Annotated in this window: 53 protein-coding genes (2 of these 53 only partly in view); 22 read left to right on the forward strand and 31 right to left on the reverse strand. The window is 63.4% G+C overall.

The features are described from left to right. Positions 1-807 carry the 3' portion of a zinc dependent phospholipase C family protein gene (locus F0P96_RS12960; RefSeq protein ID WP_151079318.1) on the forward strand. The gene continues 459 nt to the left of window position 1, outside the view, so the window shows 807 of its 1,266 coding nt (coding positions 460-1,266); its start codon lies off the left edge, out of view; it ends in the stop codon at positions 805-807. Between the two features lie 108 nt (positions 808-915). Here F0P96_RS12960 and F0P96_RS12965 read toward each other — a convergent pair whose 3' ends face one another. Next, the gene (locus tag F0P96_RS12965; protein ID WP_160620091.1) at positions 916-3,504 is read right to left on the reverse strand and encodes an FG-GAP-like repeat-containing protein; all 2,589 of its coding nucleotides are present in this window, start codon (positions 3,502-3,504) and stop codon (positions 916-918) included. Between the two features lie 218 nt (positions 3,505-3,722). On the opposite strand from F0P96_RS12965, the gene F0P96_RS12970 reads away from it, so the two are divergent. Next, positions 3,723-4,208: a hypothetical protein gene (locus tag F0P96_RS12970; protein WP_151079320.1), complete on the forward strand. Its 486-nt coding sequence runs from the start codon at positions 3,723-3,725 to the stop codon at positions 4,206-4,208. A 325-nt stretch (positions 4,209-4,533) separates the two neighbouring features. On the opposite strand, the gene F0P96_RS21440 is transcribed toward F0P96_RS12970, so the two are convergent. Together F0P96_RS21440 and F0P96_RS12980 are read right to left on the reverse strand one after the other, a co-directional pair. Beyond that, entirely contained in the window at positions 4,534-5,103 is a 570-nt protein-coding gene (locus tag F0P96_RS21440; protein WP_420840960.1) for a type IIL restriction-modification enzyme MmeI, read from the reverse strand. Positions 5,104-5,225: 122 nt separating this feature from the next. Beyond that, entirely contained in the window at positions 5,226-6,881 is a 1,656-nt protein-coding gene (locus tag F0P96_RS12980; RefSeq protein ID WP_151079322.1) for a hypothetical protein, read from the reverse strand. Positions 6,882-7,155: 274 nt separating this feature from the next. On the opposite strand from F0P96_RS12980, the gene F0P96_RS12985 reads away from it, so the two are divergent. After that, entirely contained in the window at positions 7,156-8,832 is a 1,677-nt protein-coding gene (locus F0P96_RS12985; protein ID WP_151079323.1) for a T9SS type A sorting domain-containing protein, read from the forward strand. 138 nt (positions 8,833-8,970) lie between these two features. Here the strand turns inward: F0P96_RS12985 and F0P96_RS12990 are convergent, their stop codons facing one another. From F0P96_RS12990 to F0P96_RS13020, 7 genes are all read right to left on the reverse strand, one after another. After that, the gene (locus F0P96_RS12990) at positions 8,971-10,707 is read right to left on the reverse strand and encodes a T9SS type A sorting domain-containing protein (RefSeq protein WP_151079324.1); all 1,737 of its coding nucleotides are present in this window, start codon (positions 10,705-10,707) and stop codon (positions 8,971-8,973) included. Between the two features lie 112 nt (positions 10,708-10,819). Next, positions 10,820-11,227, reverse strand: a complete 408-nt coding sequence (locus F0P96_RS12995; RefSeq protein ID WP_151079325.1) for a hypothetical protein — start codon at positions 11,225-11,227, stop codon at positions 10,820-10,822. 176 nt (positions 11,228-11,403) lie between these two features. Further along, positions 11,404-12,822, reverse strand: coding sequence for a TolC family protein (locus tag F0P96_RS13000; protein WP_151079326.1), 1,419 nt, complete (start codon positions 12,820-12,822; stop codon positions 11,404-11,406). A 32-nt stretch (positions 12,823-12,854) separates the two neighbouring features. Next, positions 12,855-15,944, reverse strand: a complete 3,090-nt coding sequence (locus F0P96_RS13005; RefSeq protein WP_151079327.1) for an efflux RND transporter permease subunit — start codon at positions 15,942-15,944, stop codon at positions 12,855-12,857. Between the two features lie 60 nt (positions 15,945-16,004). Next, entirely contained in the window at positions 16,005-16,460 is a 456-nt protein-coding gene (locus tag F0P96_RS13010; RefSeq protein WP_151079328.1) for a GNAT family N-acetyltransferase, read from the reverse strand. Positions 16,461-16,544: 84 nt separating this feature from the next. Then, the gene (locus F0P96_RS13015; protein ID WP_151079329.1) at positions 16,545-17,738 is read right to left on the reverse strand and encodes an efflux RND transporter periplasmic adaptor subunit; all 1,194 of its coding nucleotides are present in this window, start codon (positions 17,736-17,738) and stop codon (positions 16,545-16,547) included. A gap of 172 nt (positions 17,739-17,910) precedes the next feature. After that, a complete protein-coding gene (locus F0P96_RS13020) occupies positions 17,911-18,414 on the reverse strand; it encodes a YciE/YciF ferroxidase family protein (protein WP_151079330.1) in 504 nt (167 codons plus the stop codon). A 178-nt stretch (positions 18,415-18,592) separates the two neighbouring features. Between F0P96_RS13020 and xseA the strand changes: the two genes are divergently transcribed. The 9 genes from xseA (at position 18,593) to F0P96_RS13065 (ending at position 25,794) form a co-directional block, all read left to right on the forward strand. Further along, positions 18,593-20,098: an exodeoxyribonuclease VII large subunit gene (xseA, locus tag F0P96_RS13025; protein ID WP_151079331.1), complete on the forward strand. Its 1,506-nt coding sequence runs from the start codon at positions 18,593-18,595 to the stop codon at positions 20,096-20,098. Between the two features lie 4 nt (positions 20,099-20,102). Further along, a complete protein-coding gene (xseB, locus tag F0P96_RS13030) occupies positions 20,103-20,333 on the forward strand; it encodes an exodeoxyribonuclease VII small subunit (RefSeq protein WP_151079332.1) in 231 nt (76 codons plus the stop codon). A gap of 64 nt (positions 20,334-20,397) precedes the next feature. After that, on the forward strand, positions 20,398-21,138 hold the full coding sequence (locus F0P96_RS13035; RefSeq protein WP_151079333.1) for a hypothetical protein: 741 nt from the start codon (positions 20,398-20,400) through the stop codon (positions 21,136-21,138). A gap of 103 nt (positions 21,139-21,241) precedes the next feature. After that, complete coding sequence (locus tag F0P96_RS13040; RefSeq protein ID WP_151079334.1) at positions 21,242-21,556, forward strand: hypothetical protein; 315 nt, start codon at positions 21,242-21,244, stop codon at positions 21,554-21,556. 15 nt (positions 21,557-21,571) lie between these two features. Next, positions 21,572-22,276: a hypothetical protein gene (locus F0P96_RS13045; protein ID WP_151079335.1), complete on the forward strand. Its 705-nt coding sequence runs from the start codon at positions 21,572-21,574 to the stop codon at positions 22,274-22,276. An 8-nt stretch (positions 22,277-22,284) separates the two neighbouring features. Next, positions 22,285-22,986 (forward strand): hypothetical protein, encoded by a 702-nt coding sequence (locus tag F0P96_RS13050; protein WP_151079336.1) that lies wholly within the window; start codon positions 22,285-22,287, stop codon positions 22,984-22,986. 168 nt (positions 22,987-23,154) lie between these two features. After that, positions 23,155-23,973 carry a sensor histidine kinase gene (locus F0P96_RS13055; protein ID WP_151079337.1) on the forward strand — a complete coding sequence of 273 codons (819 nt, stop codon included), beginning with the start codon at positions 23,155-23,157 and terminating at the stop codon, positions 23,971-23,973. A gap of 23 nt (positions 23,974-23,996) precedes the next feature. After that, the gene (locus F0P96_RS13060) at positions 23,997-24,377 is read left to right on the forward strand and encodes a response regulator (RefSeq protein WP_160620089.1); all 381 of its coding nucleotides are present in this window, start codon (positions 23,997-23,999) and stop codon (positions 24,375-24,377) included. A 46-nt stretch (positions 24,378-24,423) separates the two neighbouring features. Beyond that, entirely contained in the window at positions 24,424-25,794 is a 1,371-nt protein-coding gene (locus F0P96_RS13065) for a hypothetical protein (protein WP_151079339.1), read from the forward strand. A 27-nt stretch (positions 25,795-25,821) separates the two neighbouring features. Here the strand turns inward: F0P96_RS13065 and F0P96_RS13070 are convergent, their stop codons facing one another. Beyond that, entirely contained in the window at positions 25,822-26,178 is a 357-nt protein-coding gene (locus tag F0P96_RS13070) for an MGMT family protein (protein WP_151079340.1), read from the reverse strand. 149 nt (positions 26,179-26,327) lie between these two features. On the opposite strand from F0P96_RS13070, the gene F0P96_RS13075 reads away from it, so the two are divergent. Both F0P96_RS13075 and F0P96_RS13080 read left to right on the forward strand, forming a co-directional pair. Further along, entirely contained in the window at positions 26,328-28,463 is a 2,136-nt protein-coding gene (locus F0P96_RS13075) for a M13 family metallopeptidase (RefSeq protein WP_151079341.1), read from the forward strand. Positions 28,464-28,600: 137 nt separating this feature from the next. Beyond that, a complete protein-coding gene (locus tag F0P96_RS13080; protein ID WP_151079342.1) occupies positions 28,601-29,020 on the forward strand; it encodes a hypothetical protein in 420 nt (139 codons plus the stop codon). A gap of 51 nt (positions 29,021-29,071) precedes the next feature. Here F0P96_RS13080 and F0P96_RS13085 read toward each other — a convergent pair whose 3' ends face one another. The 3 genes from F0P96_RS13085 to F0P96_RS13095 all read right to left on the reverse strand — a co-directional run bounded on the left by F0P96_RS13085 (position 29,072) and on the right by F0P96_RS13095 (position 32,182). After that, the gene (locus F0P96_RS13085; RefSeq protein WP_151079343.1) at positions 29,072-29,830 is read right to left on the reverse strand and encodes a peptidylprolyl isomerase; all 759 of its coding nucleotides are present in this window, start codon (positions 29,828-29,830) and stop codon (positions 29,072-29,074) included. A gap of 78 nt (positions 29,831-29,908) precedes the next feature. Continuing rightward, positions 29,909-30,811 (reverse strand): manganese catalase family protein, encoded by a 903-nt coding sequence (locus tag F0P96_RS13090; protein ID WP_151079344.1) that lies wholly within the window; start codon positions 30,809-30,811, stop codon positions 29,909-29,911. A gap of 171 nt (positions 30,812-30,982) precedes the next feature. Then, a complete protein-coding gene (locus tag F0P96_RS13095) occupies positions 30,983-32,182 on the reverse strand; it encodes a zinc dependent phospholipase C family protein (protein WP_151079345.1) in 1,200 nt (399 codons plus the stop codon). Positions 32,183-32,345: 163 nt separating this feature from the next. Here F0P96_RS13095 and F0P96_RS13100 point away from each other — a divergent pair, with 163 nt between their 5' ends. After that, positions 32,346-33,377: a hypothetical protein gene (locus tag F0P96_RS13100; protein WP_151079346.1), complete on the forward strand. Its 1,032-nt coding sequence runs from the start codon at positions 32,346-32,348 to the stop codon at positions 33,375-33,377. Between the two features lie 135 nt (positions 33,378-33,512). Here the strand turns inward: F0P96_RS13100 and F0P96_RS13105 are convergent, their stop codons facing one another. From F0P96_RS13105 to F0P96_RS13115, 3 genes are read right to left on the reverse strand one after another with little or no spacing between them, the layout of a single operon-like run. Then, positions 33,513-34,142: a hypothetical protein gene (locus F0P96_RS13105; protein WP_151079347.1), complete on the reverse strand. Its 630-nt coding sequence runs from the start codon at positions 34,140-34,142 to the stop codon at positions 33,513-33,515. 44 nt (positions 34,143-34,186) lie between these two features. Next, positions 34,187-34,702, reverse strand: a complete 516-nt coding sequence (locus F0P96_RS13110) for a CinA family protein (protein WP_151079348.1) — start codon at positions 34,700-34,702, stop codon at positions 34,187-34,189. A gap of 57 nt (positions 34,703-34,759) precedes the next feature. Then, positions 34,760-36,055, reverse strand: coding sequence for a metal-dependent hydrolase family protein (locus F0P96_RS13115; RefSeq protein ID WP_151079442.1), 1,296 nt, complete (start codon positions 36,053-36,055; stop codon positions 34,760-34,762). Between the two features lie 159 nt (positions 36,056-36,214). On the opposite strand from F0P96_RS13115, the gene F0P96_RS13120 reads away from it, so the two are divergent. Then, positions 36,215-36,475, forward strand: coding sequence for an acyl-CoA-binding protein (locus F0P96_RS13120; protein WP_151079349.1), 261 nt, complete (start codon positions 36,215-36,217; stop codon positions 36,473-36,475). Between the two features lie 76 nt (positions 36,476-36,551). On the opposite strand, the gene F0P96_RS13125 is transcribed toward F0P96_RS13120, so the two are convergent. From F0P96_RS13125 to F0P96_RS13135, 3 genes are read right to left on the reverse strand one after another with little or no spacing between them, the layout of a single operon-like run. After that, positions 36,552-36,773, reverse strand: coding sequence for a CDGSH iron-sulfur domain-containing protein (locus tag F0P96_RS13125; RefSeq protein WP_151079350.1), 222 nt, complete (start codon positions 36,771-36,773; stop codon positions 36,552-36,554). A gap of 57 nt (positions 36,774-36,830) precedes the next feature. Next, positions 36,831-37,331, reverse strand: a complete 501-nt coding sequence (locus F0P96_RS13130) for a DUF4440 domain-containing protein (protein ID WP_160620087.1) — start codon at positions 37,329-37,331, stop codon at positions 36,831-36,833. 45 nt (positions 37,332-37,376) lie between these two features. Then, positions 37,377-37,931, reverse strand: a complete 555-nt coding sequence (locus F0P96_RS13135) for a GNAT family N-acetyltransferase (protein ID WP_151079352.1) — start codon at positions 37,929-37,931, stop codon at positions 37,377-37,379. Between the two features lie 144 nt (positions 37,932-38,075). Here F0P96_RS13135 and F0P96_RS13140 point away from each other — a divergent pair, with 144 nt between their 5' ends. Continuing rightward, a complete protein-coding gene (locus tag F0P96_RS13140; RefSeq protein WP_151079353.1) occupies positions 38,076-38,795 on the forward strand; it encodes a DUF6565 domain-containing protein in 720 nt (239 codons plus the stop codon). A gap of 17 nt (positions 38,796-38,812) precedes the next feature. On the opposite strand, the gene F0P96_RS13145 is transcribed toward F0P96_RS13140, so the two are convergent. Beyond that, positions 38,813-39,286, reverse strand: a complete 474-nt coding sequence (locus tag F0P96_RS13145) for a hypothetical protein (RefSeq protein WP_151079354.1) — start codon at positions 39,284-39,286, stop codon at positions 38,813-38,815. A 118-nt stretch (positions 39,287-39,404) separates the two neighbouring features. Between F0P96_RS13145 and F0P96_RS13150 the strand changes: the two genes are divergently transcribed. Further along, positions 39,405-40,040, forward strand: a complete 636-nt coding sequence (locus F0P96_RS13150; protein WP_151079355.1) for a deoxynucleoside kinase — start codon at positions 39,405-39,407, stop codon at positions 40,038-40,040. Between the two features lie 84 nt (positions 40,041-40,124). Here F0P96_RS13150 and F0P96_RS13155 read toward each other — a convergent pair whose 3' ends face one another. The 5 genes from F0P96_RS13155 to F0P96_RS13175 all read right to left on the reverse strand — a co-directional run bounded on the left by F0P96_RS13155 (position 40,125) and on the right by F0P96_RS13175 (position 44,355). After that, entirely contained in the window at positions 40,125-40,799 is a 675-nt protein-coding gene (locus F0P96_RS13155) for a DUF2461 domain-containing protein (protein WP_160620085.1), read from the reverse strand. A 132-nt stretch (positions 40,800-40,931) separates the two neighbouring features. Next, entirely contained in the window at positions 40,932-41,741 is an 810-nt protein-coding gene (locus F0P96_RS13160) for a DUF547 domain-containing protein (protein WP_151079357.1), read from the reverse strand. Between the two features lie 181 nt (positions 41,742-41,922). Further along, positions 41,923-42,405, reverse strand: coding sequence for a P-loop NTPase family protein (locus F0P96_RS13165; RefSeq protein ID WP_151079358.1), 483 nt, complete (start codon positions 42,403-42,405; stop codon positions 41,923-41,925). Positions 42,406-42,427: 22 nt separating this feature from the next. Beyond that, on the reverse strand, positions 42,428-43,498 hold the full coding sequence (locus F0P96_RS13170) for a hypothetical protein (protein ID WP_151079359.1): 1,071 nt from the start codon (positions 43,496-43,498) through the stop codon (positions 42,428-42,430). 38 nt (positions 43,499-43,536) lie between these two features. Further along, positions 43,537-44,355 carry an MOSC domain-containing protein gene (locus tag F0P96_RS13175; RefSeq protein ID WP_151079360.1) on the reverse strand — a complete coding sequence of 273 codons (819 nt, stop codon included), beginning with the start codon at positions 44,353-44,355 and terminating at the stop codon, positions 43,537-43,539. An 86-nt stretch (positions 44,356-44,441) separates the two neighbouring features. On the opposite strand from F0P96_RS13175, the gene F0P96_RS13180 reads away from it, so the two are divergent. After that, positions 44,442-45,245 (forward strand): DUF3667 domain-containing protein, encoded by an 804-nt coding sequence (locus F0P96_RS13180; protein WP_151079361.1) that lies wholly within the window; start codon positions 44,442-44,444, stop codon positions 45,243-45,245. 9 nt (positions 45,246-45,254) lie between these two features. Here F0P96_RS13180 and F0P96_RS13185 read toward each other — a convergent pair whose 3' ends face one another. Then, a complete protein-coding gene (locus F0P96_RS13185) occupies positions 45,255-46,214 on the reverse strand; it encodes a YitT family protein (RefSeq protein WP_151079362.1) in 960 nt (319 codons plus the stop codon). Between the two features lie 178 nt (positions 46,215-46,392). Then, complete coding sequence (locus F0P96_RS13190) at positions 46,393-48,060, reverse strand: S8 family peptidase (RefSeq protein WP_151079363.1); 1,668 nt, start codon at positions 48,058-48,060, stop codon at positions 46,393-46,395. A 326-nt stretch (positions 48,061-48,386) separates the two neighbouring features. On the opposite strand from F0P96_RS13190, the gene F0P96_RS13195 reads away from it, so the two are divergent. The 3 genes from F0P96_RS13195 to F0P96_RS13200 all read left to right on the forward strand — a co-directional run bounded on the left by F0P96_RS13195 (position 48,387) and on the right by F0P96_RS13200 (position 53,217). Next, on the forward strand, positions 48,387-50,978 hold the full coding sequence (locus F0P96_RS13195) for a PIG-L deacetylase family protein (RefSeq protein WP_151079364.1): 2,592 nt from the start codon (positions 48,387-48,389) through the stop codon (positions 50,976-50,978). A gap of 329 nt (positions 50,979-51,307) precedes the next feature. Continuing rightward, positions 51,308-51,451 carry a hypothetical protein gene (locus tag F0P96_RS21015; RefSeq protein ID WP_160620083.1) on the forward strand — a complete coding sequence of 48 codons (144 nt, stop codon included), beginning with the start codon at positions 51,308-51,310 and terminating at the stop codon, positions 51,449-51,451. Next, positions 51,448-53,217: a sodium:solute symporter family transporter gene (locus F0P96_RS13200; RefSeq protein WP_151079365.1), complete on the forward strand. Its 1,770-nt coding sequence runs from the start codon at positions 51,448-51,450 to the stop codon at positions 53,215-53,217. Before F0P96_RS21015 ends, F0P96_RS13200 begins: the two co-directional genes overlap by 4 nt. 88 nt (positions 53,218-53,305) lie before the next feature. On the opposite strand, the gene F0P96_RS13205 is transcribed toward F0P96_RS13200, so the two are convergent. From F0P96_RS13205 to F0P96_RS13215, 3 genes are all read right to left on the reverse strand, one after another. Continuing rightward, positions 53,306-54,184, reverse strand: coding sequence for a DUF2911 domain-containing protein (locus F0P96_RS13205; protein ID WP_151079366.1), 879 nt, complete (start codon positions 54,182-54,184; stop codon positions 53,306-53,308). 111 nt (positions 54,185-54,295) lie between these two features. Then, entirely contained in the window at positions 54,296-54,553 is a 258-nt protein-coding gene (locus F0P96_RS13210) for a hypothetical protein (RefSeq protein ID WP_151079367.1), read from the reverse strand. Between the two features lie 25 nt (positions 54,554-54,578). After that, a protein-coding gene (locus F0P96_RS13215) for a hypothetical protein (protein WP_151079368.1) crosses the window boundary here: on the reverse strand, positions 54,579-55,096 show its 3' portion. 133 nt of this gene lie beyond the right edge of the window; 518 of the gene's 651 nt are visible here — the last part of the coding sequence; its start codon lies beyond the right edge, outside the window; its stop codon occupies positions 54,579-54,581.

Consider the following 55,096-nt stretch of genomic DNA (forward strand, 5'->3'; position numbering starts at 1 on the left):
ACCCAGCTGGAGTTTGCCTTCGACGTGGTGCAGTTGGCGGCCGGTCGCTACCGCTCCGATACCTACCACGACTTCATCGGCTTTCGGGTGCACAAGCAGGTGCTGGAGCGCGCCTTCGTGAAAACCTACGGCCTGGAGCTGAAGCAGGTGGTGGTCAACATCGACCTTAGCGTAAGCACCTTCCGCTTTGCCGTGAGCCAGCTGATTCCCACCGCCGCCCGCGCCGCCTGGCACGCCGAGCGCGACAACATCCGCAAGCTCGATCCGCGCGCCCGCCGCCGCGACTACGTATACCGCCACAACGAGCGGCAGTTTCGCCGCGAGTACGGCACCGAGTACGACAAACCCGGCCTTGGCGCCCGTATCATGTCCAACGCCATCAAGGTGCTGCCCAAAATCGGACCGCTGCGGCCTTTTGCCTTCAAGCTGCCCACGCCCGAGGCGCAGAAGATCTTCAAGCAAAGCTTTGCCGACGTGATGGCCGACTACTGCCGCGTGCTGGGCCAGGTGCAGCAAGCCGACTCCACCCGCCCGCCCCAGCTGGCCAACTACGATTTCGACACCGGCAAGCCCACCAAAGCCGGCGAGTACGCCCTGGCCGACGAAACCTACGGCGAATGGCTGCGCAAGCTGGCCGGCACCAAGTTCGAGGCCGTTACGCCGCCCGTGCGCCAAAACATCCTGGCCTTTTTCGACAGCTCCAGCAAGCCGCCGCTGGGCGAGGAGGAAGAGAAAAAGCGCACCCGCGAGAAAACCCAGGAGGCCCTGCAGGAACTGCGCGCCCTGCCCGCGGCTCCCAAGCAGTAAAGCCGCCCGGCACGCCTCTGGCCGGACAGACCTGTGCACCTGAACACGCAACGGCCGGGCCCTCCCTTGAGAAGGCCCGGCCGTTGCGTGTCCGTCTAAGTCGCTTAATTACTCCACCACGAGGCGGGCCGCCTGCCGGCCGGCGCGCACCAGGTAGAGGCCGGCGGGCAGCCCGTGCAGTTCCAGCCGCGTGGTACCGGGTGCAAAGCGGCGCAGCACCCGGCCCTGCAGGCTCACGAGTTGCACCTCCGCTGCGGCCGGGGCGCCCAGTAGTTGGGCCGTGGCGCGGGCCGGATTGGGGGAGAGTTGCAGGACAGGGCTGGCCGTACTGCGGGGCTGTTTCACGGGCAAGGGTACGCCGGTACCACCACTGTTCAGGCGCACTGAGGCCGAGTTGGAAATAAAATTGGCTGTGATGATATCCAAGTCGCCGTCGCCGTCCACATCGCCCAGGGCCACGCTGCTAGGGTCGTCACCTACGCTAACATCAGTAGCGCCGGCAAAGCCGCCCGCCCCGTCACCCAAGCGCACCGAAGCTGTGTTGCCGGTATTACCCGTGACGATATCGAGGTTACCGTCGCCATTTACGTCGCCCAAGGCCACGCTGTAGGGATTGGAGCCAACGCTCACCTCGGTGGTGCCGCTAAAGCCGCCGAGGCCGTCGCCCAAGCGTACAGAAACCGATCTTGCACCGACATTGGCAGCGAGGATATCTAGGGCACCATCGCCGTTGACGTCGCCCAGCGTTAAATCCCACGGATTAGTACCCACGCTCACCTCGGTAGTGCCGCTGAAGCCGCCCGCCCCATTGCCGAGCCGTACCGAGGCTGCATTGGCGTTGTAGTTAGCCGTGACGAAGTCGAGGTTGCCGTCCCCGTTCAGGTCCCCCAAGGCCACGCTTTGGGGACTGTTACCTACACTCACCTCGGTGGTGCCGCTGAAGCTTCCGAGCCCATTGCCCAGGAGTACCGAAGCCGTATTAGAAAAACGGTTGGCCGTGATGATATCCAAGTTGCCGTCCCCGTTCAAGTCGCCCAGTACCACACTACGGGGATTAGTGCCCACGCTCATGGTGGTGTTGCCGCTGAAACCACCTGTTCCATTCCCAAAGCGTACCGAAACCGAGGCGAGAAAGTAGTTGGCCACGACAATATCGAGTTGGTTGTCGCCGTTGACGTCGCCCAGGGCCACGCTATAAGGAATATTTCCCACACTTACCTCGGTAGTTCTGCTGAAACTCCCTCTCCCATTGCCAAGGCGTACCGATGCACTATTGCTGTAGCTGTTGGCCGTGACGAGGTCGAGCTTGCCGTCGCCATTGACGTCGCCCATAACTACTTTTTGTGGTTGGCCACCCACGCTCACTTCGGGGGAACCACCGCCGAATTCGCCGGTTCCGTTGCCTAGGCGTATGGAGGCTGAGTTGGCAATACTGTTTGCTGTGACGATATCCAGGTTGCCATCCGCGTTGACGTCGCCCAAGGTAACGCTCCGGGCATAAATGCCCACGCTCACCTCGGTGGTGCCGCTAAAAACACCCATCCCATCCCCCAGCCGTACCGAAGCACTGCCTGAATTACTGGCCTCGTTGGCCGTAACGATGTCCAGATTGCCGTCCCTGTTCACGTCGCCCAGGGCTACATGGACGGGATTTATGCCCACACTCACGTTGGCGGTGCCGCTGAAGCTGCCCGCGCCATCGCCCAGCCGCACCGAGACCGAGTTGACGGTATTGTTAGCCGTGACGATATCCAAGTTGCCGTCCCCATTCAAGTCGCCCAAGGTTACGCTCTGGGGAAAATCACCTACGCTCACGCTGGTGGTGCCGCTGAAGCCGCCCGCGCCATCGCCCAGCCGCACCGAAGCTCTGCCGTGACTACCGGGAGGCACGTTGTTGGCCACGACAATATCGAGTTGGTTGTCGCCGTTGACGTCGCCCAAAGCCACGCTGCAGGGGTTGGAGCCTACGCTCACCTCGGTAGTGCCGCTGAAACCGCCAAGGCCGTCGCCCAAACGCACCGAGACTGTGCCTAGAGTACTGTTGTTAGCCGTGACGAGGTCGAGGCTGCCGTCGGCGTTAACATCGCCCAGTACCACGCCGGTTGGCCGAGCGCCCACGCTTACCTCGGTGGTGCCGCCGAAACCGCCAAGGCCGTTGCCCAAGCGTACCGAAACTGTATTGGCAAAGTTATTGGCCGTGACGAGGTCGAGTTTGCCGTCGCCGTTGACGTCGCCCAAGGCCACACTCTGAGGGCCGGTGCCCACGCGCACGTCGTTGGCCCCAGTGCCAAACAAGCCGTTACCGGCGGGGGCTTGGGCGGTGAACTGGAACTGGGTGGGGGCGGCGGGGGTGCCGGTGGCCAGGCTGGTGGCGCGGGCCGTGACGGCGACGGTGAGCGGCTCGCCGGGCCACAGCGGGGCGGCGGGCGTGAAGGCGACGGTGGCCGTGCCCGCGCCCGCGTAGGCGTAGGCGCCCGGCAGCGGGCCGCGCCACTGGCTCACCACGCGCACGGCGTCGGGGGCGGCGGTTTGCGCGCTCATGGGCTGGGAGAAGGTCAGCTGCACCGGGCCCGAGCGCGGGGCGGCCACGGCGTTGGCCGCCGGCAGCCGCGCCACCAGCACCGGGGCTTGCCCTTGCGCCGCAAGCGGGCCGGCCGCGGCTGCGCACACGGCCAAAAAACGATAGAGGTTTACCATAGTAGTGGGAGATAGGCGAGCGGGTGAGTCAGTCAAGTTTAGGTAGAAAAATTGGCATAAGGGCCTTGGCCCGTATTGCGCAAGCCGCATTTTCTCCCAATATTTCCGGCCGTTACCCCCGCTCTATCCGCTTGGCCCGGGCCCCGTTACACACCGCGCTTGCCCTCTGCCCCGGCCGCCCGTTCTCATCCTTCCATCCTTACCCCCTTTCCCGCCTCATGGCAAACCAATTCCACCAGGACATTCCGGCCGCCGTGCTCCAGAAAGTCCAAGCCGCCCTCGACGTCGTCAAGACCGAGCTGGGGCCCTACCTCGTGTCGCTCACGCCGGAGCAGCGCAAAACCATGCTCCGCATGGCCGACAAAACCGTGGCCTTCGTGCAAAAGACCACCGACTACGCCACCACCTCGCCCGCCTTTGTGCCCGCCTTCGTGGATGTGGCCGAGCTCAAGCAGGATGCCGCTGCCCTCACCGTCCTCGCGCCCATTCACCAGCAGCTCGAGCAGCTGGCCCTCGACACCGACTCGACCATGATGACGGCCGGCTCGGAGGCCTACGGCAACGCCCTGACCATCTACAACAGCATCAAGTTCATGGCCCAGAACAAGCAGCCCGGCGCCCAGGCCGCCTACGACGACCTGCGCCAGCGCTTTGCCGGGCAGGGCCAGCGCAAGGCCCCAGCCGCCAAGCCGGCTACCTCCTAAGCCAACTGACTGCCCAACAAGACGAACGAGTTCGGGTCCGACCCGAACTCGTTCGTCTTGTTGGCTAACTGAGTAGCTGCGGTGGCCGCTCGGGTCGGCGCAGTGGCCGCCGCAGTGGCCTCCGAAGCCAACCAGTTGGCCGCGGCGCCGAACTCGTTCGTCTTTTTGGCTACTGCAGTGGCCGCCGCGGCTACTGCGCTGGCTTGGCTGCTGGCCGGGGCCTTGCGGCGTGGCCCCGCTTTGGCGGGCTTTGGCGGGCTTTGGCGGCGGGGCAGCAGCGGGGCGGCCAGCTGCCGGTACTTCCCGAAGAGAAATTCCAGCCGGCTCAGCTCGGTGGGGAAGGCGGCGGGGGCTTCGGCGGCGTACTGGTGCTTCTGGTAGCCGGTGAGGAAGGCGAAGCGGTGCAGGTGCTGGTGCAGCTCCTCCAGCGGGAAGTCGTCCTGCTGGCCGCCCTCCGGGGCGTAGAGGCGGAAGCGGGTGAAGTCGGAGACGAGGAGGTACTGGGCAGCTCGTAGTTCTGCAGGCCGGGGAAGTAGTCGATGGCCTGCTGGTAGGCGCGGTCCAGGTCTTTGCCCCGGCTTTTGTGCGCCACCAGCAGGGTGCCCTTCCAGAACAGGTCGATGAAGCCCTGCTTGCCGGAGAGCTTTTTCACCGGCTCCTCGAAGGAAGCCAGCCAAGCGGCGGTTGATGCCGAACACGTTGAAGAAGTCGGTCCGGAAGGGCTTGGCCTCGGCCTGTTCGCGGGTTTCGCCCTGCCACTCCTGGGCGAAGCGGATAGCACGGTCTTTAAGCTCGGATAGGGAAAGTGCCAGTGGGGCTTTGGGGTAAGAGGGAGGGTAGGAGGATGACAGACTTCCTGAACCGCTTTGAAGGATTGCGAGTAAGCAAAAGGCACGCGGCCCGGAAGATACGCGGGCGGGCCACCCGGCCCAAACAAAGAGCCCGGCCGCCGCTCCCGAAGCAGGAGCGGCGGCCGGGCCAACGCCGACGCGCCGGGGCCACGGCCCCCGTCGGGCCTTACTCGGGTTGGGTGACGGTATACGTCACGCGCACGCCCAGGAAATAGGTGCCGGCGCCGCCCTGGTTTAAGCGGACGCGCACGTGGTAGAAATACAGGTCGTTGCGCACCGTATGGTTGAGCACCGCCGTGGCCGACTGCCAGTCGTTGCTTTCGCTGGTCAAGGCGGCCGCCGCCGAGTACGGGGTGCCCACGCCGGTACCCCCGCCACGCTCAATGGCCGTCAGCTGCACCTGCGGGCTCACGCTGGTACCGTCAACGTCCCGGGCAATCAGCTCCAGGCCGGTAACGACGGCTCCCTGCGGCAGTTGCAGGGGCGCCGTGACGTAGCCGGGCTGCCCGTTGGTGCCGTTGCGCAGCCAGCTGGCCAGTGGGGAACCGCTGCTGACGCTGTACTGGGTGTAGATCTGGTAGCTGACTGGGTCGTTGGAGACGAACGCGCCGTGACCGATCTGCAGGTAGCGGGTTTGGGGGGTGGCATAGCCGTAGCTGCCGGCCACCTGCAGGTCCCCGTCCTGGGTTAGTGTCATCAGGGTGCTGGCCGCGGTGGAGTTGGCGTTGTAGGTCAGCCACTTGAAGCTGCGGCCCGAAGCACCCGCCGGGATGCCAAACGCCAGCGTAGAGGGCTCCATAAACACGCCCCAGCGGCCGGCGCCCTGGTAGGTGCCGGAGGTGAAGGCGTCCCAGCTGCGGGTCACGAGCGGGCGGTCCTGGGCAGCCAGCACCACGCCCAAGGGGCCGTCGGCAGCGATGTTGCCGGCCACGTGCAGCTGCTGCTGCGGGTCGGGGCGCCCGATGCCCACGTTGCCGTTGCCGAGCACGCGCAGGCGCTCCGTCCCGGCCGTGCCCAGGCGGATGGTCTTGTCCACGTCGGCCACGGTGCTGTAGCCGGCCAGGTCGATAAAGCTCTTGGTGGCGCTGCTGCTGCCGCCCCCGGCCGAGAGGCGCAGGTAGCCGTCGTCGGCCGTGGCGCTGGGCGTGATGCCCCCGGCCAGCCCGTAGGCGCCGATTTCGCCGGCTATGCGGGCGGTGCCCACGGCCGGGCGGGCGGCGTTGTTGTTGATAGCCGCGCCCAGCATCAGCGCGCCCTGGCCCAGGTCGAGGCGGGCGTTGGGCGTGCCCGTGCCGATGCCCACGCGGCCCTGTCTGGTCCAGCTCAGCACCGACTGGAGGCTGCCGTCGGCGCTGGTGCCCAGCACGCCCCCGCCGAAGCCGTAGAGCACCGGCCCGTCGATGTTCTGGCCGAGCCAGTTCTTCGTGCTGGTATTCGCCCCGTACCAGCCCAGGCCGTGGTTGCCGTCGGTGGCCGTGCGCAGGCGCAGGTCGTTGTCGTTGAGGCCCAGGTTCTGGGTGGCCGAGTGGTTGCCCAGGTTGTCGCCCGATTTCGTTTTGTCCGGAATGTACACCCACTGGCCGCCCACGGCGTACCAGAAGCCCTTGCGCCCGTCGGTCTGGAACACCATCAGCCCGTCGGGCGGGCTGCCGATGCCGGCGCGGCTGGCCGAGTCGAGGCGCGGGATGAGCAGGCCCTTGCCGGTGGCCTGGATGTCGAGGGCGGCGGTGGGGTCGGGGGTGCTGGTGCCAATGCCCACCGACTGGGCCTGCGCGGCGGCGGCAAGCAGCGTCGCCACCAAGGAGAAGTAGAGTTGTTTCATAGCGGAAGCAGGAGTCAACGGTACTCGCCGGGGTGAAGCAAGGACGCAAGCAAAAGTAGCGGCCCGCCGCCGGGTCCCACCCACCAAAAACCGTCGTTCACCTACCAAAATCCGCGTTGTTGCCAGCCGCCGATGAGTAGTGAGTCCCCCGTTGGGCCGCCTGCGCTCCGCGGTACACAACGCGTGGAAGCAGCGCGTGCTCTACTTTTGGCTGCCGAACGTAATTTCGCTTTGGGACGCTGCCTGTCCACTTTTTCACCACGCTACCCCTGCTATGGTATTGATTCTACGTCCTGCTTTTCCGGCGCTTCGCCGCCTGTGCGTGGCGGCCGCCGGCCTCGCCCTCGCCCTCACGGCCCAGGCCCAACCCACGCCCGGCTGGGCCTGGGCCCGCGGCCTGCACGGCACCGGCAACGATGCGTTTCGGGATGCTGCCACCGATGCCACCGGCAATGCCTACGTGGTGGGCTCGTTTGAGGGCACAGCCGCGGTGGCCGGCACGGCCTTCACCTCCCTCGGCGACGCCGACGCCGTGGTGGCCAAACTCGACGCGGCCGGCACCACCCAGTGGGTGCGCCGCTTCGGCGGCACCGGCTACCAGGAAGCCCGCCACGTAAGCGTCGATGCCGCCGGCAACATCTTCGTGACGGGTATTCTGGAGGGCACGGCCACTTTCGGCAGCGTGGTGCTCAGCTCCCGGCCCGGCGGCGAAGGGTTCTTCGTGGTGAAGCTCGACGCGCAGGGCACCGTGCTCTGGGGCCAGCTGGCCGACAGCGGCAACAACGTGGGCAGCTACGGCGTGCAGCCCGACGGCGCGGGTGGCGCCTATGTGGGGGCTGTCTTCACCGACGGCGCCCAGATGGGCAATACCACTTTCCCGGCTTACACGGCCGGCGCCTTCTTGGCCCGCCTCGATGCGCAGGGTGCGGTGCTGTGGGTGCGCGAACAAGCCAGCAACCGGGTAACCGGGCAGCAGGGCCAACTCACCGGCAACGGCCTGGCCGTGGGCGGAGGCTACGTGTATGCGGCGGGCAGCTTTGGCGGTACCGTCTCTTTCGGCGGCGGGGTCCTGAACGCGCCCACCAGCACCAACGCCTGGGTAGCCAGCTACGACGCCCAGGGCCAGCAGCGCTGGGTGCGCCAGGGCGGCAGCACGGCCGGCTACGACGTGGCCCAGGCACTGGCTGCTACTGCTGCCGGCGAGGTCTACGTCAGCGGCGAGTTCAGCGGCGCGGCCACGTTCGGCACGCTCAGCCTACCGGGCACCGGCACCAGCTCCGACGCCATGCTACTGAAATTCGACGCGCAGGGCAACGGGCTCTGGGCCCGGCAGGTCGACGGCCCCGGCCAGGAAGCCGGCTACGGCGTCGCCCTCGACCCCCTGGGCAACGTGTACCAGGTGGGCAGCTACAGCACCGGTGGCCGGGCCAGCGGCGTGGTGATGTACAACGACGGGGACCTTGACGTGTTTATGGTGAGCTATACCAGCCAGGGCTTCGGGCGCGGCGTGTATGCCACCGGCGGCCCCGGCGAAGACATTGCCGTGGCCCTCACGCCGCCTACGGCCGGCAGCACCTGCATCGTCGGCGGCTTCGGCGGCCCCACCATTCGGTTTTATCCTGCGGTGCTCACCAACCAGGGCCCAGCCGCGCGCTACGTGTACGACGGCTTTGTGGCCCGCCTCACGGGGCTGGTGACCAGTAGCAGGGCACCCCAGCACGCGGCCCCGCTCACCGCCTTCCCCAACCCCGCTACCGATTACGTGCAGCTGCCGGCCCTGCCCACCGGCAGCCCGGTGCAACTGCTCGACCCGCTGGGCCGGGTAGTACGCACGGCTACCGCGACGGGCACCACTCAGTTGTCGGTGCAGGGCCTGCCGGCGGGCCTGTACCTGCTCCGCGCCACCGATGCGCAAGGCCGCTCTTATGCGGGGCAGGTGATGGTGCAGTAACCGGGCGCTGCGCAGTCCGGTATAGTGAATCGGTGCGAATCATCTATAGGAAAAAGCCTCCCGCTGTCAACGGGAGGCTTTTTTTTGAGTAGCCGGTTGGGGTTGGCAAACGCGCAGCCGGCAAACGGCTGTCCCGGCCTACTGCACCACGAGGGCCTGCGAGAGTACCCGACGGCCGGCCAGCACGCGCAGTCGGTAGAGGCCGGGCGCCAGCCCCAGCACCGGCACAGGGGCCGGCGCATTCAGCCGCACCGGCTGGCGGTACACCTCGCGGCCCAGGGCATCGAGCAAAACCAGCGTGGCTGAGGTGGCGCCGGGTACAGCTGGGAGCTGCACGGTGGCCGTGGTGTGGGCTGGGTTGGGGTACAGGTGCAGTACCGGCTGCGCCTGCGGGGCGGCCGTGGCTAGCACCTCGTCGAAGAGGGTGGCCAGGTAGGAACCCACGCCCACGGCAGCGGGGGCCGAGACGACGAGGCTGCCAAAATTGGCGGTGGTGGAAATCAGGCCCGTAACGAACACCCGCTTGCCGCTCACGGCCACGGTGCTGGCCACGTCGCCGCCGTTGCCGCCGGCTTTCTGGGCCCACACGAAGGCGGGTGCCGGACCCGCGTCGGAAAGCTTGGCCACGAAGGCATCGTTGTCGCCCCCAGTGCTGGTGTTGGTGAGTACGGCAGTACCGAAAGTGCTGGTGCGGCCCCCGAAATAGCCGCACAGGTATAGGTCGGGGCCGTTTACGGCGAGGCCCGTGCCGACTTCGTTGTCGGCGCTGCCGGCGCGCTGGGCCCAGGCAAAGCTGCTGGTGGTGCCCGCGTCGGTGAGCTTGGCTACAAACACATCGGCACCGGGCGAAATGCCGCTGCCGGCGTTGGTAAGGGTGGTGGCACCAAAGTCGGCGCTCGGGCTGGTGAAATGTCCCGCCACATACACGCTGCTGCCGCTCACTGCCACCGCCGTGCTCCGGTCGGAGCCAGGGCCACCCGCGCGCTGGGCCCAGATGTAGGTACCGTTCGGGCCGTTGTCTACGAGCTTAGCCACAAACGCCTCTTGGCTGTTGCTGGTGGACGCGTTGGCAAGGGTGATGTTGCCAAAACGAGTGGTTGGCCCCTGAAAGAAGCCCGTCAGGTAGAGTTGATTGCCGTTTATTGCTAGCCCGGTCGCTTCGTCCTGCCCCATCTCGCCGCTGCGCTGAGCCCAGGTAAAACCAATGTTGCCGCCTAAGTCGGTGATTTTGGCCATGAATACATCGGTGCTGGTGCCGTTGGGGTCGGCGTTAATCAGCGCAAACGAATCGAACAGCGTTGTGGCGCTGCTAAATTGCCCGGCCAGGTACACAGCGTTGCCGTTCACGGCCAGGGCATTGGCAAAATCGTAGCCTGCCGAGCCCGCCCGCTTGGCCCAGGCGAAACCGGCGGTGCTGCCGGCATCGATGAGCTTGGTCACGAACACATCGACGGCACCGGCGCTGGTGAGGGACGTGCTGCCGAAACCGGCTGTGCCGGTGAAGTTACCTGCTACGTACACGCTCGAACCGCTGAGGGCCACGGCCGTGGCGGCGTCGTTGCCGGAGCCGCCCGCCCGCTGCGCCCACACAAACGAGCGAGAAGCGTTGCTCCACTTGGCTACGAATAGGTCGACGTCGCCCTGGGTGCTGAGCACGGTGCTGCCAAAGGTTAGCGTGCCGCTGAATTGGCCTACGAGGTAAACGTTGCCCGCAGCATCGGCCGCCGTGGCGGATACGCTGGCCGACCCGTCGGGAATCCCTGCCAGCTCCGCCGTTTGCCAAAGCGGCGTTTGGGCGTGTACGGGGGTAAGGTGCAGCAGCGGCAGCAGCAACAACAGCGCAAGGCGCGCCACGAAGTGAAAAGATGGATGCATAGAAATGGGAAGAAGATGTTTAGCAGAACGAAGCTTGGTATTAGGCTCCGGAAAATGCCCTGAAGTTAAACCGTTGACTTATGGGCGAAGGAAGTTAGGGTTTGCCCCAGCTTCAAGCCCGTAGCCACGCCACCGCCTCTCCCTCGTCGCCAAAAAGCTGCAGGCGGTAGGGCCGGGTGCCGGCGAGGCCGTATTGCAGCGTGTCACGCTGCACGCCGTCCTGCTCGTACACGGCCATGCGCACGGGCGAAGCCAGCACGGCAATGCGCAACGGCAGGGGTGCCAGGTGCTGATTGGCGCGGGGAAAGAAGTCGTGGGTCGTCCAGTAGGCCAGGTCGGGCGTCAGCTCGTCGCGGCGGCGCACGTCGAGCAGCCAGCGGGCGGCGCGGTACTGTTGGGCTTCGTGCAGCACGGCCTCAAAATCGGCTTGCAGCTGCGGGAAAGGGGCATCGGCGGGCCAGCGCACGACAAGTACCTGCAAGTCGGGGCGGAACTGGATGGAGCAGGAGGGCGGAAGCATGGACTGGCAAGTTAACCGATTGCCGCGGCCCAACCAGCCCGCAGCGGCGCAGTCGTCCGGCCGGCTCCGGCTTTTTCAGACCATTGTTTTTCCAGTCGCGGCACCCACTCCCACACGCACGAAGGCCCTGCTGGCTATACTGCCAGCAGGGCCTTCGCATGGGAACCGGTTGGGGGCTATTTGCCGTTGTCGGCCTGCTCCTGCACTAAGCCGCTGCTGAGGCGGCGCAGCACGGTTTCGGCCTGCTTGGCCTGAAAACGGATGTCGAGCAGGCGGTTTTCGGCGTCGAGCTGGGTGCGTTGGGCTTCGCGCAGGGCCAGAGGCGTGAGCAGGCCCAGGCGGTAGCGCTCCAGGGCAATGGCTACGTTCTGGCGGGCCAGCTGAATGTTGTCTTCCTCCAGTTGCAGCAGCTGCAGGCGGTTCTGGTACTGGGCGTAAGCCTGTTCGGCCTCGGCATCGAGCTGGAGCTGGGTTTGCTCCAGTTGCAGCTTGCTTTGGTCTTCGGCAATGCGGGCGTTTTGCTCCAGGCGGTTGCGGTTGAAGCCGTCGAAAATGGGCACCGAGGCGACCAGGCCGTAGTTCAGGCCGTAGGTGGTGTTGGTGCTGGTGGTGAGCTGGGTGCCGGCAAAGGCGGCGTTGTTGATGTTGCGGTTGAAGCCGTAGCCGGTGGTCAGGCCCACTTGCGGAAAGTGCGAGGCCCGCACCAGCCGCCGGTCGTAGGTGGCTACTTCGGTGTTGATGCGCGCCTGCTGCAGGCGGGGGTTGTTTTGCCGGATGGCCTGCGTCACGGTTTCGCGGTTCAGGTCGCGGCTGACCACAATGGAGTCGGCGGGCAGGAAATCGACGGATGGTGCCCGGCCCAGCAGGTTGTTGAGGTTGACCTTGGCCGTTTTCAGGGCTTCCTGCTGCTGAATGAGGGCCGAGCGGTCGGCGTTGTAATCCACGCGGGCCGTCAGCACTTCCACCTTGGCGCCCACGCCCACGTCGGCGCGGGCCTGGGTGAGGTCGATGCGCTGCTGGCCGATGCGCAGGGCTTCCTCGAAGCTGCGGATTTTGCCGGCCTCGCGCACCACCGTAAAGTAGGCGTCGGTGATGTCGGCCACGGTTTCTTCGGCGGTGGCGCGGGTGAACTGCTCCTGGCTCTGGGCCACGGTGCGCAGCCGGTCGTAGGCAATGAACATTCCGAAGCCGTCGAAAATCGTCCAGGTCGCGGCCACGTTGGTGTTCAGCAGGTTGCTGGTGCCGCCGTTCACGATGCGGGGCGCGGTGGGGTTACCCGAGGCGTCGGTAGTGCCGAAGCGCTGGTTGATGTTGTTGCGGTTGAAGTTGCGGGTGAGGTTGCCGTTGACCACCGGCAGCTGGCCGGCGTTGCCACGGGTCACGTTGTTTTCGGCAATGCGTTCATCCTGCCGCACCAGCCGAATGTTGTAGTTGTTTTCCAGCCCGATGCGAATGGCCTCGGCCAGCGTGAGAGCGGGCGCGGGCGCTACCGTCTCGGGCTTTTCCGTCTGGGGCTTGGCCTGCGGGGCGGCCGCCGGCTGCTGCGCCAGCAGGGGAAAGGGTAGGAGAAGGAAAAAAGAAAGGAAACGACGCATTAGCAAGGATAAACGGGATTGGAGCAACGGGCTTAGGCCGCCGCTACTTCTTTGGCGGGTTCGGCCGGTGCAGCCTTTTTGCTGTGCTTCTTGGCCGTGGCGAAGTACGAGTACATGACCGGTACGATGTAGAGCGTGAGGCCGGTCGCAAAAACCAACCCGCCCACCACGCCAATGCCCATGGCGCGGCGGCTGAGGGCACCGGCACCGGTGGCAATGGCAATGGGCATGATGCCCAGAATGGCGCAGAGCGAGGTCATCATAATAGGCCGGAAGCGGGTAGCGGCGGCTTCTACCAAGGCTTCGAGGTAGTGCACGCCCTGCTCGGCCCGCTGGTTGGCAAACTCCACGATGAGGATGCCGTTTTTGGTTACCAAGCCGATGAGCATAATCACGCCGATCTGCGAGAAGATGTTGAGCGTTTGGTTGAAGTACCACAAGCTCAGCAGCGCGCCGGCCAGGGCCAGCGGCACCGTCACCATGATGATGGCCGGGTCCTTGAAGCTCTCAAACTGGGCCGCCAGCGTGAGGTAAATCAGCAGCAGCGCCAAACCGAAGGCAAAGACCAGCGACGAGGAGCTTTCCTGGAAGTCGCGCGAGGTGCCGGCCAGCTCGGTGGAGAAGGTTTCGTCGAGGGTTTTGTCGGCAATGGCCTGCATGGCGGCAATGCCGTCGCCCACGGTTTTGCCCTTGGCCAAAGAGGCCGAGAAGGTGGCCGCGTTGTAGCGGTTGAAGCGGAACAGCTGCGGCGGCGTGCTGCTTTCTTCCAAGCGCACCACGTTATCGAGCTGCACCTGCTCGCCGTTACGGTTTTTCACCGACAACAAACGCACGTCCAGCGGCTGGTCGCGGTCTTCGCGGGCCACCTGGCCGATAATCTGGTACTGCTTGCCGTTGCGGATGAAGTAGCCGTAGCGCTGCCCCGAGAGACCCGCCTGCAGCGTTTGCGAAATGTCCTGCACCGACACGCCCAGGCTCTGCGCCTTGTCGCGGTCGATGATGATGCGCAGCTCGGGCTTGTTGAACTTCAGGTTCACGTCGGCGAACTGAAAGGTGGGGTCGGCCTGGGCGGCGGCCAGGAACTTGGGCACCACTTCGCGCAGCTTGTCGAAGTCCTGGTTTTGCACCACAAACTGCACCGGCAAGCCGCCGCCCCCACCGCCAATACTCTGGTCCTGCGACACCGAGGCGCGGGCGGCGGTGAGTTTCTTCACCAGCCCGCTCACTTTGTCGGCTACCTTTTGCTGGTCCACGTCGCGCTCATCGGGGTCGACGAGCAGGATGCGGGCAATACCGGAGTTGGCGCCCGAGCCCGAGCCGGGTGAGGTCACGGCAAACACGCTGCTCATGGCCGTGCCGGCCGAGTCCATTGCGCCTTGCCCGAGCTGGGCCATGTAGGCGTCCATGAACTCAAACGAGGAGCCTTCCGGCGCCGTGGCGTTGACGTTCACGCGCGAACGGTCTTCGATGGGGGCCAGCTCCGAGGGCAGGGCCTGCATGAAGAAGAAGATGCCGCCCACGGTGGCTGCTACCATCAGCCAGGCCCACACCCGGTTCTGCAGAAACGACTCCAGGCTGCTCTTGTAGCCGTTGGTGAGGGCCTCGAAGAACGGCTCGGTTTTGCGGTAAAACCAGTTGTGCGTTTCCTGCCGCTTCAGCAAGCGCGACGACATCATGGGCGTCAGCGTCAGCGACACAAAAGCCGAAATGAGTACCGAACCGGCTACCACAATGCCGAACTCGCGGAACAAGCGCCCCGTGATGCCCGACAGAAACACCACCGGCAGAAACACCGCCGCCAGCACGATGGTGGTGGAAACGATGGCGAAGAAGATTTCATTGGAACCCTTGTGGGCCGCTTCCATCGGCTCTTCGCCGGCCTCGATGCGGGCGTAGATGTTCTCGAGCACCACAATAGCGTCGTCGACCACGAGGCCGATGGCCAGCACGATGGCCAGCGTGGTCAGCACGTTTACCGAGAAGTTGAGCAGGTACATTACGAAGAAAATACCCACCAACGACACCGGAATGGCCACCATCGGGATGATGGTGCTGCGCCAGTCGCGCAGAAACAGGAAGATGATGACTACCACGAGAATAAACGCCTCGATGATGGTGTGCTTCACCTCGTTGAGCGACTTGCGCACGAACTGCGAGTTGTCGAAGCCGGCCTGCACTTTCAGGTCCTTGGGCAAGTCGGTGCGCAGCTGCTCCAGGCGCTTGTTGAAGGCGTCGGCAATTTCAATTTGGTTGGAGCCCGGCTGCGGAATAACGGCAATGCCCACTTGCGGCACGCCGTTCACCCGAAACAAGGTCTGGTCGTTTTCGGGGTACAGCTCGGCGTAGCCCACGTCCGACATGCGGATGAGGGAAGTAGAGTCGCGGCGCAGAATCAGGTCGTTGAAGTCTTTTTCGGTGCTCAGGCGGCCCATCGTGCGCAACGTGAGCTGGGTATTGGCGCCCTGCACCGAACCCGAGGGCAACTCCACGTTTTCGCGCGTGAGGGCCTGCTGCACTTCCGTGGGCGACACGCGCAGGGCGGTGAGCTTCACCGGGTCGAGCCAGAGGCGCATGGAGTAGCGCCGCTCGCCAAAAATGCGCACTTCCGACACGCCCGGAATCGTCTGAATGCGCTCCTTGAACACGTTCACGGCGTAGTCGGTCAGCTCCAGCAGGGTGCGCTTGTCGGAGCTGAGGTAGGTCATTACAATAGGCTGCGAGTCGGCGTTGGCCTTCGTCACGGTGGGCGGGTCCATGTCGCGCGGCAGGCGGCCCTGGGCGCTCGATACCTTGTCGCGCACGTCGTTGGCGGCCGTTTCCAGGTCGGCTTCCAGGTCGAATTCGACGGTGATGCTGGCCCGGCCGTCGCGCGAGGTGGAGGTCAGGTTGCGAATACCGGCAATGCCGTTGATGGCTTCTTCGAGCGGCTCGGTCACCTGCGACTGAATCACGTCGGCCGAGGCGCCGGTGTAGCTGCCCTGCACGGTAATAATGGGCGGGTCGACGCTGGGGTACTCGCGCACCGAGAGGTAGCGGTAGCCAATCACGCCGAACAGTACGATGACCACGCTCATTACGATGGCCAATACCGGGCGGTCAATACTGGTGGAGGATATGCTCATAGCAGCAATCTGCGGTGGATTATGGAAAAGAAACCGGCGCCGCGCTTAGGCGGTGCGCCATCAGCCGGGCAGCAGCTTCACGAAGCGTTTGGATTGTTCTTCGTAGCCCTCGCGCAGGTAAAAGCGGTGCGCGGCCTCGCGCGGCTTGCCGCTGGTTACTTCAATGCGCCCGCAGCCCCACTGCCGGAATACCTGCTCGGCAGCCTGCAGCAGCTGCTTGCCCAACCCCTGGCTGCGGAGGTCAGCGGTTACAGCCAGCGTTACGATGCGGCCGTCGGGGGCGCGGTGCAGAAATGGCGTGCGGTGCAGGTGGGCAAAGCCAACGACCCGGCCGGCGTATTCAGCTACGAGCAGCAGGTCGCCCGCCGCCGTGAGGTCGGCTAGGCGGGTGCGCAGCGTGGCCTCCTCGGTGGGGTAACCGACTTCGGCCACCAGCCCGGCCAGCGCCGCGGCGTCGGTTTCGACGGCGGCACGAATGCTGACGCGGCTTACTTCAACGGGCGCAGAGAGGGTCATAAGAAGGTAGTTGGATAGAAAGCGGCGGAAGAGGTTTAACGCCCGGCTACCGGAAGCGTCCCGGCAAACGCCAAAAGGCCGCCGCTAGCGGGCGGGTTTCTGCACTTTCACCTTGTCGCCGGGCTTCACCTGCAGAATGCCGGTGCGCATAATGGTGTCGCCGGGCGCCAGGCCGTCGGTAATCTGCAGGAGCTTCTCCGAACGGATGCCAATTTTGACCTGTTGCGGCTGGGCCTTGCCGCCCACCACCTTGTACACGCGGTAGCCCGAGGCTTCCGGCGACACGGCTTCGGTGGGAATCTGGATGGCTTCGTCGACCTGGCCGATGTTCAGGTTCACGCGCACAAACGCGCCGGGGCGCAGCTCCTGCTTGCTGTTGGGGTACACCGCGCGCACCGAGAGGGTGCGCGAGGCCGGGTCAATCTGCGGGTTGATGGCGTAGACGCGGGCCTCGTATTTCTTGTTGGTAGCTTCGTCGTTCACCACCACTTCGTCGCCCACTTTCACGGCGTTGGCGTAGCGGCCCGGCACGGCAAAGTCCACTTTCACCGGCGAAATGCGCGACAGCGTCGTCACGGGCGTGTTCGGCGTTACGTAGCCGCCCACCGACACCGAGCGCAGCCCCACCACGCCGCTGAACGGCGCCCGGATATACGCCTTGGCCAGGTTGGCTTCCAGCAGCTGCAAATCGGCCTGGGCAGTGAGCACCTGGTTGTTGCTCTGCTCGTACTCCTGCTGGCTGATGTATTCTTTTTCCAGCAACGTGCGCTGGCGGCGTTCCTGGTCGCGAAAGAGCTTGAGGTTGTAGCGCAGCTTCTGCAGCTGGGCCTGAATTTCATCGGCGTTAATGGTGAGCAGCAGCTGGCCTTTGCTCACCGGTTGGCCTTCCTTGAAGTTGAGGCTGGTGATGCGGCCGTTGATTTCGCTGCGCACCGTCACCTGCTCGTCGGCCAGCACCGAGCCCGTGGCGGCCACGGCGTCGGTGAGCTTGGTGGGCGTCACTACATATACCTGCACCGGCAGCGGCCCGCCGCCTCCGGCCCCGCCGCGGCCACCGCCTGGGCCACCTTTGGCGCCGGGGCCACCGGCCGCGCCGCCTTTTCCGCCGCCCTTGCCACCCTCGGCCGATTGGGAGGGGAAGTATTTAATTTTGACAAAGGCCAACGCGGCCACCACCGCAGCCGCTACCAGCCACCACACCCAGGCGCGGCTGGGTTTGCGGTCATGTTCGTCGTGCACGTCGGGGGTGTTGGTTAGCGGCTCGGTCGTCTGGGGCATGAAACAGCTCGGATGGTGGTAAAAAACATCGGTCCCAACGCCGCGGAGGGTGCAGGACCGATAGGCTCAAACAGCCGCGGCGCGAAAAAGGTTGACCTCGGCCACGGTCAAGTCCCACGGACACAAAAAAAGCCTGCGCGTTGCAGGCTTTTTAAGGGAGGCACGCTCGGCGTTACATAGCGCGCTGATTGATATAGCCTTTGGCCAAGTCGTTGAGCTTGGTGTCGGCCAGCTGCTCTTCCTGCAGCGTCTGCGAGAGGAGCGAAGCGGCTTCGGCGTGGCCAAGGCGCTCGGCAAAATGGCGGGCCGAGCCGTAGCCCGAAATTTCGTAGTGCTCGATGCGCTGCGAAGCCACAATCAGGGCGGCGTCTTTCACCTCGTCGGTGGCGTTTTCGCTGATGGTTTCTTTGCCCTCGGCCACCAAACCCTGCATGGCTTTGCAGGTGTGGCCGCTCAGGTCGATGTTCAGGCCGCGCCCAATCTGCTCGAGGCGCGACACTTGGTTCATGGTTTCCTGCAGGTGGTTTTCGAAGGCCTGGCGCAGGCGCGGGTCGCGGGCTTCGCCGGCCATCTGCGGCAGGGCTTTCACGAGTTGGTTTTCGGCGCTGTAGAGGTCCTTTAGCTGTTCGGCGAACAGGTCTTCGAGCGTGTTGAGTTTGCCTTCAAAGAATGCCATGAGAAAGGTGTTTGGGAGTGAACAATGGAAACGGAACGACTACGAGTAAGTATGCGGCTAACCGGGAACGTGTACGCCGGAGCGGGCTGCGGGGTTCCTGTCGAGCTGGCCGATAAAGTGCGCTGCCCCGGCCGAAAAAAGCCCGAGCGCCCCGCCAAATGCGTACCTTGCGCGTTGCATGGCTGCCCGCTCACCCCGTCGTACTTCCGCTTCCACGCCGCTGTTTGCGCCGGCGCCGCTGCCGCTGGCCGAGCTGCTGCGCCGCGTGCGCGACGTGCTGCACGCCGCCTTCGACGATGCCTATTGGGTGACGGCCGAAATTGCCGAGCTGACGCTGCCGCGCTTCGGCGCCGGGCACTGCTACCTCACCCTGACGGACCCCGCGCCCGGCCCCGGCGGCCCCGAGATGCGCACCCAGGTGCGGGCCGCCATCTGGCGCAACCGCTTCGAGGTGCTGCTGCCGCACTTCGAGCAGCAAACCGGCCAAACCCTGCGCGCCGGCATGCGCATTCTGGCCCGCTGCCAAGTACGCTTCCACGAGCAGTACGGCCTCAGCCTCGACATCATTGCCATCGACGCCACCTACACGGTGGGGGAGCTGGCCCGGCAGCGCGCCGAAACCGTGGCCAAGCTCGAAGCCCAGGATTTGCTGGAGCGCAACAAGCGCCTGCCGCTGTCGTTGGCCCCGCAACGCTTGGCGGTAATCTCGTCGGCCACGGCCGCCGGCTGGCAGGATTTCGTGCGCCAGCTCGAAGAAGCGCCGTATGCCTTCGACGTCGCGCTGTTTCCGGCCACCATGCAAGGGCAGGAGGCCCCGGCCAGCATTTTGGCCGCTCTCGATATGATCCGGCGCCAGCGCCAGGAGTTCGACGTGGTCATCATCATTCGCGGTGGCGGCTCGCGCACCGATTTGCTGTGCTTCGACGACTACGGTCTTGCGGCGGCGGTGGGCTCTTTTCCGCTGCCCGTCGTCACCGGCATCGGCCACGACCGCGACGAGGCCGTGGTGGACCTCACGGCCCATACCGCGCTGAAAACGCCCACAGCTGTGGCCATTTACTTGGTCGAGCGGCTGGCCCGGCTGGAGGCGGCGTTTGATGGCTACGGCGCCCGCATTCACGAGCTGGCGCTGGAGCAGGTGGGCCAGTACGGCGCGGTGCTCAACCGAATGGGGCGGCAACTGGTGCAACTCGGCCAAAGCCAGCTCGCGGGCGAGCAAAGCACCTTGCGCCAGCGGCTGCGCCGCGCCGTGGAAGTGCCCCAACAGGCCTTGCAGCGCGAAGCCCGGCAGCTGAGCACCCAGCAACAGCAGCTGCGCCGCACCGCCCAGCACGCCCTCGACCGGCAGCGTCAGCACGTGCGCCACCTCAGTCAGACGATACTGCGCCGCCTGCGCCGGCTGCACCAGCGCCGCCGCGAAGCCTTGCTGCGCCACCGCTACCAGTTGGAAGTGGCCACCGTGCGCGCCACCGCCCACCACGCCCTGGCCTTGGCCGCCGCCGTCACGCGGCACGCGGCGCTGGACCACGTGGCCCTGGGCCGGCGCGGCTACGTGCGCACCGACAGCCTGCAATCCTTAACTTCCGCTTCGCCGCCCGGCACGTTGCTGCTCTTGCAGCTGCCCGACGGCCCGCTGCCGGTGCAGGTCGTCAACCTCGCCGCCAGCTTCGATTCGCATTCCTGACCTCATGCCCGAGCAACCTACCGACCGCACCTACCGCGACGCCATTGCGGAGCTGGAAACCCTGCTGCGCCGCCTCGAAACCGAAACCGTGGACGTGGACGAGCTGACCGCCAGCGCCCAGCGCGCCGCCGACCTCATCCGCTTCTGCAAAGCCCGCCTGCGTACCGCCGAAGCCACCCTCGACCGCGTCTTCGACGCCCTCGACGAGGAAGACACCGACGGAGACGACCAGTAGCCATTTTCTATGTATCCGGCAGTAGCGGCTACCCGCCGTGTTGCCGGTTTCTCACGCCCGACCTATGCACGCGGCAGGTTCTGATTGGGTAACCTTGGCGGCCCACACCATCAACCGGGTGGGCGCTTACGGCGTGGTTGTGCCGCTGCTCATTGGCGTGGTGCGGTGGCGGCACCTGTCGCCGGCGGGCCGGGCGCTGGTGTGGTATTTTGCATTCTGGACCGTCGAAGCGCCCATCAATTTCTGGAGCCGGCGCGTGCTGCACACCAACCTGTACCTGCACCACCTGGATGTGCTGGCGGAGACGTGGCTGCTGGCCTGGGCCTACTACCGGGCGCTGCCGGCGGCCTCGCGCATGCGCCCGATGCTGTTGCCGGCAATGGGCCTGTTCACGGCCCTGTGCCTGGCCGATGCCACGGTGCTGTCGGGTTTGCAGGCCCCCAACCAATATGCCCGGCTCGGTCAAACCTTGCTGATGTTGAGCCTGATCATCGGGTATTTCGATGCCTACATGCGCCAGCCGCCCACCCAGGACCCGTGGCGCGAAACCATGTTTGTGGCCAGCGTGGGCTTGGGTATCTACTTCGCGGGTTCCATTACCGGCTACCTGCTTCAGGCAGCCAGCAGCAGCCTGCTGCTGACGCACGCCGCCGGCCTGGTTATCGACAGCATGTACCTAATATGCCTGTTGCTGATGACGCTGGCCGTGTACCGCGACCAGGCCCGCCGCGGTCTGGAGCAAGGTCGGCCGGTCGTGGGTTTGCAAGAGCCAGAGCGTCAAGTTGTCCGGGTGCGGGTTGGCTAAGTTTACTCGGCAGAACGCATATTCCATTCTACACCTGATATATTTGAATGCCTCAATCGGAAGGCATTTTCGTCCAACCTTTTCTTACTTGTTCCGCACCTTTATGGCTTTTACCGAAGACGCAGGCAGCATCATCCCGCTCGAAGAAGGCGTTGAAATGACCCGCCTTTACCGCGACGCCAACCTGAATGAAAACAAAGGCGTGTTCATCGGCAACGACCTGCTGCAGCAGTTGACGGCCCCCAACACCGGGGCTACCGGCATTCGTTTTTACTTCGGTATGGACGGCGACAACAAGCTGACCTTGGTCTTGGTCGGCGTCAACAGCGAAGGCCGCGACCTAACCAGCCGCGTGGGCAACCGCGGGCAGCTGGTGCCGCCCTGCAGCGACCCTACCAGCCCGCTGTGCCCCGAGTAACCTGATCCGAGAGCTATGCCAGTGCCCGAGCCTGCCCCCGCGTGGATTATTTCCCTGAGCAACGCCAGCCAAGTGGCTAGCGCCTACGGGATAATCGTGCCGTTGGGTATTGGGCTGGGGCGCTGGCGTAGCTTGTCGGGGCCGGCGCGGGCCGTGGTGTGGTACTTTGCGTTTTGGGCGGTAGAGGCCGTGCTCGATTACTGGACGCGCCGCCAGCACCTGTCCAACGCCTACACGTTTCACCTGAGCGTGCTGGTGGAGACGTGGCTGCTGGGCTGGGCCTACCATCGCGCCCTGCGCGATGCGCGCCTGAAAAGCTGGTTGTTGCTAGCGCAGGGCGTGTTTACCGCCGTTGCCCTGGCCGATGCCACCATACTGTCGGGCCTAAACCAAACCAACCAGTACGCCCGGGCCGTGCAGGTAGTGCTCATGCTGGTGTACGCGCTGGCGTATTTCGAGCAGTGGGTGCGCGAGCTGCGCGCCCGCAGCCCCTGGCACGACTTCATGTTTCTGGTGAGCGTGGGCCTCACTATTTACTACACGGGCTCGGTCATGGGTTTTCTCACCCTGAAGCCCGACCCGCGGTTTTCGCAACTGGTGGCTTATACCACGGCCATCGTCATCAACGGGGCCTACCTCATTGCGTTGGTCCTGATGACCTTGGCCCTGTGGCGCGACGGCCGCATGCAGCCCGCCTCGTCATTTCGACAGCCGGCCTGATTTATCCGATGGCCAGCTTTGCCGAACTCATCATCTGGCTCGACCGCGTAAGCACGCTCTCTATTGCGTTGCCGCTGGTGGTGGGGTTGGTCCGTCGACGGCAACTCTCGGCGCCCTCCCGGCCTTTGATGTGGTACTGCATCTTGTGGGCCATCCTGCATCCGCTTGAGTTAGCGTGCCGGAAGCTATTTCACTACAACATCTTCCTGTTTCACCTCTGCACGCCCCTGGAAACCGGGTTGCTGGCAGCGGCTTACTACCGGGCGCTGCCCCAACCCCGGCTGCGGCAACTGGTGCGGTGGGTAGCCGGCCCTTTCCTGTTGTTGTGCCTGGCCGATGCGGTGTGGCTGTCGGGACTGTGGAAAATAAACGCCTATGCCCGCGCCGTGCAAAGCGCCCTTTTGGTGAGCCTGGGCCTGGCCTACTTCTGGCAGATGTTGCGCGAGCTGCGCGTGGTGCGCCCCGAGCACGACCCCATGTTTCTCACGAGCGTGGGCATGATACTCTACTTCACCGGCACCGTAGGGGCTTACACGCTTACGGCCACCACCACCGAGCCCCAGGTAATATTGCTGCTGCAACTGGCGCACGGGGTTTGCAATACCGCGTTCAATCTGCTGCTGGCAGCGGCGTTTTGGTACGATGGACGCCAGGTGCGGCGGCAGTTGGTGGTGCGGCGCGAGTACGTCGCGCGTTTTTCGGGGGAGTAAACAATTTTTAATTTCTTAGCAAGACTATAAATCCAGCTTGGTCTGTATACTTTTATAAGCTGCAACACCCGTCAAAAGCACCTTTGCCTCTTTATTTGCCTTTTCCCGTCACGTTCTGTGGCTGGTAGAAACCCGAGGCTTGCTTAACTAGCCGGTATCCTTCAGTTCATGAACTCACTGCTCACCTCTTTGCTACTTGTCACGCCGGTGCTGCTGGTGTTGGCCATGGGCATTGTGGGCTTTGTGCTGCGCTACCAGCGGCGGCTGCTGCAGCAGCAGGAGCAGTTGCGCTACGAGCGGGAACAGGCCCAGCACCAGTCGCTGGAAGCGGCTCTGCTGGCCCAGGAAGAAGAGCGCCGCCGCATTGCGGCCGATTTGCACGACGCCGTGGGCACCATGCTTTCCATTGTGAAGCTGCATCTGAGCGCCCTGCCCGAAACCGCCGCCACCTTCGAGATGACGGCCATGCTTGACCAAGCCATTTCCGAGGTGCGCCGCATTTCGCGCAACCTGCTGCCGGCTGTGCTGGAGAAATTTGGCCTTGCCTTCGCTGCCGAAGCGCTATGCCGGGCGGCAGGCGGTGGCACCACCCGCGTGCTGCTGCACCAAACCGGCGACCCCCGTCGCTTGTTGCCCCACCACGAACTAGCCGTGTACCGCGTGGTGCAGGAGCTGTTGGGCAATGGCCTCAAGCACGCCCAAGCCCGCCAAATCGATATTCGCCTGAACTTTGACCCCGACCGGCTTTCGGTCGAGTACGCCGACGACGGCGTGGGCTTCGACCTGGCGGTGCAGGATGCCTTGCCAGCCCCCGGTGCCCGCGCGGGCCTGGGCCTTACCAACCTGCGCAGCCGCGTGGCATTGCTGCGCGGCGCCATGCGCCATGAATCAGCCCCCGGAGCCGGAACCCGGGTTTGGATTTCGTTCCCAGCTGCCTATCTTCCGGTCGTGCAAGCTGTTACACCCGCTGCCGTAGCTGTTCTTTAATGAGTGCGTACCCGACTGTCCGCTTGGCAATTGCCGACGACCACATCCTGTTTCGCAAAGGCTTGCGGGCCCTGCTCGGTGGTTTCCAGGAAGTAGAAGTGTTGTTTGAGGCCGGCGACGGGCAGGAACTGCTGGAGCGCCTCGACCACGAACCCGTGCGGCCCGATGTGGTGCTGATGGATTTGCAGATGCCCACGCTCGATGGGCTGCAAACCACGCGCCTGCTGCGGGCCCAGTACCCGCGCATCCGGGTCATCATCATTTCGATGCACGACGAGCCGGAACTCATCGAGAGCCTGAAAACCGAAGGTGCCCACGGCTACCTGCTCAAAAACGCCAGCCCCGAGGAAATGCGCACTGCCATTCGGGCCGCCGCTGGCCATGCCCTGACGTCGACAAAGTAAAGAACGGCCGCCCGTTCTGGCGGCCTCGATTGTAGTTCCTGCCAACGTGTATAAGCATCTTGTAGCGGTGTGGTGGGCGCTGGTGCTGGCCAGCGGATGCGGCTACGCGCAAAGCCTGCACCAGCTCGATTGGTCGCACGAAGAGTTGCTGCTGCTACCCAGTCCCGTAACCGTTTCGCAGGTGATTGATGCCCGGGCCACGCCCGGCTCCGTGGGCTGGGTGCTGAAGGGCATGGACAACCGCCCCAACCGCGCCACCGTGGCCGGCGGGGCGGCCGCCGAAATTCAGCGCCTGCTGGCGGCGCACCTCAAGCCGCAAGCGGTTACCCGCCCGGTGGTGTTGCGGCTAACGCATTTGCAGGTAGCCGAGCAGCTGTACTGGGCTTCGGAAGTAGCCACCGCCGAAGCCTGTCTGGAAATGTGGGCCGAGGTGCCCGGCGGGTATGCGCTGGTGGGCCAGGGCATCGGTACGGTGCGCCGTTCGGGGCTCGACGTGACGGGCCAGCACGCCGGCAACCTGGTGCGAGCAGTAGAAAAAAGCTTGTGGCAACTGTGGGTGCTGCCCTGGCCAGAAGTATTGCCCGCGCCGCAGCCACTGGCCGCCCTTATCGAACCCGTGTCCGGCACCGCTGCCTTCAACTTTCCCATCCAAACAGCCGAAACCCTGCGCCCGGGTATTTACCGCGATTACCTCCAGTTTCGCACCAACCAGCCGGAACTGGCGCCCGGCGCCACCATCCAACGGGAGTTGGGCCGCCGCGCCGATATGCTGGTGGCCAAACCCCAGGTGGTGCACGCCGACGGCAAGCGCGAACCGCTGCGCAACGCGTGGGGCTTTTGCGACGGGCAGCAGGCGTACGTGTACTTCGAATACCGCTACTATGCTCTGGAGCGCACCGAGCGTGGCTTTCAGTTCCGGGGCCCCTACCAGCCCACAGCTTCGGAAGCGGCCGAGCGGGGAGCCTTAATGGCCGGCTTTGGAATGCTGGGCGGCATCAGGGCCAGTCAGCGCACGCCCAGCAGCGTGATGTACGAGGTGAGTCTGCAAACCGGGCAGGTGGTGAACTATGGTACCCAAGGCCTCAACCTCAGTCTGCCCACCGATGCCACCGAGCCTACCACCTGTATTGTGCTGTACTGTCGGTCGGCTACGCTGGGGCCGGAAACGGCGGCCACGTTCAACGGGCAGCGCGTGGCGGAGTTCGGTCCGAAATCGTACGCTGTTATTCCCTGCGGAGAAAATGGCGGAGCAGTGGAGCTATGCGTGGGCGCTGGCGTCTGCCTGCGGTTTGTGCCCGACCGCGCCAGTACCAACTACGTGGAATACCGAGCCGAGGCCGGGGCAACGCCTTTGCTGCGCCGCGTGGTAGGCAGTTTGGGCGACGTGCACGTGCGCAAACTTGGCCAGCAGGAATAGTGGGCCGTGTGGTGCACCTCTTGGGGGCTACGCCTGCAGCTCGGTGCTGGGGTCCCAGAACCGTTGGGCAAAGTCCTGCACCTGGTCGTCGTGCACCACAATGCCCTCAGCTTCCAAGGCTTCCTGCATGGCCGTGGGCGAGCCAAAAAACTGCTTGCCCGTAAGCATACCGTTGCGGTTGATGACGCGGTGGCAAGGCACAAACTCGTCGCCGGAGAAGGTGTGGGCCGACTGCATGGCCCAGCCCACGGTGCGGGCCGCCGAGCGGCTGCCGAGGTAGTGCGCAATGGCGCCGTAGGTGGTTACGCGGCCCGGCGGCACGAGGCGCACCACGGCGTACACGTCCTGGAAAAAGTTGCGGTACCGCTCGTTCACGTCTTTCATGGCCGGCAAGATACAGCCCTGTTGCCGTTGCCAAAAGGAACAACGGGATGCCGAACGGTCGTTTTGGCTGTCATCCGGCAAGATGCACAGGTCAACATTCTGCTGTACCTTCCGCTGCGAAATTCACCTTTCACCCATTTCCCCAACCCATGAAAAACCGCAACCGTGTGACGTTGGTCGTGGCAGCTTGGGCGTCCCTCGCTGTGTGGGGCTGCTCCAGCTCTAAAACGACCGTTCCCACTGCCAAGTCGCCCGCTGCTTCGGCGGCTCCCGCGGCCACGGCTACGACGGCCGCGCCTGCAGCCGAAACCTTCCCCCAAGGCACCGGCCTGAACGTGAGCAACATCGACAAGTCGGTGCAGCCCTGCCAGGATTTCAATCAGTACGCTTCGGGCAACTGGCTGAAAAACAACCCGATTCCGGCTTCCGAAGTACGTTGGGGTTCCTTCAACGAGTTGGCCGACAAGAACAACGCCGTGATGCGGCAGATTCTGCAGGAAGCCGCGGCCAACCAATCGGCCGCCAAAGGCACCAACGCCCAGAAGGTAGGCGACTACTACGCCACGGCGATGGATACCATGGCCATTGAAAAGGCCGGCATTGCGCCGCTCAAGCCCGAGCTAGACCGCATCAACGCCATCAAGTCGCTCGACGCGCTGCAAATGTCGATTGCGCGCAGCCTGGAACTGCAGACCGGCGCGTTCTTCAACACCTACGTGGGCCAGGACGACAAAATCAGCACCCAGTATGCTGTGAATATGTCGCAGGGCGGCCTTTCGCTGCCCGACCGTGACTACTACCTGAAAGACGACGCGCGCTCCAAGAGCATTCGGGCGGCCTTCCAGAACTACCTCGTCAACACTTTTAAGCTGGCCGGCGACAACGAAGCCGCGGCCAAGAAAAACGCCGCCACCATCGTACGCCTGGAAACGCGCCTCGCCAAAGCCTCCAAGAGCCGGGTGGACCTGCGCGACCCGTACGCCAACTACAACAAGATGACGGTGGCGCAGCTGCAGCAGAAATACCCGAACCTGAACCCCAAGCACATTCTGGACCACACCGGGCTGAAGGCGGCCAAGGAGGTGATTGTGGGCCAGCCGGCCTTCTTCCAAGAGCTGAACACCATGCTGAAGGCCGAGCCGCTGGCCGACCTGAAAACTTACCTGCGCTGGCACCTGGTTACGTCGATGACCTCGGCTTTACCCCAGGCCTTCAACGACGAGTCGTTTAAATTCACGCAGGTGCTGACCGGCGCCAAAAAGCAGCAGCCCCGCTGGAAGCGCATGAACCGCGCCACCGACGGCGCCCTGGGCGAAGCCTTCGGCCAGCTCTACGTCGACAAGGCCTTCACGCCCGAAGCCAAGGCCAAGGCTATGCAGATGGTGCAGAACATCAAGGAGGCCATGGGCGAGCATATCCAGCAGAGCGACTGGATGAGCGACGCGACCAAGAAGGAAGCCATGAAGAAGCTCAACGCCTTCACGGTGAAAATCGGCTACCCGGACCAGTGGAAGGACTACTCCACCCTAAACATCTCGCGCGACTCCTACCTGCAGAACGTCATTGCCACCCGTTTGTGGCAGTCGAAGGACAACACCAGCAAGCTGGGCAAGCCCATCGACCGGAAGGAGTGGGGCATGACGCCGCCCACGGTGAATGCCTACTACAACCCGTCGATGAACGAAATCGTCTTCCCGGCCGGCATCATGCAGCCGCCGTTCTTCGACCCCAAAGCCGATGACGCCGTGAATTACGGCGGCATGGGCGCCGTCATCGGCCACGAAATTACGCACGGCTTTGATGACCAGGGCCGGCAGTACGACGCCGAGGGCAACCTGAAAGACTGGTGGACCAAGGAAGACGCGGCCAAGTTTGAGGCCCGCGCCGCCGTGGTAGGCAAGCAGTACGACGCCTTCTCGCCCGTCGATTCGGTATTTGTGAACGGCAAGCTCACCATGGGCGAAAACCTGGCCGACCTTGGCGGGCTGAACATTGCTTACACCGCCCTGCACAAGCAGCTGCAGAAGCAGTACCCCAACGGCAACTACCCCAAATACGACGGCCTGACGCCCGACCAGCGCTTCTTCCTGTCGTGGGCGCAGGTGTGGCGCACCAACGCCCGCCCCGAGTTCCTGCGCCAGCAGGTAATGACCGACCCGCACAGCCCGGCCCAGTTCCGCACCAACGGCCCGCTGATGAACATGCCGCAGTTCTACGAGGCCTTTGGCTGCAAGGAAGACGCCAAGATGATGCGCGCCCAAACCGAGCGCGCCAAAATCTGGTAAGCTACGTCGCTTGCTTTAGAAAGGCGGCCCGCGCAGTGCGGGCCGCCTTTTTTGTTGGCCGAAATTTCGCTGCGGTCGTAAGGGGCCAGTGCCGCTTTCGGTCGGAAGCTGTAGGTTGCGCCTCTCATTGCCGCTTTATGACTCGCTATTTCTGTACTGCGCTGTTGCTCACGCTGGTTGCTTGCCAGCAGAAAGACCCGCAAACCGTCGGCGCCACTGCCACCGCTGCCGAGCCTGCTGCGCCCGCCGCACCCGCCGATAGTACCGCCGCCTACCTCGCCAACCCCAAAATCGGCGACGTGCTGGTGGTGCGGTTTCAGCCGCAGGGCACCTCGCAGGAGCAGTTTTTCTTCTACCAAGTGTTCAAGCTCAGCGGCGACACCGTGCTGACGCATCCGGCCTTCAAGCCGGTGGCTTCGGCCGACGCCGATACGCGCACGCCCGGCGTGTTTTCGCCCGATGCCGAACGGGCCTATACTCGGGCAGAGCTGGCCAGCTTTCAGCGCGAAGACCCGCTCGATCCGCAACACTCGCGGCTGGTGCGCATCAGAAGATGAGCCGGGTGAAGATGCTGCTGAACCGGGCTTGCGCCGGCACTGCGGCGCGGTTTATTTGAGCACTTCCAGCTTCATTTCCACGTCCTTCAGCGGCCATTTGTAAGCGTCGACGGGCGTGTTGGCTATTTTCTCAACCACATCCAAGCCCTCGGTTACTTCGCCGAAAACGGTGTATTGGCCGTCGAGCGACGGAACGCCACCTTGGGTAGCGTAGGCCTGCACCTGGGCGGGCGTGAGGCTGCGGCCAGCCGAAGCCTGCGCCTGGGCGGGCGGCAGCTTGGTACCCTGCACGAAGTAGAAGTCGTGGGAAGACGAAAGGCGCTGCGGGTTTTTCTCGTTGTCGTAGCGGGCCATACCCAGGGCACCGCGGCGGTGGAAATAGGCCGGCCGGATTTCGGGTGGCAAATGGTACTTGTGCAGCCGGATGGTGCGGTGGTCGGAGTTGCCGCCCTGCACCACAAAGTCTTTCACCACGCGGTAAAACACGGTTTGGTCGAAATAGCCTTTGTTGGCCAGCAGCAGAAAATTGGCCCGGTGCAGCGGCGTGTCCTTGTAGAGCCGTACCCGAATGTTGCCGAACGTGGTTTTGAACAGCACTTCGGTTTCGGGGTGTTCTTGGCCGTATTGCGTGAGCACCGCCACGGCGTTGGAGTCGCTGATGGTGGTCAGGTCCGGCCCGGGGCGGCCCGATTTGTCGGGCGTGGTAGGCGCAGCCGGGGCGGCGGGTTTGTCCTGGGCGGGCGGCTGTTGGTTGCAAGCGGCCAGCGCAGCGCAGCCGGCAGTCAGCAGTACAAGAGAGAAACGACGCATATCGAGGGAAACAAGAGCCAAAACGCCCCGGCCGGCACAAAACCGGTCGGGGCGCGAAGGTACAGCCCGGTCCTGAACTCAGAGCTTGATGCCGAGTTTCTTGGCAATGTCCTTGAACATGTCGGGGTCGTAGTCGTCGGCACCGGGCGAGTTCAGCTGCGGCTCTTCTTCGAGGTCGGGGTAGGGCACGCCTTCCACCGAACCTTGCACGAGTTCCAGCGGCTGGCCGTCTTCGGGGTGCGGGCCGTTCCAGATCAGACCGGCCTGCTGGTAATCTTCCTGGCTGAAGGTGTAGAGCTTGCGGTGCAGGCCCTTGGCCTCGTGCTTGCGGGCTTCCTTGAACATCTTGTTGCTCAGGTCGGGCACGGGCACCAGCTTGGTTACTTCCACGCCCGTCAGGTATTCGAGGGCGCGGGCGTAGGCCACCACGTGCACCCCGCCGCGCACCAGCAGGTAGCCCACCATTTCGCGGGCCGTGGGGTCGGTTACCATCGAATAGACGCGGATTTTATTGGCCCGCGCGCCGCATTCGAGAAAGAAGTTGTGCAACAAATCGAGCTTGAGGTTGCCGGAGTTGTGCACGTACTGCCCGGTCCAGGGGTTGCCCATCGAGTCGAAGGGCACGGCGCCTTGGTTGCTGGTCAGGAAGTGGTAGCTGTTGCGGGCATCCACGGCGTTTTGCAGGGGGCCGGGCTCGGGGTCGTGGCCGCGCTTGGTGGTGCCGGTCAGCAGCAGGTTGATGGCGTACGATACCGCTTCGATGTGGCTGTATTCCTCGGCGGCAATGCTGGCTACCAGCTCGTAGAACGGCCGCAGACGCTTGCGCCCCCGAAAGTTGAACGACTGAAACGTGTAGTTCATGAGCGTCGACATCTCGCCGTACTTGCCGCCGAGCAGCTCCTGCACGGCCGCCGCGTCGTTGGGCGAGGCATGTTTGGGGGTGGGCAGCTCCAGAGCCAGCCGATCAATGCGATGAATCATACCGTAGGCGTTTGAGTGGTTGTGGATAGGTGCACGGGTGCCCGCCGGGCCAATGGAACACGCCGAATCCTGCTTAACGCCTACCGCCCCAGGTAGTTATAGCCGAGGTTAACGCAAAAACCGCCCCTCCGAAGCCGGAAGGGCGGTTTGCGGTATTGCAATGCCGTTTGGTTACTGGTCGCCGAAGGGATTGTTCGGGTCTTTTTCCTTTTTCGCCTTGGTCTTCGATTTTTGCTTTTCGCCGTCGTCTTTCTTTTCCTTGGTTTTCACCTTGTCGGGCTGCTGGGCCGGAGCGGCAGGTGCGGCCGGTGCCGCCGTGGCTTCGGCCGGAGGCGGCGGGGCCGCCCCGTCGGCCGAGCCCACCTCGTCGGGCTTGGCCACGGCGGCTTGTTTTTGGGCCGCCAGCAGCAGGTTCTGGTCAAACAGCTCGTTTTTCTTCCAGGCCGCCAGCTGCGTTTCCAGCAAGTCCTTTTCCTCCTTGGCGAGCTTGCCCGGCCGCATCATTTTGTTCAGGTCGGGGCTGCCGGCGTCCTTCCAAGCCGTGTACCACATCGAGGCTACCATGGTAGTGGCCAGCTTCATTTGATAGGCCACCATGCCGCCCACTTTCTTGTGGTACTCGTCGGCAAAGGCATCGGAATAGGAGCGGCGGGTGTTGCCGTATTTGTGCGAGTAGGTGTACTTCTTCTCGGGCGTAAACTTCTTGCCCACGGCCACTTCGTAGTCGAAGGTAGCGCCCAGGAAACCGTAGGAACTTTGCAGCGTGGCCCACACGCTGGTGAGCGGGTCTTTGATGTACTCGGCCTTTTCGCCGTCGAGCTTGTACTCGCCGATGTGGCGCTCCACCAGCTTCGATTCCCAGAGCGAGTGCAGCCCGTTCTGTTTGGTGAGCTGCCCGTCGTAGTTTTCGGTGGTGTGCAGCGGCACAAACGCGTCCGACACGTAATGGCCCAAATCGGCCGAGAGGGCCACGATGGCCGTAGTGTCGCCTTCCTTAAAAGCCTGGGTGAGCTTGTCTTTTACGTCCAGAATCACCCACGGCACGGTGCCGTACTTCTTAAGTGTATCGGCGGTGTACTTGGCCGCGGCTTTCTCGTAGAGCTTGGGCATCATCCCGAAAGGGTTGTCGCCGTAGTGGTCCATGTCGATGAAGTGCTTGTTAGCCTCGGTGGGGTCGTCGTTGCGCCGCTCGTCGGGCGCCGTCGAGAGCCGCACAATCTGGGCCATGTGCCGGAAGTAGAACGGCTGCATCGACGAGGGCAACTCGTAAATGGCCACCTGGTGAATGGTGCGGTGGCCGAAGAAGCCCCAGCCGGGCGACAACACCGGGCACAAGAGCACCAGCGCCAGGGAAACAAGCAGTTTTTTCATTGCAGCAAGCAGGAGGGAAAAGCCGTAGGGCTACGGTTCGGAAAGTTCGGGAAAAATTCGACTCGGAGGAAAGCCCGGCGGTAGCCGCTTCGCCCGGTAAACCGCGGTCGTACAATGCGCGGCAAGTTTGTCGTTCTTTTGCTGCTTGCCTCCGCCTTTCCCCATGAACAACATTTCCAAGAAAAAGCCCAGCTACCGCATCAGCCCCGGCCTGCGCCAGTACCTGCAGCAGTACGACCGCGAAACCGCGCTGCCCGTGGCCTACGCCGACCTGCGCCGCTCCTCTGGCTCCTTTCCGCTGCTCGACCGCACCGGCCACGACACGCTCTGGGAAACCGTGCAATACGAGCCGCACACCTTGCTCGAACTCAGTCAGGGCCTGACGGAAGTGTACGCCCTGCTCAAAACCGACGGCGACCTGTCCTTCTCCGAACACCTGCTGGCCGACCGCATCGACTACTGCCGTTTCGGCAACTCCAACCCGTTCCGGGTGCGCATCGTCAACCAGTTCAACGACAACTACGACTACTTCTACGTGAAGCGCGCCGACGCCTCGCGCGTGTACGGGTTGGAGTTGGAGCACCTACTGTCGCCGAATTCCATCAACTTTCTGGTCTGCGGCGACACGCTCATCGAGGAGCACATTGCCGGCATTCCCGGCGACGATTTCATCAAAACCCGCCTCGACCGGCCGCACCTCAACCAGGTGCGCATTGCCAAGGAGTTTGTGAAGTTCAACGAGCGGTGCTTTGCCCGCCTGCTCGGCGACATGCGCGCCTACAACTACGTCATCGACGTGACGCCCGACTTCGAGGACGAGCAGTACCGCGTGCGCGCCATCGACTTCGACCAGCAGAGCTACGAGGGCCACAAGAGCATGTACCTGCCCCAGTATTTCCCCGACAACCGCCCCGTGGTGGAGCTGGTGCGCAGTCTGCTCAAGCCTGAAACCATTCGGCAGTACCAAACCGAGGAACGCACCCTGATGGCCCGCCGCGCCCGCGCCGAGCGGTACCGCCTCAAAGACCTGGTGGACTGCATGCGCCAGGAAGACCTCGCGCCCGCCGACAAGATTGAGCAGCTGAAGAAAGAGCTGAACCTGCAGCACCAAACCACCCTCTTCGACCGCTGCGACTCCATGGGCGACGTGGTGCGTCAAAACCTACGCCTGGTGCTAGGCCGGCGTACGCATTGAGCCTGCCGCCCGGCCGCCAACCGGGCTTTTGCCTATAGGTCGTAACGTAAAGCGCCACCAGGTTTTCCCGGTGGCGCTTTCGATTGTTGAGCCAGCCCTCAGGACCGGCAATGTTTTGGGGTTACCTAGCCAGCACTACTTGCCGAGGCCAAAATGCACGCCGATGGAAATTTCGATGCCGCCGGGGCTGATGGCGTCAACCACGTCGCGCAGGCGCTGCGAGGGAGCGGGGTAGTAGGGGTTGTATTCCACCGGGTCGCCGGTAAATACCACGCCGTAGCCCAACGTGCCCGACAGGCCCACGTGGCCGGGCTGCCAGCGGAAGCCGCCGCGCAGGTTGAGCACACCGCTGGGGTTGATGCTGTACTGGGTTTCCTCGTTATCGAGGGTCAGGGTCACGTTGCTCACGCGGCCCGAGCGCGTGAGGTTGGCGCCGAGGTAGGGCGTAAACGCGCGGTCGGTGTGAAAGTAGTAGCGGGCGCCCACGCCAATTTTGCCGCCTACGCCAATGCCCATGCCGGCATTCACGTCCACGTTCGGCGTAACCATGTAGGCGTATTCGAGGCCCCAGCCGTAGGGGGCGCCCCAGCCCATGGAAAGTGCCAGGGTAGAGGCGCGAAACTGCGAAACCGGTGCAGGGGCCGTGGCTGGCAGCAGCGGGGTGGCCGGCGTGGTAGCCGGCGGCGGGGGAGTGGCAACGTTTTGGGCAGCGGCCGAGCCGGCGCCAGCAGCCAGCAGGCCGCTTAACAGTAGATAGCGTAACATGCTGCAAATATGCAGGCCGCCGCGCCTACTCTCGCCACTGCCGCCTAACTTCCCTTAACCGCGCCCGTGGGACTGTCCTGCCGGCGGTCCAGCAGCTCGTCCAGTTTGGCGTAGATAAACTCGGCCGCCCGGTCGCGCATCTTGTCAGTGGGGCCGCCGAGCACCTCGCGGTATTCGTGCGCCCGGCCTTCCACCAGCACCGTCACGAAGATGGTGCCCGCGGGTTTGTCGGGGGTTTCGGAGGCACCGGGGCCGAACAATCCGGTGATGGACACGCACACATCGGCGGGCAGTTGCTTGTGCAGGCCCTCCACCATTTCGTTGCTGATCTGCTGGCTTTCGGCGGAATATTCTTCCAGGGTTTTCTTTTTCACGCCCAGCAGGCGCTGCTTGGCTTCGGCATGGTACGTTACTACCGAGCCCAGCAATACCTCGCTCACGCCCTGGGCCGGGGCGAGCTGGGCTGCTACCCAGCCGCAGGTGCAGCTTTCGGCCAAAGCCAAGGTGAGTTTGTGCTGCAGAAATTTCTTGACGAGCGCGTCGACATCGGGAGTTTTCATAGGAAGGGGTTAGGCGGCGCGGCTAGCGGCTTACGTCAACCATATGCCCCAGGGTTGCTAGTCTTGCCGGTACACTACGCCTTGCTTCATCACGAAGCGCACGCGTTGCAGGGTGCCAATATCCTGCAGCGGGTCGCCCTCCACGGCCACCACGTCGGCCAGCTTGCCGGCTTCCAGCGTGCCCAGGTTATCCGTCTGGTCCAGCAGCTCCGCCGCCCGGATGGTTGCCGACTGCAAAGCCTCCATGGCGGGCATGCCGGCTTCCACCATGTACTGAAACTCCTTGGCATTTACCCCATGCCGGTACACCGAGGCATCGGTGCCGAAGGCAATTTTTACCCCGGCCTTGTACGCCCGCCCAAAGGTGCCCTGCAGCTTCGGGCCGATGGCCAACGCCTTGGGCGTGACCAGGGGGCCATAGTAGGTAGGGTATTTGGCGGCGGAATCGGCCACCGACTTACCGGCCGTGATGGTGGGTACGTACCAAGTGCCGTACTTCTTCATCAGCTTGAAAGTCTCGTCGTCCATGAGGGTGCCGTGCTCGATGCTGGTCACGCCGGCCCGGATGGCGCGCTTCATGCCCTCGGCGCCGTGGGCGTGGCAGGCCACGCGCAAGCCCAAATCGTGGGCGGTTTCCACCACGGCCCGAATTTCTTCCTCCGTCATCTGCGGGGCCGAGCCGTCTTTGGCCACCGACAGCACGCCGCCCGTGGAGGCAATCTTGATGAGGTCGGCGCCGCGCTTGTACTGCTCGCGCACGGCCTGCCGGGCCTGGTCGGGGCCGTTGGCCACGCCGTCGGTAGGGCCGGGCACGCCCATCAAGTCGAGGCGGTAGCCGTTGGTGGGGTCCATGTGCCCGCCCGTGCCGCTGATGGCTTTGCCGGCCGTAAAGATGCGCGGCCCCACCACCAGTCCGCGGTTGATGGCGTTGCGCAGGGCCACGTTCACACCCGAGCCGCCCAGGTCGCGCACCGTGGTAAAGCCGGCGCGCAGCGTGGTGCGGGCGTGGGCTTCGGCCTGGTAGGCCACGTCGGCGGGGTTTTCGGTGAATTCGCGCAGGAAACCGTCCTTGCTCGTTTCGCCCTCGAGGTGCACATGGCAGTCGATGAGGCCGGGCAGCACCGTGCGGTTTTTCAAGTCGATGACCTTATCGGTGCTGACGCTGGGGGCGGCGTAACCAGCTTGTACCGCTTGCACGCGTCCGTTTTCTATTACCAGGGTTTGCTCGCTGAGGAGCTTGCCGGCACGCACATCGAGCAGGCGGCCGCAGTGCAGGTAGGTTTTCTGGGCTACGGCGGGCACGGCCAGCAGCGCGGCAGTCAGCAGGGAAAACAGAGCAGGGGCGGGGCGCATGGAAATGGTGGTGGGGAACAAAAGCCAGAGGAGTGGCGGAAGATACGCCCTAAAAGAATGCTGCATGCCTACTACATTGCGCGTATTCCGTACCTTACCCGCCGGGGCTGCCACCGTTGGTGGGCTGCCCGGTTTCACTTCTCACCCATCCTTCCTTCTATGGCCACGCAAGAAGCCTTCGAACAAGCCGCCCAGCGCGCCCAGCAGCTCCCCAGCAAGCCTTCCAACACGGTGTTGCTGCAACTTTACGCCCTCTACAAGCAAGCCACCGAAGGCGACGTGCAAGGCGACCGGCCCGGCGGCTTCGATTTCAAAGCCATTGCCAAATACGACGCCTGGAGCAGCCTCAACGGCAAAAGCGCCGACGACGCCCGCGCCGAGTACGTGGCCTTGGTCGATTCGCTATTTCAGCAGAGCTAGACCTGCTTACCACTGCATAAACAAGCGAGGCGCCACGGCTCATAGCCGTGGCGCCTCGCTTGTTTATGCAGTAGGGCTACACTTTCGGGGCGGGCAGGTCGAAGGCTTCGGCGTTGTGCTCGAAGTGGCCTTTGTGGGAGCCGTCGCAGAAAGGCTTGTTTTTGGAGAGGCCGCAGCGGCAGAGCGTTACCCGCTCGCGGCCGGCCAGGCCGTAGGCCGTGCCTTGGGCATCCACGATTTCGAAGTCGCCCTCCACGCGGAGGGAGCCATTGCTGAGGACGGTGAGTTTGGTGGGCATGAAAAAGAGAATTGGGTGATTGAGAAATCGAGTGCTGAGGCCGGCCAAAGGCTATGGCTATTCGCGGCAGTAGTTGCCGGTACAGGTCAGAGGCGTGAAAATGCCCGATAGGATGCGCCATTGGCCGTCTTCGAAGCCCCACATCAGCCAGTAGCGCCCGGTTATCTGCGACTTGCCCGGAGCCTGTTTGTGGGTGAAGCTTTCGGTCCACTCGCCGTTTTCGCAGGCCACCAACGACTGGTCGTTCACCTGCACCTGCTGCGAGCGGTTCATCCAGGTTATATCGGGGCGGGTGCGCCAGAGCGTGCGCATGGTACGACGCACTTCGGCCGGCGTGGTCTGGCAGCCGTTGGCACCGCACAGGTTGGCGCGGGAGCTGAACAAGGCGTAGAAAGCGGTGGAGTCGCGGCCGTTGAAGGCGCGGTTCCACACCACACTCTGTGCCTGAATGGCTTCGACGTGACGCTGTTTGGGAATTTGGGCCTGCGCCGTGCCGAGGCCGGCAACAGCCGCTACAAACAAGCCGGCGGCACGGCGGCGAAAGGAGTAAAAACGCACGGGTGGGTGGTGCAAAAAACAAAAGAAGTAGAAAAGGCCGCGCGGCTACGCAGCGGGCGGCGTGAGAGCCTTGCGCATGACGTAATCGTTCATCCAGTAAGGCCCAATGGGAATGTCTTCGGTGCGGTGCTGCTGAAAGCCCTGCCGCTCATAAAAGTGCAGCGCGGGGTTGTGGCGGTTCACGTTCAGCTCCAGCCACTGCCCGCCGGCGGCCCGCACGCCGTCTTCCACCGCCTGCATAAGCTGCTGGCCCAGCCCCCGGCCCTGGTGCGAGGGCAGCAGGTAGAGCTTGTGCAGCTTGTACACGCCGGGCTCCTCGGGGCGCGGGCTGAAGGAGGCGTAGCCCGCCGGGTGCCCGTCTACGTGCAGCAGCAGAAACGAGTGGCCGTCGTCGGTCATCTGCTGCCGCAACGACGCGGGCGTGTAGATAACGCGGTACATGTAGTCGATCTGCTCCTTGGAAATAATGAAGCGGTAGGTGGGCTCCCACGTGGCCTCGGCCAGCTCAATTATCACCGGAATGTCGGCCAGGGTGGCGGGCTGGACCACGGCCGCGGGGTCGGGTACGGCGGGATGAATGGCGGACTGGGAAGTTGGCATAAGGCACAAGTGAGGGTACAATTTGGCGAAAAAACGAACGTTGACGGGTTTGGCGACCATTTTGGCCCGAAAATTTCATGGGTAGGGCCGCCCGCAAATTGTTGTTGGCCGTACCACTGCGGTACTTACCCACCCCTTGTTGCTATGAAACGCTTCCCTTTGCTTGCTTCTTCCGCTGCTGCCGCCCTGCTCTTGTTGCTGACGACGGCCGCTTCGGCCCAAACCAAAACCACCACTCCGGCCAAGTCGACGACCCCGGCCAAAACGAGCACTCCTGGCAAAACGACCGGCCCCACCACCAAAACCGGGTCGGTTATTTCTGCCGTGGAAGAAGATTTGCTGGAGTTTGGCAGCTGGGTAAACGAACAGGTGGACCGGGCCGACGCCAGCGTGCGGCGCGAGTTGCCGCGTCTCAAGGAAGACTACGAACGACAAAGCTCGCGCATCGACCGCGCTGCCGACAGCCTTTCCTCGCAGTCGAAACGGGAATACGAAGGCCTGAAGGACCGCTACAAAACCTGGGAATACGACCAACAGCGCCGCAGCACCCAAGCCAGCCGCCCCGAGACCTTGCAGGATACGCAAACCCGCTTCCTGGGCGAAAAGGCCAACATTGCCACCGCCCGCGCCAGTGAACTGCACGACCTCTACGGCCGCTTCATCGACTACACCCGCGACAACCGCAAGCAGTGGACCACCACCGACTGGGCGCAGGCCAGCGCGCTGCTCACCCGCCTCAACCAGCGCTACGAGCAAGTGCGCGACCAGATTGAAGTAGACGAGCGGGTGCACATTCGCTCGTGGCAGGCCGAATTCCGCACCTTCGAAAAAGCCCGCGCCACCAAGGACGTGCTGGGCGACTAACCCGTAGCGTGCTGCGCTCAGGCCGCCGGCGCCACCAGCAGAGGCATGGTGCGCTGGCGCAACCAGCGCCAGGCGGCCGGCACGGAGTAGAACACGCGCAGGTCTAGTTCCTGCTGCAGCTGATCTAAAACCTGTGCGTTGCCGAGGGACACTTGCATGTCGGCGTCGAGCACGTAGGCAAAGACCCGCAGGCCGTTTTTCTTGGCCACGGGTACCCATTCGTATTCCAGCCAATGCATGGCCTCGCCCCAGTCGCCACTGGTGCTGCGCTTGTCGTTGAGAATGCCCAGCGGGTGCAGCTGCTGATGCCACGGCAGCGTGGCTTCGGCCACTCGGATGACTTCCTCGCTGGTGAGGTGGCCGTGCCAGCGCACGTACAGCACCCGCTCGTTCGGAAAGAAGTTAAGCTCGGCTACCACAATCCCGAACGTATCGATGATGGTGTGAACCAATTCGGCTTTCTGGTGGAAGAGGAGAGTGGTGCGGGGCATGGCGGCAACGGCTGTATATTAGTAATATAAGATATAGGCGCGATAATGCCAAGGGCGTGCGGCGGGCTGATGGGTTTGCGCTACTTTTGTGGCCCTCCTTTCGTTTCGCATTCCGCTCATGCACATCGCCATCGTCGGCAACATCGGTGCCGGCAAAACCACCTTGGCCCACAAGCTGGCCCACCACTTCAACTGGGAAGTCTTTCTGGAAGACGTCGACGACAATCCGTACCTCAAGGATTTCTACGACGACATGCCCCGCTGGGCCTTCCACCTGCAGGTGTATTTCCTCAACAGCCGCTTCCGCCAGACGCAGCGCATCAAGGAAATGAAGCTCGGGGGCAAAGGCGTGATTCAGGACCGCACCATCTACGAAGACGCCCACATCTTCGCCGCCAACCTGCACCAGTCGGGCCTGATGGTGGAGCGCGACTTCGACAACTACCAGAACCTGTTTCAGTCGATGATCAGCATGGTGGACCCGCCCGACTTGCTGCTCTACCTCAAAGCCGACCTGCCCAAGCTCATCCACCAGATTGAGAAGCGCGGCCGCGACTACGAGAACAACATGCGCATCGAGTACCTGCGCAACCTCAACGAGCACTACGAGCAGTGGATCAGCGGCTACAAAGACGGCAAGCTGCTGATTGTGGATGTGAACGACCTGAACTACGTGGAGCGCCCCGAAGACCTGGGCATCATCATCGAAAAGATCCAGGCCAAGCTGTTCGGCTTGTTCGAGCAAGCCCAGTAAGGCTACTGCAGCAGCGGCCCCGATTTCCACTACGGAACCGGGCCGCTGCTTTTTTACTAATGGCCGGAACCCGATTGCCGGGGCTCATTCGCCCTCGACGGCGTGGTTGAGGAAGTGCACCAACGGCTGGGCCGCTTGCCAGGCAGCCACCACCCGGTCCGCAAAATCGGGGCGCAGCACGTCGGCGTCGGGAATGCTGCGCCACACGAAAAAGCTTTTGAGGCGCAGCCATTCGATGTCCGGGTCGTCGCGGTCGTAGCCTTTGGGCGCGGTTTTCAGGGCGTTGCTTTGGTCGAGGCCAGCGGGGAAATGCCGCAGCAGCTCCGCATTCTGGCGCATGGCGTGAAACGCATCGGCGCTGTAGTGAATTTCCTGCCGGATGCGCGCCAGCTGCGCCGGCTCGGGCTGCCAGCGCCCGGCGCCCACGTACGTTTCGCCGCCCGGCTCCAGGGCCACGAAATAGCCTGCCCACGGACTTTGGCGCCCGCCGCGCTTGAAGCCGGCCGCCATGTGGCGCTTGTAGGGTTCGTCGCTTTGCTGAAACCGGTCGTTTTTGTTGATGCGGTACATGGTTTCGGCCGGGCTCAGCGGTGCCAGATCGGGCTCGAAAGCCTGCGCGCGTTTCAGGAGTTGTGTAACCAGGCCGGCGAAAGCGCCCCGGGCGCGGTGGTAGTCGGCGCGGTGCGCATCCATCCAGGGCTTGCTGTTGTTGGCGTGTAGCTGGCGCAGAAAATCGAGGGCAAAGGCAAGGTCGTTCACGGCGGGGCACGGCTTGGGTGGTGGCATGCGGGCAAACGTACCGGCGGCTCGCGGCGTTGTGGCAGGGGCCGAAAAACAGCGCAGCCGCCTCGGAAAGAAGCGGCTGCGTGCGGTGTCGGAAAGCAGAGCGGGTTACCGCTGCGTGCCGCGCTGGGCGGTGGCGTCCGGGGCGCTGTTGTCATTCAGCGCCCAATCGAACGGCAGGTAGGTAACTTGGGCGGTGGGCTCGATCTTGATTTTGGCGTAGCGGTTCAGGAAGGCCACCAACTCGGTTTGCTGGCCAAATTCCGCCGCGTGCCAGTCAAACAAGCTCGACACCTGCACGTGCCCAGCCGCCAGCGTATTGCGCAGCGGGTCGTTGATGAAGCGCCGGGCCTGTTGGTCGAGTTGCTTGTCGAGCAAGGCCCCGTCGAAGGCGGCGGGCAGCAGCGACGGGCCGGAGTAGGCGCCGCGGTTGAGGGCAAAATGCAGGCGCGCATCGGCAGGCAACAGTTTGGGCAGAATGGTGCGCTCAATCTGGTTGAGCGAATAGGTTTGGTTGCCCACGTTTACTTCGGGCGCTTCCCATACCGAGAGCTTGCCGCCGATGGTTTTGATGCGCACTTCGCTCAGGCGCTCCACCGGGTAGTACTGCAGCGTGAGGTACACGCTGGTGGCGTTGTACACATTCAGCCAGTACGCCGCCTGGTCGGCACGCGACCAAGAGGGCTGTGGGGGCATGTGCTTGGCGGCTTGCAAGTAAGCCAGCAACTCGTCTTCGTCGTTTTGCAGGCCCTGGTAGTTCAGGTGCCCATCAGCACGAAGGTGACGAGCCAGCAGCTCGCCCCACGGGGCGTGCAAGAGCTGGAGGGTGTTGTTGTCGGCACTGGCGGGGCGCCCGTTCAGGAGCAACAGGCCAAAAAGCAGGAAAAGCGTGACTCGTGCAGGCAAGCGGTGCAACATGCGGCAAGTGGGCAGTAATAGGGCGGACGTCAAGTTCTAAGCGACTCGTAACCAAGCAGCGGGCTAATAATTTGCTTGAGCAGCGCGAAGCGGAAACCGACTGTGGGCAAAAGTAAATACGCGGCAGTACAATATCAAGCGAATTGGATTTACACCTTAATAAAATATGTCGTAATCTGCACTAGTAAGAATTGGTAGCGGAAAAATCCTGCAGCTGCCAACGCTGCAAATTAAACGTATGAACAGCCGCTACGACCAGCGGCGTGCGCACTACAAGTACCAAATTGGCTGGTTGATAAGATTTTGTGTGCAAAATGGTATGCAAAGCCGGGGCCAGCCCCTGCCCGCGCAATTCCAGCGGACCTACTTCATCGACCACCAGACAGCGGGTTTCGGGTGTGGTGGCTGCTCCAAGCAAGGCGTGGTTGGCCCACCCGAAGGCCGCTGAGGAGAAACGGTGCGGGCCGATGCACTGGGCTTGCCAGTCGCCGGGCCGGGCGTTTACCGACCACTGCAGCCCGGTGCGTAAGTCGTGAAAACGGCGGGTTGCCCGATTTTCGGCTGGCATCAGCAGTCCAGCTACGCTGGCTTGTCCACTTGCCCAGGCAGTCAGTCGGGTGGTTTTGCCGCTGCGCACGGGGCCGCTGAGCAGGTGTATAATCATGGGTAACGGCCGGGCTAGAAAGCTACGCGGCTTGGCGTACGGGTTCGACGAACATGGAAACGGCTAGGGCCCGGCAAAACCAGCGCCAGCGTCGCCAGCCCCGGTGCCCGCCCGCCACGCGCCAACATTGCGCCACCAGCTGGCCGGTAGCAGGGAGTAAGTTGAGGGTCGCCGACAAATCGGCGGCCCAACGGCCGCGCGGGCGGCTGAGCCAGTTCCGCAGGGCCCGCAGCAGCAGGGGCGCAACCACCAATGCCCAGCCACCATATACCACAATCGAGCGAAGCAGCAGTCCGCCCAGCTTGGAGCGGTCGAGGGCGGCTACGGGGGGCCAGCCGGCCGCGGCGGCCAGCCACAGCAGCGCCACCGCCACCCAGATGCCCAGCAACACGCGGCTGATGTGCCACCGCCGCGGAGGAGCCGCAGTGACAGGCGCCGAGTCGTTGCTGTCGTCGTTTTCGGTGGGCTGCTGCGGTTGCCAGAGCCAGGGGTACTGCTGAGCCAGCATCGGCAGCTGCTGCGGCAAGCCGCCGGCCCACCACCCAATGGCCACGCCCGCGGCGGCATGCAGCATCAAGTAGCCGAGGGCAAGCAGCAGGGCATAGTTGGGCTGCTGCGCGGCCATGCCACCAAGCAGGCCTTGTACAAACTGGTTGAAGGCGCCGGGCAGGTCGTTGCCGAACACCAGCCAAAGCATCAGCACCCGTTGCGCGGCCGACTCCACCAGCGTGAGCAAACCCAGCAGCACGCCGCGCAGGCGCGGAAACGACGTGCCCCAGGCCAGCATTTCGCCCACAACGCCCTGAAACGCTACCGCCACGTAGGCCGTGGGCGGGCTTTGCGGGCTAAGCATGGCTTTGAGGGCCAGCACCACCAGCAGCCCGCGCAGCACAATGCCGCGCCGCCCGGCGTAGTGCCCAATCAGCCGGATGATGACCACCGCCGTGCCGCCGACGAGCAAACCGGTAACGGGCAGCTTGAAGGCGTGCAAAATGCCGCCCAGTAACCCTTCGCTCAGGGCCCACAGCGCCACGAGGCGCGGAACCAGCAGGCGGGACGGAGTAGGCGCAAAAGCCGAAGCAGCAAACGACATGGCAGAAAAATAACAGCTTCGGAGGAAAATTGGCGACGCTAGGCGTGGTGGCTGAGCACTTCAACAGCACCGCCCGTGCGCAGTACACCGCTGGCCGGGCCCACCACGTTCATGCCGAACATGACTTTATTACCGGCTTTGCGGTACTGCGCCAGGGTGCGCAGGGGTTCGGCGCTGCGTTCGGCGGTCAGCTGGTCGGTAGTGGTGACGGGGCAGCGGCCGCAGGGCCGGATGCCGCGAAACGCCAGCTCGCCCACCCGGAACTCATGCCAGGTATCTTCGGCGTAGGGCAGGGTACCGGTTACCACCAAGTTGGGGCGGAAGCGGTTCATGGGCAGCGGTTGCTCCAGGCGCTGGTTGAGGTCGTCGAGCGAGGCTTGGCCGATGAGCAGGAACGGGTAGGCATCGGCGAAGCTCACGAGGCCGGGCACTTTGCCGTCGTCGACGGGGCGCAGGGCTACGTCGGGCATGAACACGAGGCGGCAGGGCTGGCCGAGGGCTTCGCTCAGCCACTGGTCCTGCTCGTTGGTGCCGCGGTAGGCAAACACCATATCGTCCCACACCGTCACAAACTGGGTGCGGTCGGCACTGGCTTCGAAGGGCACCAGCAAGGGGCGCAGCTCGGGCCGCCGAATGTGGCGAATCACGAAGCCGTTGTGGCCCAGCTCCAGGTGCAGCAGCGCCATTTCGGGAATGTTGCGCTGCGTTAGAAACTGCCCGCGCGCGTCCACAATCAGCCACCGACGGTCGTGGCGGAAGCCGCGGGCCTGCACTTCGGCCTCGGGCACGCGAAAGCCGCCCAAGGACTTGACGGGGTAGAGGTAGAGGTCGGCAAGCAGGAGCGAGGCAGCAGGCATAAGGCAGCAGGAAGAGGCCACGAAGATAACCGACGGCTCTGCGGCGTTGGTTTTCTTTTTTACTTACGTGCTCATTCCGCCGTGCCATGAACGCCGCCGCTCCCTCCGCTCCTGCTACTCCCGCAGCCGAAGCAACAGCTTGCCTGAACTGCGCGCAGCCGTTGGCAGCCGGGCCCTACTGCCCGCACTGCGGCCAGGCCCGCCCGCACCGCCTCTCGGTGCCGCACCTGCTGCACGAGCTGCTGCACGTATTTACCCACGCCGACAAAAGTATTTTCGGCTACGCGGCGCAGGTGCTGCGCTACCCCGGCCGGGTGGTGGCCGACTATTTGGCCGGCCGGCGCAAGGTTTACTTCAACCCTTTTCAGTTTCTGCTGCTGGCAGTGGGTTTCGCTACGTTGCTTTCCACCCAGCTGCACTACTATGAGCTCATCGGCGAAAACGTGCAGCGGGGTTTTCGGGCCGGCGGCGCTTCGGCCGAGCAGGTGGAACGGGTAGGGCGGTATTTCTACGCCATCGGCAAGTTTTTCAACGTGTGGTGGCTGACGCTGATGCCCCTGCACGCGCTGGGCGTGTGGGCCGTGTACCGCCGCTGGCTGAACTACGCCGAGTCGTTGTTTGTGCTGGTCGTGGTGGGCTCGGCGTTTCAGCTCTACCTCATGGTGGCGCTGGTGTCCATCTTTTTGGTGGCGGGTCGCGAGCCGGGCAGCAGCACCGCGCTCATGCAGGCCGCGGTGTACGTGGCGTATCTCACGTGGGTGGGCCGGCAAGGCCTGCGCCTGAGCTGGCCCCGCGCCGTGCTCAGCGCCTTGGTTGTGAGCGTGCTGGCCGGGCTGCTGAACTACGGCGTCAACATACTGGTGTTCCGCTGGTACGTGTTCGGGCACTAGGCTGCGCGCCTAGTGCAATGGCCGCTTCTTGATGAGGCCGCCGTGGGTGTCTTTGATGCTGTGCATGAGCAGGAACGCCTGGTGGTCGATGGCTTCTACCTCGCTGCGCAGGCGCGTGACTTCCAGGCGCGTCACGGCCGTAAACACGATGTCCATCGATTCTTGCTGGTGGCCGTGGCCGCCGTAGCCGCTGCGGCCCGCGTAGAGCGTCACGCCGTGGCCGAGCTTCTCGGTTATCATGCGCCGGATGGCTTCGCTGCGCTTCGAAATGATGGTGACGCCGGTGTATTCCTCCAGGCCGTCAATCATGAAATCGACGGTTTTGGCAGCCGAGAGGTAAGCCAGAATTGAGTACATAGCCGTTTCGACCGACAGCAGCCAGGCGGCCACGGCAAAAATCAGCACGTTAATCACCAGCATCACGTCGCCCACGCTCATGGGGCTTTTGCGGCTGGCAAACACGGCCATGATTTCGGTGCCGTCGAGCACGCCGCCGCCCCGGATGGTGAGGCCGATGCCCGCGCCCAGGAAAAACCCGCCGAATACCGAAATCAGGAGCTTGTCTTGGGTGAGAACGGGGAACGACACCAGCCACAGCACCACGGCCAGTCCCAGAATGGCCGCCGTGGCTTTGAGAGCCACCACGCGGTCGAGGTGGAAATAGGCCAGCGCGATGAACGGCGCGTTTATCAGCACCAGCAGCACCGACAGCGGCCAGCCGGTGACTTCGGCCGTGAGCAGCGAAATGCCCGTCACGCCGCCGTCGATGAAATCGTTGGGCAATAAAAAGCCTTTCAGCCCCAGCGCCGCCGAGAAAATGCCCGCTACTACCAAGGCAAAGCTGACCATCTGCCGCCGCAGCAGGCGCAGGGCAAACTTCCACACCGGTCCACCCGTGTGGCCCGGAGGCAGGCCGTTGGGGTATTTTTCGCGCAGCATTTTCCGGATGATGAGTTGCTGAATCAGCATAAGCACAGGGGTTGGTGACGTTTGAAAGTACGGGCGTCGGCGCGCATTCGCCGAAAAAAAGCTCGACAGTAGGCCACACCACGGGCGACAAGCGAGCTGTTGGGGAACTGCTGCCCAGCAAAAAAGGCAGCGGCCATAGCCGCTGCCTTTCCCGAATCGTCAGAAAAACGAGCTTGGCCTACTTGCCCGCCGCTGCGCCCCCTTTGGCGGCGCTGCCGGCCTGCGCCTGCGTGGCCAGTTCCACGGCGCGGTAGAGGTTCACCACGCCGCCGGTGCTCGAAAGCGTGCTGAAATCGACCGGCTTCTTGGCGCCCGGCTTCAGCACCTTGGTGTGCACCGGCTGGGCCGACGCCATGAGGATGCGCTTCAGCTCCACGGCCGAAAGGGAAGGAAAGTACGACTTGAGCACTGCCGCCATGCCCGCTACCGTGGGGGCCGCCATGCTGGTGCCGCTTTCGTTGCCGTAGGTGCTGCCCGGCAGGGTCGAGTAAATGCCCACGCCCGGCGCAAATACCTCCACTCGCTTGCCGTAGTTCGAGAAATCGGCGGCCAGGTGCTCGTCGTTGGTGCTGGCCGAGGCCCCCACCGTCAGAAAGTTGGGGTAGGCGGCCGTGGCCTTCGGCGCCACCGGCGCGGGGTAGTGCGTCACCTCGTCGATGTTGTTCGACTCGTTGCCGGCCGCGTGCACCAGCAGCACGCCCTTGCTGCCGGCGTAGCGAATGGCCTCGTCGACAGCCTCGCGGTGGGGCGAGTAGTACTTGCCAAAGCTCATGTTGATGATGGCGGCGCCGTTGTCGGTGGCGTAGCGGATGGCGTTGGCCACGTCCTTGTCGTGCTCGTCGCCGTTGGGCACGGCGCGCACGGCCATGATCTGCACCGGGGCACCGGCCACGCCCTGCACGCCAATGTTGTTCTGGCGGTCGGCGGCAATGATGCCGGCCACGTGGGTGCCGTGCAACGCATCGGGACCGGTCACGTCGTTGTTGCCGTAGTTGCGGTCCTTGGTGTTGTCTTCGTCGTCGCCCACGATGGTGCGCGGGTTGTACTGCAGGTTCAGGGAGTAATCCAAGTGCTTTTTGCCTTCCGTCGCGGCCTGCTGAATCTGCTTCACCACCGACTCCATATCGGGCTGGCCCGAGGCGAGCAGGCTGCCGTAGAGCTGCGAGGTAAGGGCCAGCAGCTGCGGGTTGCTCACGGGCGGCTTGCGCAGCACGGCGGTATCGAGCCGCTCTACGCCCAGCACTTGTTTCAGCTGGCTGGTAATGCTTTGCAGCTGCTCGCCCATGGGGCCCAGCTCCTGCAGCTGCTTGGTTTCTTCGGCTACTTTCTTGTCGTAGTCTTTTTTCACGCGCTGGTACAGGTCGTACTCCTCGCGCTTGGCCGCGGGCACCGAGGTACGGCTTTTGCCCTCGTAGAGCGGCTTGAGCTTGGCCACGAGGCGGGTTTCCTCGTAGGTGTCCACGTCCACGTTGCGGCCGTCTTTGCCGCCCAGAAAGCTCCAGCCGTGGATGTCGTCCACGTAACCGTTGCCATCGTCGTCTTTGCCGTTGCCGGGAATTTCGCGGGGGTTGGTCCAGAGCACGCGCTTCAAATCCACGTGGGCCGTATCCACGCCCGAGTCGATAACGGCCACCACCACGGCGGTGGGAATACGGTTTTTCAGCAGCTCATCGTAGGCGCGCTGGGTGCTGATGCCCATCGTGCGGTCTTTCAGCGGGTCGAGGTGCGTCCACTGCACGGGTGCGGGCGCGGCGGCCGGCGCGGCCACCTGTTGGGCCGACGCGGCGGCCGGAAGTATCAACGCAAAACCAAGCGTGGCCAGCCACGGACGGGGGAAGAAGCTCATGCAGTAAGGCGCCCGAACCGGCGCATTGGGGGTAAATGAAGGCGGGAAGATAGGCTACGGACAAGCTTTGGCCGGAACCGTTGCGGCAGGGCCGGATTTTCCCCGCGCTTCCCTCAACGATGCGGCCGGGCCGAGGCGTTCCACTTTATCGGCAGAATGCAATGTTTGCCACGCGCCAGCGGCTTTCAGCGGCTGCAGCAATCTGAAGCAGCGGCGAATCGGACTTTGCCGGCCCCGAACCACGGGGGCAGAAGCGGCTGGCGGGCCCCGCGCGCTGAACCCACCCCGCGTCCGGCGGTTATCTTCACGACTTCAACCTACCCCCGATGCTCCACCATTGCCTCCGCCGTGCCCTGCTCACGGCCCTGCTTGTGCTTCCTGCGGCCTTCTTCGGTAGCGAAGCCCAGGCCCAAGCCCCCAAAACCTACTCGTCCTCGGAAATCCTGCTGGGGCTGAAAAAGCTCAACGTGCTCGGCTCGGTGCTCTACATTGCGGCCCACCCCGACGACGAAAACACCCGCCTGATTGCCTACATGGCCAACGGCCGGCTGCTGGAAACCGGCTACTTCAGCTGCACCCGCGGCGACGGCGGCCAAAACCTCATCGGCCCCGAGCTGCGCGAGCAACTCGGCGTCATCCGCACCCAGGAGCTGCTGGCCGCCCGCCGCATCGACGGCGGCCGGCAGTTTTTCTCCCGCGCCAACGACTTCGGCTTCTCGAAAACCGCCGAGGAGACGTTCAAGATCTGGGACAAGGAGCAGGTGCTGGCCGACATGGTGTGGGTGATTCGCCAGCGCCGCCCCGACGTGCTCATCACCCGCTTCCCACCCGACGCCCGCGCCGGCCACGGCCACCATACCGCCTCGGCCATCCTCGCCGCCGAAGCCTTCGACGCGGCCGGCGACCCGAAACGCTTCCCCGAGCAGCTGCAGTACGTGCAGCCCTGGCAGCCCAAGCGGCTGTTCTGGAACACCGGCTCGTTCTTCGTGAAGCCCGGCGAAGACATGAGCGGCTACCTGAAAGTAGATGCCGGCGGCTACAACGCCTTGCTGGGCCAGAGCTACGGCGAAATTGCCGCCCGCAGCCGCTCGCAGCACCGTTCGCAGGGCTTCGGCTCGGCCGCTACCCGCGGCGAGGCGCTGGAATATTTACAGCTGGTAAAAGGCGACAAAGTCAGCAAAGACCCCTTCGAGGGCGTGGACATGAGCTGGAACCGCGTGAAAGGCGGAGCCGCCGTGGGCAAGCTTCTCGACGAGGTGATTCGGAAGTATGATGCGAGCAAGCCGGAGGGGAGTGTGCCGGGGCTGCTGAAGGTGCGGGAGGTACTATTTGGGTTGCTGGCTAAAGAGGACAACGGACGTTTTTGGCAGATAGAAAAGCTGGAAGAACTCGATGCTTTAATCAAGCAGAGTGTAGGCCTTCATTTGGAAGTAACTGCCGCTAGTCCTTCTGCCGTTTACATGCCTTCAGGCACAATGGCAGTAAGCGCCACTTATGAAATAGTTAATCGTTCAAACCTGCCTATTCAACTGCTGGCTAAACAAGGTGTCGTTGGTAACGAGGCCCTTGCTGTAACCTCCATTTCAGCTATGAATGGAATGCATGGCAACCAAGGCAAGCGGATTGACTTGCCGACTAACACAAGGCTTACTGATACCATCAGCATCAAGGGGAGTGTGAGCACGGCTTTGGTTTCTCAGCCGTACTGGCTGCGGGATGCGGCTTCTATTGGTATGTACTCCGTTAAAAGTCAAATAGACCGGGGTAAGGCCGAGAATGATCCGGCTGCTTTGGTACACTTTCGCTTCTTAGTCGGCGGACAAATGTTCATGTATAATGTCCCCGTGCAATACAAGCGCGTCGACCCCGCTTTCGGTGAGATATACCAGCCAGTGGCCGTAGTGCCGCCCGTGGCCGTGAACCTCGTCGGTCGGGCATACGTCTTTGCCGACAACCAGCCCAAAACCGTTCCCGTCACCCTAAAAGCCGGCCGCGCCAATGCCAAAGGCACGGTGGCCCTACAGGTGCCCGCCAACTGGAAAGTGGAGCCCGCCAGCATTCCGTTCGATATCCTGAACAAAGACGAGGAGCGTACCGTGACGTTCCAGATGCAGCCCGCCGACAAAAACAGCCCTGAAAGCAGCGGCCAGCTCCGCGCCGTGGCCACGCTCGACGGCCAGCCCTACACCCGCGGCATCCAGACTATCAACTACCCGCACATTCCCGTCCAAACGCTCTTCCTCGAGGCCGTGGCCCCGTTGGTAAAGCTTGATCTGAAGCGCCGCAACCAGGAAATCGGCTACCTCATGGGCGCCGGCGACGAAGTGCCCGACGCCCTGCGCCAGATCGGCTACAACGTGACCCTGCTCAAGCCCGAAGACCTGAACGCCGGCAAGCTCAAGCGCTACGACGCCGTGGTGCTGGGCGTGCGCGCCTACAACACCATCGACCGCCTGAAGTACCTGCAAAAAGAGCTGCTCGAATACGTGGAAAAAGGCGGCAATATGGTGGTGCAGTACACCGTCAATTCCCGCGTGGTGCTGCCCGAAATCGGCCCGTACTCCCTGAAACTGTCGAACGACCGCGTGACGGTGGAAGACGCGCCCGTGACCATCACCAAGCCCCAGCACCCGCTGATGGCAGCCCCAAACAAGATTACCACCAAGGATTTCGAGGGCTGGCAGCAGGAGCAGGGCCTCTACTACCCCAGTTCCTGGGACCCGAAATACCAGACCGTCATCAGCAGCCACGACCCCGGCGAAACGCCCAAGGAGTCGGCCATTTTGGTGACGGACTACGGCAAGGGCCACTACATCTACACCGGCCTTTCCTTCTTCCGCGAACTGCCCGCCGGCGTGCCCGGCGCCTACCGCCTCATCACCAACATGATTGAACTGGGCAAGGACAAGGCGAACTAGCAGCACGAAAGCTCCCCTCCTTTTTGAAGGAGGAGACGCGGCGAGTTTACTCGCCGCTGGGGTGGTAGCGTCGTTGCTGATGTTGAACGACCTACACACAACGGTCATGCTGAGCTTGTCGAAGCATCTCTACCGCTTCGTCAGATACCATTCAACAAAGTGAGTGCGGACTTCAGAGGGAGAATGACGGCCTTTTAAACAACGACGCAACCAGCCCAGCGGCGAGTAAACTCGCCGCGTCTCCTCCTTCAAAAAGGAGGGGGCATCACGGCCTTCGGCGCAGCTTCGCACAATTCTTGTTGTTCTTCTTTTCCATCCCGCCACCCAACATGCTGCACCCCGTTTCCCCCGCCGATTCCGACCATTCTCCGCCCGGTCTGCCCTCGTGGCGCGCGTGGTACACGTTGGTGCTGGCGGCGCTGGCGGCCGAAATCGGGTTTTTCGTGTGGCTTAGCCGAGCGTTGGGCGCATGAGCAACTTCGACTGGCTGGTGCTGGCGGGCACACTCATTCTCATTGTTGGCTACGGCACCTGGCGCACCCGCAAGGCTGGCGCCAGTCTCGACAACTATTTGCTGGGCGGGCGCAACACCCGCTGGTGGGGCGTGGGCCTGAGCATCATTGCCACCCAAGCCTCGGCCATTACCTTCCTGAGCACGCCCGGCCAGGCCTACGCCGACGGCATGCGCTTCATTCAGTTCTACTTCGGCCTGCCCGTGGCCATGGTGCTGATATCCATCGTGGCCGTGCCCATCTACCAGCGGCTGCGCGTGTACACGGCCTATGAGTACCTCCAAACCCGCTTCGATGGGCGCACGCGCACCCTGGCAGCGGGCTTGTTTCTGTTGCAACGCGGCCTGAGCAACGGCCTCTCGCTCTACGCACCGGCCTTGGTGCTGTCGGCGGTGCTGGGCTGGAGCCCGGCCGTGACGGTGTGCCTGCTGGGTACGCTCATCATTGCCTACACCGTGAGCGGCGGTACCCGCGCCGTTACCATCACCCAGCAGTGGCAGGTGGCGGTTATTTTCTCGGGCATGGCAGCGGCGGGCTACCTGCTGGTGCGCTACCTGCCGCCCCAAATCGGCTTTACCGATGCCCTGCACGTAGCCGGGCGGCTGGGCAAGCTCAACCTTGTCGACTTTTCCTTCAGCTGGACCGACCGCTACAACTTCTGGACCGGCATGACCGGCGGCCTGTTTCTGGCCCTGTCTTACTTCGGCACCGACCAAAGCCAGGTGCAACGCTACCTTTCGGGCCAAAGCGTGACACAAAGCCGCCTGGGGTTGCTCATGAACGGCTTGGTGAAGGTGCCCATGCAGTTCGGTATCCTGCTCATTGGGGTGCTGCTGTTCGTGTTCTATCTGTTTCAGCCGGCGCCGCTCACCTTCAACCGGCCCGTGTATGAGGAGGTGATGCGCGGGCCCGCCGCCGCCGAGGCCCGGCAGCTGGAGCAGCAGCACCGCACCCTGCAACTGGCGCAGCAGGCGGCTACTACTTCGCTGGCGGCGGCCCAACGCGCCCAGAATCCGGTGGCCGAAGCTGCGGCGCAACAGCGGCTGCAAACCACCCAGGCCGCCCGGGCCGGCATTCAGCGGCAGTGGCTGGCCCTCATCAAGCGCACCAACCCTACCGCCGACGACAAGGCCATCGAAGCCAAAGGCAAGGACACCGACTACGTGTTCATTTCATTCGTGCTGAAGTATTTGCCGCGCGGCCTCGTGGGTTTGCTGGTGGCCGTGGTGCTGAGCGCGGCCATGAGCAGCGCCGCCGGCGGCCTGAATTCCCTGGGCTCTACCAGCGTGGTCGATATCTACCGGCCGGCGCTGAAAGGGCGCATTCGCTCGGAAGAGCAGCTGGTGAAAACCTCGCGCTGGCTCACCGTGGGCTGGGGCGTGCTAGGCATCGGGTTTGCGCTATTTGCGGCCCGCATGGAAAACCTCATTCAGGCCGTCAACATCCTCGGCTCGTTGTTCTACGGCACCATTCTGGGCATTTTCGCGGTGGCGTTTTTTCAGAAGCATGTGCACGGCCGGGCGGTGTTCGGCGCGGCCGTCGTCACGCAGGTCCTCACGCTGCTGGCGTTCTGGCTCACCGATATTGCCTACCTGTGGTACAATATCCTGGGCTGCTTTGCGGTGATGGGCATTGCTGAGGTGTGGCAGCGCACCGGTCCGCCCGATTCCCGCTCCGAGAGAGAAGGGGAGCCGACTGATTATCCGTTGGTGGAAGCCCGGTCGTGATGAAATGAGCCCAAACGCAAAGCGGCCCGCTACCGAAAGGAAGCGGGCCGCTTGTTTTAGTATGCTTCTCGACAGAAGCGGCGGACGATTACAACTTGCCGGTTTTCTTGGCTTCCACAATCAGGTCCTCGTTCATCTTCACGTAGTCGGCGTTTTTGGCGTCGAGGGCCAGCTTCTTCGACTGCTCGGCCGAAGCCACGGTGCCTTTGTAATCCTTCATTTTCAGGCGGATTTTAGCTTCCGTGTGCACGTTCCAAAACTTGGGGTCGGTGGCGTTGGCTTTTTGCATCCAGGCCAGGGCCTGCTTTAGGTCCTTGTCGTTGTCGTAGTAGTACACGGCCGCGGCGGCCAGGTCGTTGGCCGAGGGCGAGGCGTTCTTGATGACTTTCTCGTCGATCTGGGCCATTACCTTCGGCTCCACTTCGCTCGTTACTTTGAACTTGGCGCCGGTCAGCTCCCACATCATGTCCACGTTGGCCGTGGCGGGTGTGATGTCGGAGAAGCCAATGGTGAAGGTTTCCACTTTGTTGCCCAGTTTGTAGGGCTTCACGCTCACGCGGGCCACGTCCTGGTCGTCTTTGAAGCCGTCGACGTCGGCGCCTTGCTTGGTGCTTTTGTTGAACACCACCAGCCATTCGGTCTTGTTCGGAATGGTGTAGATGCCGTACTCACCGGCCGGAATCTTCTTGCCCTCCACCGTCACGTCGTCGGAGAACTTGATGCTGGTGGTTTGGTTGGCGCCGGTGCGCCACCGCTTGCCAAACGGCACGAGCGTACCAAAGGCTTGGCGCCCTTTCAGGCTGGGGCGCGAGTAGGTGATGGTGATGTCGGTGAGGCCCACGCGCTGCGTAACGGTGCTTTTGGGGCTGGCCGCTGGGGTGCTGATCTGGGCCTGGGCGGCCGGGGCCGAAAAGAGTAGGGCGGCTGCCAGGGCAGGAGCGGCCAGCAGCGAAGTCCGGTTCAACATGAGGAAAACGAGTGAATGAGGGTGATTAGCGCCCTAAAAGTACAGCTTTCGGAGAATGGACGCGGCGGCGCTGCTAAAGCGTTTGTCAACGCCGTCGCTAACGCGCTGACCTCAAGCAAACGGCTGCCCGTTGACAAGCAACCGCGCAAACGAATCGTGGTGGTGCAGCAGGCGCTGAAACCGCTGCAACGAAAGCGCCGAATAGCGTCCGTAGATGGTGAACGTGACGGTAGCTGGTGCGTCGCTCCAGCCGCGGCTGAACCGGGCGCCGGCGTCCATGGCTTCGTAGAACAATGCCTTCACCAGCGGCACGTCGAGGTAGTTTTCGTTGAAAGCGACGTGAAGGCGGGTGTGTAAGGTGTATATCACAAAGCTCCTAAGTAAAACTAAAGAGTTACAATTGGTCTGAGTTATAAGGCTTATTATGCGTGATTAAATAGTATCGATAAAGGTGTAGCCCTTGTAAGTTTCTGAATAGATTTTTGATCCGGGCATAGGGCAAACGGTAATCTGTACGAATAGAAATCAGGGGCATCCTGTCGAAGCCTCGAAGCGCTTCGGCTCTAGCAGCTGTAATGCATTCGGATAATTGATTGTCTCCTTCTGAACATGGAATGCCAAGTAAGGTGATTTTCCTTCGCTCATAATCAGGGAGCGAGAGGTAAGCGGGCAACTTTCGAACATCCATGCCCAGGTAAGGTATCTTTACCAATTCCCGCTGCTGGAAGATTGTAAAATAAACGCCGCGTTTAGCTGCCACTTGGCGTATCGCAGCGGCTTGGACAGACTTCGAATCATGAGAGAAGTAAACCTTGTTAGTCTTGTCAAGGCTGATGGTTAAGATATTTGTTTCCGGTCCACAGTACGAACGTTCAGTGGTAGAGGGCAAAAGCAGGTAAGGCGCGTCTGTGT

Origin of the sequence: Hymenobacter busanensis (assembly GCF_008727865.1) — a bacterium.
Classification (GTDB): domain Bacteria; phylum Bacteroidota; class Bacteroidia; order Cytophagales; family Hymenobacteraceae; genus Solirubrum; species Solirubrum busanense.

What these genes read in the sequence shown, in the direction of transcription:
- F0P96_RS12965 (WP_160620091.1), bottom strand. Translation starts at nt 3,504, where the DNA reads ATGGTAAACCTCTATCGTTTTTTGGCCGTGTGCGCAGCCGCGGCCGGC.
- F0P96_RS12970 (WP_151079320.1), top strand. Translation starts at nt 3,723, where the DNA reads ATGGCAAACCAATTCCACCAGGACATTCCGGCCGCCGTGCTCCAGAAA.
- F0P96_RS12980 (WP_151079322.1), bottom strand. Translation starts at nt 6,881, where the DNA reads ATGAAACAACTCTACTTCTCCTTGGTGGCGACGCTGCTTGCCGCCGCC.
- F0P96_RS12985 (WP_151079323.1), top strand. Translation starts at nt 7,156, where the DNA reads ATGGTATTGATTCTACGTCCTGCTTTTCCGGCGCTTCGCCGCCTGTGC.
- F0P96_RS12990 (WP_151079324.1), bottom strand. Translation starts at nt 10,707, where the DNA reads ATGCATCCATCTTTTCACTTCGTGGCGCGCCTTGCGCTGTTGTTGCTG.
- F0P96_RS12995 (WP_151079325.1), bottom strand. Translation starts at nt 11,227, where the DNA reads ATGCTTCCGCCCTCCTGCTCCATCCAGTTCCGCCCCGACTTGCAGGTA.
- F0P96_RS13000 (WP_151079326.1), bottom strand. Translation starts at nt 12,822, where the DNA reads ATGCGTCGTTTCCTTTCTTTTTTCCTTCTCCTACCCTTTCCCCTGCTG.
- F0P96_RS13005 (WP_151079327.1), bottom strand. Translation starts at nt 15,944, where the DNA reads ATGAGCATATCCTCCACCAGTATTGACCGCCCGGTATTGGCCATCGTA.
- F0P96_RS13010 (WP_151079328.1), bottom strand. Translation starts at nt 16,460, where the DNA reads ATGACCCTCTCTGCGCCCGTTGAAGTAAGCCGCGTCAGCATTCGTGCC.
- F0P96_RS13015 (WP_151079329.1), bottom strand. Translation starts at nt 17,738, where the DNA reads ATGCCCCAGACGACCGAGCCGCTAACCAACACCCCCGACGTGCACGAC.
- F0P96_RS13020 (WP_151079330.1), bottom strand. Translation starts at nt 18,414, where the DNA reads ATGGCATTCTTTGAAGGCAAACTCAACACGCTCGAAGACCTGTTCGCC.
- xseA (WP_151079331.1), top strand. Translation starts at nt 18,593, where the DNA reads ATGGCTGCCCGCTCACCCCGTCGTACTTCCGCTTCCACGCCGCTGTTT.
- xseB (WP_151079332.1), top strand. Translation starts at nt 20,103, where the DNA reads ATGCCCGAGCAACCTACCGACCGCACCTACCGCGACGCCATTGCGGAG.
- F0P96_RS13035 (WP_151079333.1), top strand. Translation starts at nt 20,398, where the DNA reads ATGCACGCGGCAGGTTCTGATTGGGTAACCTTGGCGGCCCACACCATC.
- F0P96_RS13040 (WP_151079334.1), top strand. Translation starts at nt 21,242, where the DNA reads ATGGCTTTTACCGAAGACGCAGGCAGCATCATCCCGCTCGAAGAAGGC.
- F0P96_RS13045 (WP_151079335.1), top strand. Translation starts at nt 21,572, where the DNA reads ATGCCAGTGCCCGAGCCTGCCCCCGCGTGGATTATTTCCCTGAGCAAC.
- F0P96_RS13050 (WP_151079336.1), top strand. Translation starts at nt 22,285, where the DNA reads ATGGCCAGCTTTGCCGAACTCATCATCTGGCTCGACCGCGTAAGCACG.
- F0P96_RS13055 (WP_151079337.1), top strand. Translation starts at nt 23,155, where the DNA reads ATGAACTCACTGCTCACCTCTTTGCTACTTGTCACGCCGGTGCTGCTG.
- F0P96_RS13070 (WP_151079340.1), bottom strand. Translation starts at nt 26,178, where the DNA reads ATGAAAGACGTGAACGAGCGGTACCGCAACTTTTTCCAGGACGTGTAC.
- F0P96_RS13075 (WP_151079341.1), top strand. Translation starts at nt 26,328, where the DNA reads ATGAAAAACCGCAACCGTGTGACGTTGGTCGTGGCAGCTTGGGCGTCC.
- F0P96_RS13080 (WP_151079342.1), top strand. Translation starts at nt 28,601, where the DNA reads ATGACTCGCTATTTCTGTACTGCGCTGTTGCTCACGCTGGTTGCTTGC.
- F0P96_RS13085 (WP_151079343.1), bottom strand. Translation starts at nt 29,830, where the DNA reads ATGCGTCGTTTCTCTCTTGTACTGCTGACTGCCGGCTGCGCTGCGCTG.
- F0P96_RS13090 (WP_151079344.1), bottom strand. Translation starts at nt 30,811, where the DNA reads ATGATTCATCGCATTGATCGGCTGGCTCTGGAGCTGCCCACCCCCAAA.
- F0P96_RS13095 (WP_151079345.1), bottom strand. Translation starts at nt 32,182, where the DNA reads ATGAAAAAACTGCTTGTTTCCCTGGCGCTGGTGCTCTTGTGCCCGGTG.
- F0P96_RS13100 (WP_151079346.1), top strand. Translation starts at nt 32,346, where the DNA reads ATGAACAACATTTCCAAGAAAAAGCCCAGCTACCGCATCAGCCCCGGC.
- F0P96_RS13105 (WP_151079347.1), bottom strand. Translation starts at nt 34,142, where the DNA reads ATGTTACGCTATCTACTGTTAAGCGGCCTGCTGGCTGCTGGCGCCGGC.
- F0P96_RS13110 (WP_151079348.1), bottom strand. Translation starts at nt 34,702, where the DNA reads ATGAAAACTCCCGATGTCGACGCGCTCGTCAAGAAATTTCTGCAGCAC.
- F0P96_RS13115 (WP_151079442.1), bottom strand. Translation starts at nt 36,055, where the DNA reads ATGCGCCCCGCCCCTGCTCTGTTTTCCCTGCTGACTGCCGCGCTGCTG.
- F0P96_RS13120 (WP_151079349.1), top strand. Translation starts at nt 36,215, where the DNA reads ATGGCCACGCAAGAAGCCTTCGAACAAGCCGCCCAGCGCGCCCAGCAG.
- F0P96_RS13125 (WP_151079350.1), bottom strand. Translation starts at nt 36,773, where the DNA reads ATGCCCACCAAACTCACCGTCCTCAGCAATGGCTCCCTCCGCGTGGAG.
- F0P96_RS13135 (WP_151079352.1), bottom strand. Translation starts at nt 37,931, where the DNA reads ATGCCAACTTCCCAGTCCGCCATTCATCCCGCCGTACCCGACCCCGCG.
- F0P96_RS13140 (WP_151079353.1), top strand. Translation starts at nt 38,076, where the DNA reads ATGAAACGCTTCCCTTTGCTTGCTTCTTCCGCTGCTGCCGCCCTGCTC.
- F0P96_RS13145 (WP_151079354.1), bottom strand. Translation starts at nt 39,286, where the DNA reads ATGCCCCGCACCACTCTCCTCTTCCACCAGAAAGCCGAATTGGTTCAC.
- F0P96_RS13150 (WP_151079355.1), top strand. Translation starts at nt 39,405, where the DNA reads ATGCACATCGCCATCGTCGGCAACATCGGTGCCGGCAAAACCACCTTG.
- F0P96_RS13160 (WP_151079357.1), bottom strand. Translation starts at nt 41,741, where the DNA reads ATGTTGCACCGCTTGCCTGCACGAGTCACGCTTTTCCTGCTTTTTGGC.
- F0P96_RS13165 (WP_151079358.1), bottom strand. Translation starts at nt 42,405, where the DNA reads ATGATTATACACCTGCTCAGCGGCCCCGTGCGCAGCGGCAAAACCACC.
- F0P96_RS13170 (WP_151079359.1), bottom strand. Translation starts at nt 43,498, where the DNA reads ATGTCGTTTGCTGCTTCGGCTTTTGCGCCTACTCCGTCCCGCCTGCTG.
- F0P96_RS13175 (WP_151079360.1), bottom strand. Translation starts at nt 44,355, where the DNA reads ATGCCTGCTGCCTCGCTCCTGCTTGCCGACCTCTACCTCTACCCCGTC.
- F0P96_RS13180 (WP_151079361.1), top strand. Translation starts at nt 44,442, where the DNA reads ATGAACGCCGCCGCTCCCTCCGCTCCTGCTACTCCCGCAGCCGAAGCA.
- F0P96_RS13185 (WP_151079362.1), bottom strand. Translation starts at nt 46,214, where the DNA reads ATGCTGATTCAGCAACTCATCATCCGGAAAATGCTGCGCGAAAAATAC.
- F0P96_RS13190 (WP_151079363.1), bottom strand. Translation starts at nt 48,060, where the DNA reads ATGAGCTTCTTCCCCCGTCCGTGGCTGGCCACGCTTGGTTTTGCGTTG.
- F0P96_RS13195 (WP_151079364.1), top strand. Translation starts at nt 48,387, where the DNA reads ATGCTCCACCATTGCCTCCGCCGTGCCCTGCTCACGGCCCTGCTTGTG.
- F0P96_RS21015 (WP_160620083.1), top strand. Translation starts at nt 51,308, where the DNA reads ATGCTGCACCCCGTTTCCCCCGCCGATTCCGACCATTCTCCGCCCGGT.
- F0P96_RS13200 (WP_151079365.1), top strand. Translation starts at nt 51,448, where the DNA reads ATGAGCAACTTCGACTGGCTGGTGCTGGCGGGCACACTCATTCTCATT.
- F0P96_RS13205 (WP_151079366.1), bottom strand. Translation starts at nt 54,184, where the DNA reads ATGTTGAACCGGACTTCGCTGCTGGCCGCTCCTGCCCTGGCAGCCGCC.